Below are 55,314 nucleotides of genomic sequence, written 5' to 3'. Positions count from 1 at the left end.
ACATGGAGCAGAACACGATCGGATAGGCGGCCCACACACCCTCAAGGCCGATCGTGCGGCTCAGGATCACCGCGGACGGCAGTTCGATTGCTCCAATGGCGAAGATCGCGAGCAGCATTGGCGTCAGCGCCACGCCGGCGGCGCGCATCGCACCCGAAAACACCGTCGCCAGGCCGAAGGGCACCGAGCTCCACAGCGCGATGTTGAGCAAGCCCTTCGCCAGATCGAGCACGATATCATCGGTGATGAACATGCCGAGCACGGCGCGCGGCGCGAGATAGATCAGTGCCACCAGCCCGCCGGTCAGGACGATGTTGAACGCAAGTCCGGTGCGCACGATGCCGTCGAGCCCCGCTCTGTCGCCGCGGCCGACCGCTTGGGCGCCGAGGATCGAGACCGCTATTGAAATCGACATCGCCGTGAACTGCGTGTAGCCCATCACCTGGTTGACCGCGCCATAGGCTGCGGTTGCGTTCGAGCCGAACCCGTTGACGAGGCCGAGCAGCACCAGCTCGGCGATCGCCATCACCACCATGCCGATCGCGCTCGGCAGTCCAATGCCGAGGATTTGTCCCAGCACCACACGATTGAGCCGCAGATGGCGCAGCAGTGCAGCGTCCGGTGCCAACGCATGTTTCCTCCGCAGCAGATAGGCGGCCAGCGCGACCAGCGTCAGCGTGTTGGCGATCGCCGCGGCCCAGGCCGGGCTGGTGATGCCGGCCGCCGGCAATCCGAACGATCCTCGGATCAGAATCGGCGTCAGGATCAAGCCGATCGCGGTCGACAAGGCCAGCGCCAGCAGCGGCGTCAGCGCATCGCCGACGCCGCGGATCATCGCCGTCATCAGCAGGAAGACGAAGCCGAGCGGCATGGTGAGCAGCATGATGCCGGCATAGGCGCTGGCCTGGTCGAGAATATCCGTGGGCGTTGCGAGCATCGTCATCAATTGGCGGCTGAAGATCCCGCCGATCAGTGCAATTGCAATCGAGAGCAGCAGGCCGATCGCGAGCGTCGTGCCCACGATGAGCTTGATCCGGCCCTGCTCGCCCGCACCATAGGCCTGGCCGATCAGCACCGTGGCGCCGGTGCTCAGCCCCATGACGAAGGCGAACAGGAAGAACATCACAGGAAAGAACACCGAGACCGACGCGAGCGCGTCGACCCCGATCATCTGGCCGAGATAGACGTTGCTGACGGTGCCGAACAACGATTGCAGGGCGTTGCTCAGCATCAACGGTGCGAGGAAGCGCAGAAAACTCTTCCAGAGCGGCTTGGCGGCGGACATGGATCGGCCTTTCATCAGGGCGTGCGAAGCCGTTGCCACGCGAAGTGCGCGTGGCCCGGCCTCGATGGGGTTGTGAGGAGGCGCGCCCCTAGGCGCGGTCGCTGTAGGCGAGCTTGACGATGTGGTCGCGGATGTCGGCGGGCCAATCTGCGATCAGTCCGGTGAAACGCCGCCGGTCATCCGCAAACAACGCGCGCGATGCTTCCTCGAACTGCGGCAGATTGCCGGCCATGGTCGACATGAAGTGATAGGCCGCATCGCGCGCCTGCCGCTCGCGGTCCTTGTCGCCGCTTGCGCGCCGCGCTTCTTCGACAAGTTTCCGCAGCGCGACCGAGGCGCCGCCTGCCTGCGCGCTCAGCCACTCCCAGTGCCGCGGCAGCAGCGTCACCTCGCGCGCGACCACGCCGAGCTTCGGCCGGCCGCGTCCGCGTGGTTCGCTCGGCGATGGGGTGTCCTCAACCGGGGGCGGGACAAGCTTCGCCAGCCGCGCCAGCACCTCGCGGTCTCCGCCGCGCAGATCGAAGTCGATCGATCGGCCCGTGGCATCCTCGAAGATGATGATGGGCTCGTCGGGCCGCTCCGCCATCCGCTTGATGACCAGCGCGACCTCTCCTGCCGGCCCGGAGACCAGACGGCGGTGACCCTGAAAGGCGGTGAAAGTCTTCTGCATTGGAATCATTGCCATATTGATCGTGCTGAGACTTTTAATACCCGGGTAAATAGCTAAGGTCAATATACCCGGGTTAAAATAACCGACCGGATGGCTCGACATTGCGTTCCCGGGCTGGCACGAACGCGCGGCTGATCGAACCATGCCTAGCCCCGGGGACCACGCGATGCTGACCGTTCATCACCTCAACAATTCGCGCTCGCAGCGCGTGCTGTGGCTGCTCGAGGAGTTGGGCGTGCCCTACGAGATCGTGCGCTATCAGCGCCAGCCGGACATGCGCGCGCCGAAGGAGTTGCGTGCGATCCATCCGCTCGGCAAGTCGCCCGTGATCACCGACAACGGCAACACCATCGCCGAATCCGGCGCGATCATCGAATATCTCATCGCCACCTACGGCAACGGCCGACTAGTCCCGCCGCCGAACACGCCCGAGCGGCTGCGCTTCACCTATTGGCTGCACTATGCGGAAGGCTCGGCGATGCAGCCGCTGCTGCTCAAGCTGCTGTTCACGCTGATGCCGAAGCGTGCGCCGGCGTTGCTCCGCCCGCTGGTGCGCAAGGTCTCGAACCAGGCGCTCACCGCGCTGGTCAATCCGCAGCTCAAGCAGCACATGGACTACTGGGAAGGTGAGCTCGGCAAGAGCGAGTGGTTCGCCGGCAACGAATTCACCGCTGCCGACATCCAGATGAGCTTTCCGCTCGAAGCGGCCCAGGCGCGCGGCGGGCTCGAGCTTGGCCATCCCAAGGCGATGGCGTTTCTCGAGCGCATTCACGCGCGGCCGGCCTACGCGAGAGCGCTCGAGAAGGGCGGTCCGTATCAGGTGGGGCGCTAACTTCCTCACTGCGCCCTGCGCGACAGTGCCCGCCAGTTCGCATGCAATACGCGTCCGCGCGTCTCTGACAGTTTCTCTGGCCTCGCGGTGGTAGCACGCGCGGCTCGCGCGCAAGCCGGCCGACGGCCTTCGCGCCATGCAAGGACAGAGTTACTGCCCCGCTGCTTCCGCACCTCGGGTACGCGGATCGGGCGCGCCGAGTGGACCGTTGGCGGTCACCGTGATCGAATTGGCGGATGTCTGCCCCATCGGCGTGACGATGAGATGATCCATCGCCTTCAGCTCGACCAGCACATTGTCAGGGAAGCCGCTCTCGACCCGGACCTCGTCGGGCAGCCATTGGTGATGCAGCCGCGGTGCGGCCACGGCTGCCGCGACGTCCATTTTGTAATCGAGGACGTTGACGATCACCTGGAGCACGGTCGAGATGATGCGGCTGCCGCCCGGCGAGCCCGTCACCAGCACCGGCTTGCCGTCCTTCAGGACGATGGTCGGCGACATCGAGGACAGCGGCCGCTTGCCCGGGCCGGGCAAATTGGCCTCGAAGCCGACGAGGCCGTAGGCATTGGAAGCGCCGACCGCTGCGGTGAAATCGTCGAGCTCGTTGTTGAGCAGCACGCCGATTCCGTCGGCGACGAGGCCGACGCCGTAGCTGAAGTTCAGCGTATAGGTGTTGCTGACCGCGTTGCCGCTAGCGTCGACGACGGAAAAATGCGTGGTGTTGCTGCCCTCATGCGGTGAGATCGCGGTGGAAACGAGCTGTTTCGACGGCGTGGCGCGATCGGCGGAGATGGTTGCCCGCAGCTTGGCGGCGTAGTCTTTGGCGGTGAGCGTCCCGATCGGTGCGTTGACGAAGGCGGGATCGCCGAGATAGCGCGCACGGTCCGCATAGGCGCGCTTCATGGCCTCGATCAGCAGATGCAGCGAGGCCGGCGATCCTTGCTTCAGATCAGCGAGCTGAAAACCTTCGAGGATATTGAGCGTCTCCACTAGCACCACGCCGCCCGACGACGGCAACGGCATCGACACGATGTCATAGCCGCGATAGGTGCCGCGCACCGGTGCACGGATGACCGCCTGATAGGATTTCAAATCGGCCGGCGTCATGATGCCGCCCGCGTCAGTCACGGCCTTGGCGAGTTTTTCCGCGACCGGCCCCTCATAGAAACCGCGCGGGCCCTGTGCGGCGACAGCCGACAGCGTTTCGGCGAGATCGCTCTGCACCAGTCGGTCGCCTTCGCCGAGCGGTGTACCATCAGGCCGCGAGAAGATCCTGGCCGAGGAGGGCCAGCGCACCAGCCGCTTGTGCCACCCCGGCAGAGTGTCGGCAATGTCGTCGCCGACGAGGAAGCCGTCGCGGGCGAGCGCGATCGCGGGCTCGAGCAGTTGCGCCAGCGTGAACCGGCCCGAGCCATATTTTTCCAGGGCCAGCGCAAGACCCGCGACGGTGCCGGGCACGCCGACGCCGAGCGCGGAATCCCGCGACTTCGCCGCATCGGGCTTGCCGTCGGCGCCGAGGAAAATCTGTGGCGTGGTCGCAGCCGGCGCGGTCTCGCGATAATCGATTGTGATGTCTTCGTTGCGCTCAGTGGAATGAATCACCATGAAGCCGCCGCCGCCGATATTGCCGGCGCGCGGATAGGTCACGGCCATCGCAAAGCCGGTCGCGACCGCGGCGTCGACGGCATTGCCGCCGCGCTGCAGGATGTCGGCGCCGACCTGCGCAGAGATTTTCTCCTGCGCGACCACCATGCCGTGCTCGGCGGGAACGGCACGCACCGTGTCGAGCGCCGGCGGCACATAGGCCCGCCGCGCATCCTGCGCGGTCGCGGTCGGAAGTCCAAACGCCAGAGTGGCAAGGAAGGCGAAAAATATCCGCCGTGTCGAAAAAGACGACATCATCAAACTTCCGCAATGGCCATGGGCAGTTCACATGCAGCGTTGCAATGCTATACGGTTTGTTTCGACAGAGGCAAAACTGTTCGTGATGAGGATTGTGGAGTGACGACGATCGCCCCGGATGCGCGCATCGCCGGCGCGCAGCGGACCTATCCGCAGCGCAGGGCCGTCGTCAGCTGGATCTTCTTCGACTGGGCGGCGCAGCCTTACTTCACGCTGATCACGAGCTTCGTGTTCGCGCCGTATTTTGCCACCGGCATTGCGCCGAATCCCGCCACCGGGCAATCGCTGTGGGGCTTTGCGATGGCTGCCGCGGGCCTCGCAATCGCGCTGATGTCGCCGGTGCTGGGGGCTATTGCCGATGCTTCGGGTCGCAGGAAGCCGTGGATCGCCGGATTCGGTGCCGTGTTGGTGCTGGCATCCTGCACGCTGTGGATCGGCAAGCCGGGCGATCCCTCGATCATTCCGCCGCTGCTCACCGCGGTCGCGCTCGCCAGCGTCGGCGCAGAATTCGCCACTCTCTTCAACAATGCGATGATGCCGACGCTGGTCCCGCCGGAGCGTATCGGACGGCTCTCCGGCACCGGCTGGGCGACGGGATATGTCGGCGGCATCGTCAGCCTGATCATCGTGCTCGGCCTGCTCGCCGCGAATCCCGAGACCGGCCGCACGCTGCTCGGCTTCACGCCGCTGTTCGGGCCCGATCCCGTCAGCCGTCAGGGCGACCGCGCCGCCGGACCGTTGACCGGGCTTTGGTTCATCATTTTCGTGACGCCGATGTTCCTGTTCACGCCGGACTATCCGGCGAAGCGTCCGGTGCGCGAGGCACTGCACGAAGGCCTGTCGGAGCTGAAACAATCGATCAAGGGTCTGCCGCAGCAGAAATCGCTTGCCGCGTTTCTACTCGCCAACATGATCTACACCGACGGTCTGGTGTCGCTGTTTGCCTTCGGCGGCATCTATGCGGCTGGCACGTTCGGCTGGCACACGATCCAGATCGGCACCTTTGGCATCATGCTCGCGATCGCCGGCGCGTTTGGCGCGTGGTTTGGCGGCAAGCTGGACGATCGCTTCGGGCCGAAGCGCGTGATCGCCGGCAGCATGCTGGTCCTGCTGCTGGCGCTGGCGGCGATCCTGCTGGTCGACAAGGATTCGATCTTCTTCATCAAGGTCGCGCCGCCCGCGCCCGGCGGTGCATTGTTCGCCGCTGCGTCAGAGCGCGCTTATCTGGTGCTGGGCTGCCTAATCGGTGCGGCCGGTGGTCCGCTGCAAGCGGCCTCACGCACGCTCCTGATCCGTCTCGCACCGAAGGACCGCATCGCGCAGTATTTCGGTCTGTTCGCGCTGACGGGAAAAGTCACGTCCTTCATCGGCCCGCTCCTGATCGGTGTGATCACCGCGGTGACGGCGAGCCAGAAGGCCGGCATGGCCGTGCTGGTGGTGTTCTTCGTCGCGGGGCTGGCGCTGTTGATGCGGGTGCGGGAGTAGCCGCACTACCGCGATTCATTCCCGTCATTGCGAGAAGCGAAGCGACGAAGCAATCCAGGTTTTCTCCGCGGAAAGATTCTGGATTGCTTCGCTGCGCTCGCAATGACGGATTCGATGGAATCGCCCGCACGCCAATCGATCAGTGCCTGAAGTGCCGCGTGCCCGTGAACACCATGGCGATGCCGTGCTCGTCGGCGGCCTTGATGACCTCGTCATCGCGCATGGAGCCGCCGGGTTGCACCACGGCGGTGGCGCCGGCCTCGATGCAGGCGAGCATGCCGTCGGCGAACGGGAAGAACGCATCCGACGCCACCACCGAGCCCTTGGTGAGCGGTTCGGCGAGCTTCAGCTCGGCGGCCGCATCCTGAGCCTTGCGTGCCGCGATCCGCGCTGAATCGACCCGGCTCATCTGGCCGGCGCCGATGCCGACGGTGGCGAGATCCTTGGCGTAGATGATGGTGTTGGACTTGACGTGCTTGGCCACCCGAAACGCGAACTTCAGATCGCGCATCTCGGCGTCCGTCGGCGCCCGCCTAGTCACGACCTTGAAGGTCATGTCGGCGACCACCGCATTGTCGCGGCTCTGCACGAGGAGGCCGCCTGCCACCGTCTTGGCGGTGAGGCCGGGCGCGCGCGGATCGGGCAGGCTGCCGGCGAGCAGAAGTCGAAGGTTCTTGCGCGCGCCGATGATGGCGATGGCTTCCTCGCTTGCGTCGGGTGCGATGATGACCTCGGTGAAGATTTTCGTGATCTCGCGCGCGGTGTCGGCATCGAGCGCGCGGTTCATCGCGATGATGCCGCCGAAGGCCGAGGTGGAGTCGCAGGCCAGCGCCTTGCGATAGGCGCTGACGAGGTCGGATCCCTCCGCGACGCCGCAGGGATTGGCATGCTTGACGATGACGCAGGCCGCGGTGCGCTTGGCGTCGAACTCGCCGATGCATTCATAGGCCGCATCGGTGTCGTTGATATTGTTGTAGGAGAGCTCCTTGCCCTGGAGCTGCCGTGCGGTCGAGACGCCCGGCCGCTTGTCGGGCGTTGCATAGAACGCCGCGGTCTGGTGCGGATTCTCGCCATAGCGCAGCGACTGGATCAGCCTGCCGCCGAAGGCGCGGAAATCGGGCGCGTCGATTTCGAGCTGGCGATTGAACCAGTTCGAGATCGCGGCGTCATAGGCGCCAGTGCGCGCGTAAGCCTTTGCAGCAAGGCGCCGGCGCAGCTTCAGCGTGGTCGCACCGCTGTTGGCGGCGAGCTCGTCGAGCACGGCCTGATAGTCCTCCGCTTCGACCACGACAGCGACATCGTCATGGTTCTTCGCGGCGGCGCGGATCATCGCGGGGCCGCCGATATCGATGTTCTCGATGCAATCCTCGAAGCCCGCGCCTTTGTCGACGGTTGCTTCGAACGGATAGAGATTGACGACGAGGAGATCGATCGGCGCGATGCCATGCGCGGTCATCGCTTCCGCATGGTCCTTGTTGTCGCGGATCGCGAGCAGGCCGCCATGCACCTTCGGATGCAGCGTCTTGACGCGGCCATCCATCATCTCGGGGAAGCCGGTCAGCTCGGAGACGTCCTTCACCTTGAGACCGGCCGCGGCGATCGCCTTTGCGGTGCCGCCGGTCGAGATCAGCTCGACATCGTGCGCGGCAAGCGCCTTCGCGAATTCGATCAGACCGGTCTTGTCGGAAACGGAGAGAAGGGCGCGGGTGACGCGGCGGGGATGGTCAGTCATGAGCAAGATCCTCTGTCTGAAGGAGTAATGCCCAGGCGCGCGGCAGCTATGTCCCGCGCTTCCCGATGGTGCTCCATCCAAGGTCGCCAGTCGCGCGAGCGAAGGCTCGATAGCAGTTTTCGGTCGCTTTCACAACGATCAGATGGGGCCGAATTGCAGGCGTCTACAGCGGAAGTTCCGGCTCCCGCCGCGCATTTCTGCGGGCATTCGTGATCGCCGGCGAGGCGGTGGAGCGGACAAAACTCCAGCGGATCGAGGGCGCCTGCCGCGCGTCCTGGCGGATCACGATCTGCGCGGTGCGGCGCGGCCCGTCGTTGCCGGCCAGGGACACGCTGTCCTCCAGCTCCACCTTGTCGTCGAGTGCCTCGAAGGTCCAGACGTCGCGGTTCGGGAGCACCAGCATGACGCCGCGGGCATCGGATAGTCGGCTCGCCTTCACCGCCGGGTGCAGATGGAATCGCAGCGCGAAATCGGCATCCGCACCCTTGAAGCGTCCGCCTTGCGGCGGCGACAGCGTGTCCTCGCCGTCGATGCGCGCGCCGTCATTGGCGATCATCAGCACGCGACGGTGGATCGCGCCGAATTTTGTCAGGTAACCGTCATGCGATGTCGTGAGCAGCGTGCCGTTCTGCACGATTTCGCGATAGCTCTCGACCTCGACCGGGCCGCTGGTGACCGGAGCGCCGTGCAAGAGCCGCTTCATCGCCGACATCTCCACGAACTGGCATGACGAGGTGTCGTGATAGGTCAGCGTCGAATGCGCCGCCGTGCCGCGTGCGAACGGCCGCCAATTGTCGCGGCCCGTAGTCGGCATGCCGCAATTGGTGACGATGCGGCTGATGCCGGAGGACAGTTCGAACGACAGGCAGCCGGCATGGGCGTCGTGGCTGACGCTGGCCGCCGGCGGCGGGCCGGTGTCGATAATCAAAGTGGTCTGGCCGGCATCGAGGCGCTGGAAACCGGTATGCGGCATGTTCGACATCGGCGCGCCGTGGGTGTCGTCATAGGCAAGCAGCGTGGCAAGCAGGTCTGAGGGCGTCGCGCTCATGCCGTTGAACAGCGCGAAATTGCCGTCGCCGTGGCGGAAGAAGCGCAGCATCGGCATCATGCGGTCGATCGCGTTGAGCAGCGCGGGCGGCGGCGCGATGTTGCGTGCGGCAAAGGTCTGCCGCAACGGCAACAGGTCGATCAACAGCTCGATCAGCGCGCCCGGGTTGCGCGAGACATGCCCGCCGTCGGGCAGGATCTGCCGCTGCAATTCATCGGAGAGCTTTTTTGAGGCGCTGCGGATGTGACTTGCCTGGTTGGCGAGGCACAGCGCCGCATAGCATAGCGCGATCAGCACCTGGAGCTTCGGCACTCCGTCGGGAATGTTGACCATGGTGTAGCGCAGCAAGCGGATTTCGCGCGCCAGCGCGCGCAGATAGCGACGGTAGAATTTGTTGTCGGTATCGTTGAGCACCAGCGGTGCCTGCGACAGCAGGGAGATCACGCGTCGCGCCAGCACGTCGGCGCGTCGCGCGACGGGACGGCGCTTGCTGGCAGGGTTGCCGATCCAGTCCTCGATCAGCGAGCGCGCATTCGCGCGCGTCAGCGCGGTGTCCGCGGCGCGCAAATGGCGCAGCCAGCCGAAGCCGAGCAGCGCAACCTCCCAATCCTCCGACGGCGGCTCGAGATCGAAGATCGAACGGCCGTGGCAATTGACGATCTTGCCGGCGAAGACGAAGCGGCCGGCATAGATCTCGGCGGCGCGGGTCGCATCCGCGGTGCGCAGATCATGCGGCGCGATGATCAGCCGGTCGGCGCGGCCGGGCCAGACCCGCGACAGGGCGACGGAACCGCCGCTCGCGCGCGCGAGCATGTTCCGCGCGAAGCGGTTCATCACCAGCGTCGAGATACGTCTGCGTTGAGCGACCGACACGCCTTGCCTTGATGGGGGGAGAGGATTCCGCCGAATCCTTATTAATCCCAAAATCGGACGGCCGACACCACCTTGAACGACGCGAATCAGCGCCGTGGTTGCAAAATCCAGTGCAAAATCAGGATTTAACGAGCCGGGCCGCGAAAAAGCCGTCGAGCCCGCCGAGCTTGGGATCGGCGTTCGGCAGATGGCTGGGCAGAGTGCGCAAATCGCCCTCGGCGGTGACGATCTCGCTGAGTCCCGACACCTCGGACGCATCGATAGGAACCCGGCGAAGCCCAGGCTCTGTGGCCAGCAGCGCGGCGACCGCATGCTCGCCCTCTTCGGGTTCCAGCGAGCAGGTACAGTAGACCAGCGTCCCGCCGGGCTTGAGCAGCGAGATCGATTTTTGCAGCAGCCGCCGCTGGAGCACGGTCATTGCCGCGATGTCGGATTCCTGCCGGAGCCAGGAGACATCGGGGTGGCGGCGGATCGTCCCGGTCGAGGTGCAGGGCGCATCGATCAGGATGCCGTCGAAGCCATCGGCCGGACCCGCCCATTCCACGGCGTCGGCGACGACGGTCTCGGCCTGGAGCGACAACCGCATCAGATTCTCGCGCAGCCGCGCCACCCGGGCGGGCGAGCGGTCGATGGCCGTGACGTGCGCGCCGGCCTGCGCCAGTTGCGCGGTCTTGCCGCCGGGAGCGGCGCAGAGATCGGCGATGGATTTGCCCTTGATGTCGCCGAACAGCCGAGCTGGCAGCGCAGCGGCGGCGTCCTGCACCCACCATTGTCCTTCGGCGAAGCCGGGAAGCATGGTCACCGCGCCATGCAGCACCGTACGCACCGATCCGGTCGGCAGCACCTCGCCATGTAAGCGGCTCGCCCATTGCGCGGCGTCCGACTTCACGGTCAGATCCAGCGAAGGGTCGTGGCTGAGCGCGAGCGCCATGTCTCTTGCGACCGTCTCTCCGTAATGCGCGCGCCAGCGCGCGACCATCCAGGGCGGCAGATCCAGCGACTGTGCCGCAACCTCGTCCACCAGCGCCTTGCCCTCGCGGGCGCAGCGGCGCAGCACGGCGTTGACGAGGCCGGCATAGCGCGCGGCGCGCCGGTCGGATTGCACGAGGCGAACGGAAAGATCGACGGCCGCGTGATCGGGCACGTCCATCCAGAGGATCTGGGCGGCGCCGATCAACAGCGCGCTCTGCGCGCGCGGCGCGTCGGAGGGAATGCCCTTGTCGAGCAACCGAGACAGCACATGGCCGAGCGTGCCGAGCCGGCGCAGCACGGTGGCGACCAGGCGGCGCATCAGCGCGCGGTCGCGGTCGGGGAGCGTCTTCAGTCCGGGATGGGCGCCGCTGCCATCGAGCTGCTCGTCAAGCGTGCGGTGCTTTTGCAGCACGCCGTCGACGATGTCGGCGGCAATCCGCCGCGCCGCGAGACCGGGCACTTCGGATGGAGGAGCGAAACGTTGAGAAGGCATGCGGAAACAAGGTTCTGAGCGAGCGGCAGTTCGCCGTAATGGGCGCATGCCTTGAGAAGGCGATCTCTGGCACGCGAATATGCCAAATGTAAGAATCGCTTCCGGGTTTTTTCAGCCCTTTCGGCGCCATTTCAGGAATGCGTTATTGGGCGTCGCGCCGTGCGCCGTCCCGCGCTAGAAAGCCTACGATGAGTGACCAGCCTCCTGTTCCCGACCGCAAGCAGCTTACGCCGGCCGCCCAGCGTGCGCTGGCCGAGGCCGACGCGCGCCGGCAGGCTGCGGCAGTCCGAGCCAAAAACAACGGCCAGGCGGCGCCAAAGGAGTTGCAGGGCCCAAAAGGACCCGAACCGACCCGCTATGGCGATTGGGAGCGCAAGGGCATCGCTTCCGACTTCTGAAGCTTGCCTTTTGAGGCTCGCTTGCCGTACTGCCCGACTCAGCCCTAGCGTGCGCGGATGTCGCGTTTCGATCCAAGCCATCCGTATCGGCCTTCATACAGCGGCTCGCCGTTTGGCCGCCGCTTCTCAGGCCTGTTGCCGTGGATGTTCGTGGTCGGAATCGTGGTGGCCGTGGTGTTCACGTTCCGGCACGGGATGAACTGGCCCTTCCCTCATGCGACTGACGGTCAGTCGCGGGACGCCGAAATCATCTTACAGCAGGCCAATCCTGACGTCCGTGAGCCGGTCGACGTCGTTCGCACCATTGACGGCGACACCTTTCTCGCACGCGTTCGTCAGCGCAACGGCCGCGATCTCGTGGTGCGCGTTCGCCTGCGCGGCATCGATGCACCCGAGATGAAAGCCTCCTGCCAGGAGGAACTGGACAAGGCCGAAGCCGCGGCCCGCGCATTGCGCGATCTGCTCGGCCAGGGTGGCGTGGTGATCACCAATCTCGGCTCCGATAAATACGGACGCGTTCTCGCTGACGTCGCGACCAAACGCACGGCCAATGTCTCGGCGGCGTTGCTCGCCGGCGGCTACGCGCGGAACTACAATGGCGGCCATCGCGACGGCTGGTGCGCGCGGAGCTGGCGCTTCTGGTAACAAAAAAGCCGCGTCGAAAGACGCGGCTCTTGCCGTCTTGCCCTGATGCCGGCGATCAGCGCGTCACGACCACCGTCGTGCCGACCGAGACGCGGCTGTAGAGATCCGTGATGTCGTCGTTGAGCATGCGGATGCAGCCATACGAGACGAAGCCGCCGATCGAGCCCGGCACGTTGGTGCCGTGGATGGCATACTCACCGCCGGACAGCGTCATCGCCGCGACGCCCATCGGGTTGCGCGGGGAGCCGCCCGGGATGACGTCCGGGATGCTCGGCTTGTCGCGCTTCACCTCGGCAGGCGGCGACCAGGCCGGATTGCGGTACTTGCCGTCGATGCGGGTGGTGCCGGCCCACTGCTTGCCGGACTTGCCGACGCCGACCGGGTAGCGCACGGCGTGGCCATTATCGAGGACGAGATAGAGCCGACGCTCGTTGGTTTTGACCACGATGGTGCCCGGCGAATAGTCGGCCAGGTGCGTCCCCACCATTTCCGGCCGCGCCTGCGCCGCCGTCGACATCATCACCCCAGCCCCAATGGTGGCGGCCAGCGCCACAGCAATCCTCATCGACATCGATTTTCCCCTTGCCCCGAACGGACCGTCCAAAATTACGCAAAACCGGCAATCTCCGGCTCACCAAGTCCTCGTTAGGGGACATTCTTAACCGCGCCTGTTAACCGGATGGTTTCCACGCACGGCCGCCAAGGGCCAGCCAGCAGGGGGAACAAAGGAAATGTTCGAAACAAAGTAAATGACCTGAAAACAACACTTGCCCGGAAAGATGCCCGGGCGCCGGCGCGCGGCCTGACAAGTGCGTGAAGATGTGAACGGCCGTTGTCCGGGAGGCGCTAACGCGGAGATGCGGTCTCGTGTCCCGGACGCGGCGCAGCGCGAAGCGGTGCGACGCAGAGCCGGGGCATAGAAAGCCACAGAGTCTGCCGTTGCATGGGCCCCGGCTCAGCAGCGCACCGCGAAGGAGCGCTGCGCTGCGTCCGGGACACGGGACTGCCTTACGCGGACTTCTTGTTCTGCCGATTCTTGACGAGGTCGTCGACCACGCCGGGATCGGCCAAGGTCGAGGTGTCGCCCAGGCTGCCCGGCTCGTCCTCGGCGATCTTGCGCAGGATGCGGCGCATGATCTTGCCGGAGCGGGTCTTGGGCAGGCCTGGCGAGAACTGGATCTGGTCGGGCGCAGCGATCGGGCCGATCTCCTTGCGCACCCAGGTGACGAGCTCCTTGCGCAGTTCGTCGCTCGGCTCGACGCCGGCCATCAGGGTCACATAGGCGTAGATGCCCTGGCCCTTGATGTCGTGCGGGTAACCGACCACGGCGGCTTCCGAGACCTTCTCGTGTGCGACCAGCGCACTCTCGACTTCCGCCGTGCCCATGCGGTGACCGGAGACGTTGATGACGTCGTCGACACGGCCGGTGATCCAGTAATAACCGTCGGCATCGCGCCGGCAGCCGTCGCCCGTGAAATACTTGCCCTTGTAGGTCGAGAAATAGGTCTGCTCGAAGCGGGCGTGGTCGCCATAGACCGTGCGCATCTGGCCCGGCCATGACCGCGTCAGGCACAGATTGCCTGATGTCTCGCCGTCCAGCACCTTGCCGTCGGCGTCGACGATCTCAGGCACCACGCCGAAGAACGGTTGGGTCGCCGAGCCCGGCTTGAGCTTCGTGGCGCCGGGCAGCGGCGTGATCAAAATGCCGCCGGTCTCGGTCTGCCACCAGGTGTCGACGATCGGGCAGCGTTCGTCGCCGACGACGCGGTGATACCACTCCCAGGCTTCCGGATTGATCGGCTCGCCGACCGAGCCGAGCAGGCGCAGGCTGGCGCGCGAGGTCTTCTTCACGGGCGCGTCGCCGCTCTGCATCAGCGCGCGGATCGCGGTCGGCGCGGTGTAGAAGATGTTGACCTTGTGCTTGTCGATGACGTTCCAGAATCGCGAATTATCCGGATAATTCGGCACGCCTTCGAACATCAGCGTGGTCGCGCCGTTGGCGAGCGGTCCGTACAGAATGTAGCTGTGGCCAGTGACCCAGCCGACGTCGGCGGTGCACCAGTAGATGTCGCCGTCGTGATAGTCGAAGACGTATTGATGCGTCATCGCGGCGAACACGAGATAGCCGGCGGAGGTGTGAAGCACGCCCTTGGGCTGGCCTGTCGAGCCCGAGGTGTAGAGGATGAACAGCGGATCCTCGGCGTGCATGTGCTCGACCGGGCATTCCGTCGTCACCATCGCGGCAGCCTCGTGATACCAGAGGTCGCGCGTCGGGTTCATATCGATCTTGCCGCCGGTGCGCTTGACCACGACGACCCAGTCGACGCCGTCTGCCTTGGCGAGCGCCGCGTCGACATTGGCCTTCAGCGGCACCTTCTTGCCGCCGCGCAGGCCCTCATCCGCGGTGATGATCACCTGGGACTGGCAGTCGCTGATGCGCTGGGCGAGGCTGTCGGGCGAGAAGCCGGCGAACACCACGGAGTGAATCGCGCCGATCCGCGCGCAGGCCAGCATCGCGTAGGCCGCCTCCGGGATCATCGGCAGGTAGATGGTGACGCGGTCGCCCTTTTTGACGTTCCGGGTGCGCAGGATGTTGGCCATCCGGCAGACCTCGTCGTGCAGCTCCTTGTAGGTGATGTGCCGGGATTGCGAGGGATCGTCGCCTTCCCAGATGATCGCTGTCTGGTTGGCGCGGCTGTGGAGATGCCGGTCGATGCAATTATGGGCGACGTTGAGGATGCCGTCCTCGAACCATTTGATGGAGATGTTGCCGGGCGCGAAGGAGACGTTCTCGATCTTCGTCGGAGCGTGCATCCAGTCGATGCGCTTGGCCTGCTCCGCCCAGAAGGCGTTCGGGTCCGAGATCGAGCGGGCGTACATGTCCTTGTATTTGGCCTGGTCGACCCAGGCGCGCTTCGCCCATTCCGCGGGGACGTCGTAGATCTTCTCGGACATGCTTCCCTCCACATACGGCAAGCCGAGCACAGACCGCTGGCGAGCCGACTTGATCGTTGAACCGATTATGCGTCGGGCTAACCGGACCCGACAAGGTGCACAAGCTGGACCTTCGGCGAGCAGCCTGCCATGCGGAGGATCAAGCCGCTCCGTGCGACTGTCGCAGTTTTGAAACAGGGCGACGGGCGGCTTTCGGGTCTTTACCCAGATCTTCGGAATGGGCCCGCGCAGAGCGCCATGCGCCCAACAGAGGTATTTAGAAACCGCCTCTCACTGATTCGGGACTCGCAATGCGGTTCGGAACACCCTAAATGGCCAACCCGGGTCCAACGAGGCCCCTTGGAACAAAAATCAGAACAGCGGCATTGACCGATAACAAACAGGGCTAAGGCATAAGACTATGATGGATCAGCAGAATCTCGGGACTTTGCGGCCCGCTTCAGCCGATCCTGCAGCCATTGCGCTGGCCAAAGCCCTCGGACAATGGCCGAAGCCAGCCGGTTCCGGTCGTCCCAGCCCGAAAAAAGTGTTCGACGCAGCGCCTGCGGCGACGGTCGAGGCCCTCGCCAAGGAGCTGGGCCTGCGGCTCGGCGACCAGAACGAGCTGACCATCCGCCGCATCAGGCGTGGCAAGGGCTATTCGTTCGTGCGGCCCAACGGCGCCCACATCCGCGATGCCCGCACCATTCGGCGGCTGCATTCCATGGCGGTGCCGCCGGCCTATCGCGAGGTGCGCTACTCGGCCGATCCGAGCACGCATCTCCAGGCGGTGGGACGCGATGCCGCGGGCCGGCTGCAATATCGCTATCACGCTGATTGGGAGAAGGTTCGCGAGCAACGCAAGGCGCATCGCCTGGAAAAGCTCGTCGGCGCGCTGCCCAAGATCCGGCGCAAGGTCTCGGCGTTCCTGTCGGGCGACGAGCCGACCCGCGAGTTCGCGCTCTCGGCCGTCATCGAACTGATAGCGCGCACCGCGATCCGCCCCGGCAATGAATCCTATGCCCGTCTCAACGGCACCCGCGGGGCCACCACGCTGCTGAAGTCCAACGTCTCGCTGGAAGACGACAGCTTCGTACTGACGTTCAAGGCGAAGGGCGGCAAGGCCGTGCGCAAGGAGTGCGACGCGGCCAAGCTCGTGCGCGCCATCGGCATTTTGCAGGGCGTTCCCGGCAAGCGCATGTTCCAGTATCGCGATGCCTACGGCATCGTGCGCGCGGTCAGCACCACGCAGGTGAACGCGTTTCTGCGCGAGATCGCCGGCATCAAGATCTCGCTGAAGGATTTCCGCACGCTGATGGCCTCTGCCGTCGTCGTGGAATCGCTGTCGCGGATCACGCCGGCGACCAGCCAGCGTGGCCGCAAGAAGCAGGTGCTGGAGGCGATCCGCGGCGCTGCCGATCAGCTCTCCAATACGCCGGCGATCTGCCGCAAGAGCTATGTTCACGACACCATCGTCACCGCGTTCGAGGACGGCATCCTCGAACGCTTCGCCGCGACCATGAAGGGCCAGCGCTCGCAGGCCAGGCGCGAGCAGCTTTTGCAGCAGGTGGTGGCGACCGCGGCGGTCTGATCCTCTCCCGTCGCTACGCCTTGTTGGAAACGCCGTTGTCGGGACCGGGATCGCCGCCCGCGGCTGCCGCCGTGAGCCGTCCCAGATAGTGCGCCCATCCCGTCGCGTGCGCGGCAGCCTGTTCCTCGGTCGGCAGCCCGCTATGGGTCATGCGCAGCAATGTGCTGCCGTCGCGTTCGATCAGGTCGATCTCGATCAGGCTCGAGCCGGGCGGCACTTCCTGGCCGCCCTCCCATCCAAACGTGTAGGCGAGCCGATGCACCGGCACGACCTCGCGGAACGCGCCGCGGGCAACGCCGCCGCGGGGGCCGATGCCTTTGAGCAGATATAGCCCGCCGGGATGCGGCTCCGTGGACGCGTCGGAACCCATCCAGCTCAAAATCTTCTCGGGGTCGGTCAGGTAAGCGAAAACGGTGGCACGCGGGGCGGCGATCTGGGTCTCGCGTCGCACTATGAACGGTTCGGTCATCGGCGATCATCCCTGGGCTGACTGTGGGACATGGCGGTGCGCGAGCGGCCCGTCAAGGATTGCCCGTGACAAAGAGGTCCTGGCATCGTCATGATCGGGCCATGTACCTCTCGCCGACGCTCGCCTGGCTTGTCGATGCCGCCGCCGATAGCGCCGGGGCCGACCGTCTGCTCGCGGACCTCGGCGCGCATCTGGTCGCTGACGGCGTGCCGCTTGCGGCAGGCAGCCTGACGTTGGAGGTGCCACATCCGCTGATCGCGAAACGGACCTGGTTGTGGCGCGCGAACAACGGCCGGGTGATCGAAGCGCTCGGCTTCGCACCAGGCGGCCTCGCGCCCGACCTACCCAACGATGCCGGCCGCCGCTGGCTGCGCGACATCGCGGACGGCGAGGTGCACGAAGACGCGGTCGGACAGCCCGACGGGCCGTTGCTCGGCTGGATCGGGCCGCGTCCGTTCACCGCGGACGAGACCGAGCAATTGCGCCAGGCCGCGCGCTTTGCCGCGACACCCCTTGCGGTGCTTGCCGCGCGTGCAACGTTGCGCGCGACGTTGGATGCTTATCTCGGCAAGCGCAGCGCGGAGCGGGTGCTGGCGGCACCGCTGCGGCGCGATCTCGGCGAGACCATACAGGCCGCGCTGCTCTATGCCGATCTGCGCAACTTCACGCTCCTGTCGGAAGCCAATCCGCCTGCCGACGTCATCGCGGCTCTCGATGCCTGGTTCGATCGCATCGCCGGCGCGGTTCACGCCTTCGGCGGCGAGGTGCTGAAATTCATCGGCGACGGCGTGCTCGCCATCTTTCCGGTGGTCGGGACGTCACCGCGCCAAGCGTGCGATGCAGCTCTGCGTGCCGCGAGCGCAGCCGAAGCCGGGATGGCGTATCTCAATGCGGAGCGCCGTGCACAAGCTCTGCCGCCGCTCGCGTTCGGCGCGGCGCTGCATCTCGGCGAGATGCTGTGGGGTAATATCGGTGCCGCCAACCGGCTCGATTTCACGGCGATCGGTCCCGCCGTCAATCTCGCCAGCCGGCTCGAAGGATTGTGCAAGCCGCTCGGCAGAACCGTGCTGGTGTCGGGCGCGCTCGCCGCCGAGACGGACATGCCTCTGATCGCGCTTGGATCGCATTCGCTGCGCGGCATCGCCGTGCCATGCGAGGTGTTTGCGCTGCCGGAGACGCAAGCTCGGATATCGTAGCCCGGATGGAGCGGAGCGTAATCCGGGATCGTGCCACATGGGATTTTCCCGGATTGCGCTGCGCTCCATCCGGGCTACGGCAGCAAGCCTACATCCCACCCATCTTGCAGACGAGCTTCCATTCCTCGGCCGTCACCGGCTGCACCGACAGGCGGGAATATTTCACCAGCGCCATGTCGGCGAGCTTCTTCTCGGCCTTGATCGCCGCCATCGTCACCGGTGTCTTCAAGGGCTTGTCGGCCTTGATGTCGACGCAGACGAATTTTTCGGTCTTGTCGGTCGGATCGGGGTAGGCTTCCTTGATAACTTCCGCGATGCCGACGATCTCCTTGCCCTCGTTGGAATGATAGAAGAACGCCTTGTCGCCCTTCTTCATGGCGACGAGATTCTGGCGCGCGGTGTAATTGCGCACGCCAGTCCAGGCTTCGCCCTTGGCGCCTTTCGCCACCTGCTGGTCCCAGGACCACACCGATGGTTCGGATTTCACCAGCCAGTACGCCATGTTCATTCCTCTGCCTTGAAAGGTCGCGTCATAAGCCCCGAGATCGCGGCGTCGATCGTGCTTCTGCCGGTCAGGATCGATGCGACGGCTTCCGATACTGGCATTTCGATGTTTTGCGAAGCCGCGAGCTCGATCAGGACCGGCGCGGTGAATTCGCCTTCGGCAAGCTTTCCGGCGGGCGGCTGCTCGCTGCGGCCAAGCGCCAAGCCGAGCGCGAAATTGCGCGATTGTGGGCTCGAGCAGGTCAGGATTAGATCGCCGAGGCCAGACAAGCCCGTGAGTGTTTCGCTGCGTGCGCCGAGCGCGCGGCCGAGGCGTGTCAGCTCGGCAAAGGCGCGGGTGGTGAGTGCGGCCTGGGCGGAAGCGCCGAGCTTGCGGCCGACCGCGATGCCGACCGCGATCGCCAGCACGTTCTTGGCGGCGCCGCCGATCTCGACGCCGCGGACATCGGTGGAATGATAGGGCCGGAAGGTCGTCGAGCCCAGCGCCTGCACCAGGTGGCTCGCCAAGGCGTCGTCCTTTGCGGCCAGCGTCACTGCCGTCGGCAGGCCGCGCGCGACGTCGTCGGCAAAGCTCGGGCCCGACAGGATCGCCGGCACCGCGTGCGACGCAGCCTCCGCAATCACGTCGGTCATGAACTTGTGGGTGCCGTGCTCGATGCCTTTGGCGCAGGCGATGACAGGCACCGGTTTCGTCAGATGCGAGGCCAGCATGTTGACGGCGCCGCGCAGATGCTGCGCCGGCGTTGCGATCAGCAGCATATCGGCGCGTGCCGCCATGGAGAGATCGCTCGTGACGATGATGTCCGGCGCAAGCCGCACGCCGGGCAGTCGCGGATTGTCGCGGCTCGATGCGATCCGCGTCGCGTGCTCGGGATTGCGCGCCCACAGCGTCACGTTTCGTCCGGCCCGCGCCGCCACCATCGCCAGCGCCGTACCCCAGGCGCCCGCACCGATCACCGCGACCGATGGGAATGCTGTCATTGCTAGAACCCCGCGCGCGTCTTGCCGTATCCGGCCGGTGCCGTCGCGTTCGCATCGAGCAGCCAGCGCGCACGGGGCTGTGCTTCCATCGTGTCGGTCATGCCGAGTGCGAGACGTTCGGCGCCGGCCCAGGCGATCATCGCGCCGTTGTCGGTGCAGAGCGCCGGCGGCGGCATGATCAATTGTGTTCCGGCTTTCCTCGCAACGTCGTGCAGCGCGCCGCGGATCGCCTGATTGGCGGCAACGCCGCCGGCCGCCACCAGCGCACGCGGCGCACCGAACTGCTCGCGGAAAAGTTTCAGACCGACGCTCAACCGGTCGGCGGTGGAGTCGAGCACGGCCGCCTGAAAGCTCGCGCAGAGATCGCTGACGTCCTGCGGCGTGATCTCGGCCAACCGGCTCGCTTCGTTACGCACCGCCGTCTTCAATCCCGACAGCGAGAAGTTGGCGTCGGGGCGTCCCTGCAGCGGCCGCGGAAACGCAAATCGCGCGGGATCGCCGCTGGCTGCTGCGCGCTCGACCTGCGGCCCGCCCGGATAGGGCAGTCCCAGCATTTTCGCGACCTTGTCGAAGGCCTCGCCGATCGCATCGTCGACGGTGGTGCCGAGGCGGACATACTGACCAACGCCGGTGACGGCGACGATCTGGGTATGGCCGCCCGAGGCGAGAAACAGGCAATAGGGAAATTCGAGTGCGTCGGTCAGGCGCGGCGTCAGCGCATGCGCTTCCAGATGGTTCACCGCGACCAGCGGCGTGTCGTGCACCATCGCGATCGCCTTCGCGGTGGTAAGCCCGACGATGACGCCGCCGATCAGTCCCGGGCCCGCGGCGGCCGCGACACCGTCGAGCTGGGCAAAGTCGATGCCGGCCTCGTGCATGGCGCGGTCGATGATGCCGTCGAGCAGGCCGACATGAGCGCGGGCGGCGATCTCAGGTACCACGCCGCCGAAACGGGCATGCTCCTCGACCTGCGACCACACGATATTGGACAGGATCTTGCCGCTGCCGTCAGGAGCACGCTCGATCACCGCCGCGGCGGTCTCGTCGCAGGTGGTTTCGATGCCCAGTACCAGCATTGGCGAATTGTTATCCAATTTGCGCCCTTCTCGCCCCCCTTGCGCTCATCCGCAAAGCAGAGTTCTGGTACGTCCGGTAGCATTCCGGGGTCGGCCAACGCAATCGTCACGCGCGGCCGTCCCTCGTCAAACCGCCACTGCCACGTGGTTCGGGAACACAAGCGATGTCCATTCTTGTCACACGGCCGCATCCCGACAATGAAGCGACGTCGGAAAATCTGCGTGCACGGGGTCATGTGGTGCTGCTCGCGCCGGTGCTCAAGTGCGAGCCGGTCGCCTTCCATGACGAGAGTGAAACGAGCTACAGCGCCGTCATTGTCACGTCGGCCAATGCGATTCGTGGTGTCGCGCCGCAATTGCAGGAGCTTGGTCTCCTGGAACTGCCGCTGTTCGCGGTCGGCGAGCACACGGCCGCCGCCGCGCGCGATGCCGGCTTTGCCGAGGTGGTCGTCGCCGGCGGCGATGCCGCGGCCTTGCGCGACAAGGTGATGCAGAGCGCGCGCGACAAGCGGCTCAACAAAAAGAGCACGTTGCTCTATCTCGCGGGCGCTGATCTGTCGCGCGACCTCGGCGGTGAGCTGGGCGCCGAAGGCTTCAACGTCGTCACGCAGACGACCTATCGCATGGCGCCGGTCAAGCTGTTGCCGCGTGATGTCTGTGAGGGCTTTGCCGCCCATGGGATCGAGGCGGTGCTGCATTACTCCCGGCGCAGCGCGCGGGCTTTCCTGGAAGCCGCGCGGGACGAAGGTGTCGAAATCTCGGCCCTGGCGATCCCGCAATGCTGCCTGTCCGAGACCGTCGCCGGCGTTCTGCGCGAGGCCGGTGCCGCGCAGGTTCTGGTGGCCGCGACGCCGGACGAAAATGCCTTATTCGACACCTTGGAGCGTGCTTTGCGCACCCGTTTGGCGTAAGAGGTCGGGCCGAATCCGACGCAATCGGATCCGTTCGTTCAGGGCAGGTAAGTGTGAGGAACCGTCACGATGGCCGACGACAAGCCTGAAGACGCAGGATTGGCTCCCGAGTCCGGCCGTGCCAAGCGCAATCCGCCCACCATCGACCTCGAGGCGACCGAAGTCTCGACCCTGCCGCAGGAGGTGACGGGCGGGCCGGAGGCTGAGGCAGCGACCGAACAGGCCGCGCATGAGCAGGCCAAATCTGAAGAGGGCAAGTCTCAGGAGGCAAAGTCCGAAGAAGCTAATGCCGAGCCACGGCCCGAGCCTGCCGAGGAAGAGTCTTCCGTTGCGTCCGCGCTGGTGCCGCCGTCAATTTCACCTTGGGTTATCGCTCCGTTCTCCGGCGCCGTCGCGGCCGCCATTGTGATCGCCGTCGGGTGGATGCTGGGCTGGCCTGCGGTGCAGGCGCCGCCGGCTGCTCCGCAAATGACGGGCGCAACCGTCGAGGCGCTGAGCGGGCGCGTGGCCGCAGTCGAAGCCAAGGCGGGCAAGCCTGCCGCCGATCCGGCCATGGTGGCGCGGATCGATGCGCTGGAGAAATCCGCAACGAGCCTGCGCGGCGACATCGCCAATTTGCGCGCACAGTCCGACAAGACCGCGAGTGCCATGAACGACGCGAAATCCGCGCCGAGTGCCGCCGCGCCCGATCTTGCCGCTCTCAACGACCGCCTCGCGCAGCTCGAGCGCGCCAGCAAGACCGAACGTGCCGAACTTGCGCAGCAGAGCGAGAAGATCGCCGACGCCAAGGCGATGGACGACAAGCCGCTGCGCCACGTGGTGGCGGCGGCCCTGCTCGACGTCGCTGTTCGCCACGGCGACGCTTACGAATCCCAGCTCGCCGCAGCGCGGTCGCTGGCAACAAAGCCGGATATGCTGAAGCCGCTCGACACCTTTGCACCGTCGGGCATTCCGACGCCGGTCGCGTTGAGTCGTGAGCTCCTCAACATCGTGCCAAAACTGTCGCCGCCGGCGGAAGCCCCGGCCAGCGGCACCGGCATCGTCGAGCGCCTTCAGGCGGGGGCGTCAAAACTCGTCCGCATCGAGCGTACCGACGGGGTCGGCAACGATCGCGGCGCCATCGTCGCGCGGGTGACGGCGGCTGCGTTGCGCAACGATTTCGTCGAGGCACGGCGCGAGTTGAAGACGCTGCCCGAGGCCGATCGTGCACCGGCACAAGCCTGGCTCGACAAGGCCGATGCCCGTGACGCGGCGCTCGCCGCCTCACGCAAATTCGCCGACGGCGCCATGGCGGATCTCGTCAAGCCTGGTCAATAAAGGTTCGCGCAACAATCAGCGCGTATAGGGATCGTCATGCTTCGCATCGTCCTCTTCCTCGTCTTGATCGCGCTGGCGGCGGCCGGCGCGGCCTGGGTTGCCGACCAGCCCGGCGATCTCGTCCTGACCGCAGGCAGTTTCCGCGCCACAACGACGCTTCCCCGATTCGTGTTCTTGCTTGGCCTCTTTGCCGCGGCAGTCGTGCTGGTCTGGAGCCTGCTGACGATGGCCTGGCGCGCTCCGGGGCGTCTGCGCCGCCGCCGTCACGACAAGCGTCACGCGCGCGGCCGCCACGCCATCACCCACGGCCTGCTTGCGATCGGCCATGGCGACACCGCGCTTGCCCGTCGTCACGCTGATACAGCGCGGCGGCTGGCCGCAAACGATCCGCTCGCGCTTCTCTTGCATGCGCAATCGGCGCAGCTCGAGGGCAATCGCGACGAGGCCCAGCGCGTCTTCCGTGCCATGGCCGAGCGCGAGGACACGCGCCTGCTCGGCCTGCGCGGCCTGTTCATCGAGGCGCAGCGCGCCGACGATGCGGTCGGCGCGGTGATGATCGCCGAGGAAGCGATCAAGCTGTCGCCGTCCTCGACCTGGGCGTCGCATGCGGTGCTCGGCTTCCGTTGCGCGCGCGGCGACTGGAGTGGCGCGCTCGCGATCCTCGATTCGAATCTGTCCGCGGGCCTGATCGACAAGCAGGCCTATCGCCGCCAGCGCGGCGTGCTGCTCGCCGCCCGCGCGCTGGAATTGGAAACGATGGACCGCGACGTCGCGCGCGAGAGCGTGATGCAGGCGGTCAAGCTCGCGCCGACCCTGGTTCCCGCCGCGGTGCTCGCTGCAAAATTCGAGAGCGAGGCGCATCAGGTGCGCCGCGCCATGAAGCTGGTGGAAACCGCTTGGCTCGCCAATCCGCATCCTGATCTCGCCGATGCCTATGCGCATGTGAAGCTCGGCGATTCCGCGCGGCAGCGCTTGCAGCGGGTCGAGACGCTTGCGGCCAAGATTCCTGCCGACAAGGCTGGTTATGTCGAGGGCCAGCTGGCGATCGCGCGCGCCGCGATCGATGCGTCCGAGTTCGCCCGTGCGCGCGCGGTGCTGTCGCCTTATGTCAACGATCCGACCCAGCGCGTGGCGCTGCTGATGGCCGAGATCGAACGTACCGAGCATGGTGACGGCGGCCGGGCCCGTGCCTGGACCTTGCGCGCGGTGCGCGCCCGCCATGATCCGGCCTGGACCGCGGACGGTTATGTCAGCGACCGCTGGCGTCCGGTCTCCCCGGTCACCGGCCGCCTCGACGCGTTCCAGTGGCAAACACCGGTCGCGAGTCTTCCTTCCGACAAGGGCGCCATGATCGAATCCTCAGCCTTCGAGGAAGCCATGCTGGCGGCCCCGCCGCCGAAGCGGGTGACGGCGGCCCCGAGCGAAAGCTTGGCGGAACCGGCTGTCATCGCGCCGGATCCGGTGCCTGCCCCGCAGGACAATTCGCCGCCCCTCGAGGCCAAGGAAATCTCAAAGGAGGCCGTCGAGGAAATCGCCAAAGAAACCGTCAAGGAAGAGCCGGTGGTCCCGCCAGCCGAGCCGGTCAAACCGGTCCCTGAGATCGCCGAATCATCGCCGGCGGCGGCAACGCCGGTCTTCAGGACCCGCGCCGACCTCGGCAAGCCTGCACCAGCGCCTATCCCCGCTGTCATCCCGATCGTCCGTGCCCCGGATGATCCCGGGATCGACGACGAGGGGCCGAGCGATGAATTTACGGAACAAATCGGCACGCCCAGGGACCATGCAAAGGCCCAGGCCGGCGGCTGGCGCGGATTCTGGTCTCGCTGGGGCGGGTGAGCGGCATTTCGAAGCCGGCTCCACCTTGCCAATTCGGGCCCCGCCCGATATCAGGAGCGCGCGTAACGGGACCGGCCTCGCGCGGGCCCCGGCAGGGTTCGCCGCAATAGCTCAGTTGGTAGAGCACGTCATTCGTAATGACGGGGTCGGGGGTTCGAATCCCTCTTGCGGCACCAGCGCTCACAGCTCATTTGATCCTCGCAAGCCAGGCGTTCTGACCGGCGCATTTGGTCACCATGAGCGCACTGCGCAGACGGGTCCCGTCGAGCGCAGCCAATGCATCACCGTGCTGGAGAAGGATTCAGTATCGCACGGCAGTCTGAGTGATCGTAATCACATAACCGCGCGATCGGCTCTCCTAGTGTCCAGCTCACGCCAAACACGGGGAGATTTCATATGCGCAAGATCATTCTGGTGGCCGCCATGGTGCTGGTCTCTGCATCTGCCCAGGCCGGAGGCCCGCGCAGCCTGTCGCTGTCCGCGGCGAGCGAGCCGGCTTCGGTTCAGCAAACGGCGCCGGTGCTTGCTGCCGTGCCGACGCAGGTGAGCGAAGCAGCGCCAGCCGCCGAAGCTCCGAAATATCTCGATCGCCCGCCGGCGGTTTCGCTCACGGCGCCTGCGGCGGCCGTTGCACCCACGACCACACCCACAACCACGATGGCCTCAGCGCCCGCCACAACGGCCCAACCCGCTGCGAAGACGACGGCCAAGGCAGACAAGCCGAAGCACAAGCGCAGCTGGACCGAAGGCCGCATCATCAGCGAGCTGCATCGTCACGGCATCTACTGGTAAGTGCCTGCTCTCAAAAAGCATATGGCCGGGACAAGCCCGGCCATGACGCAAGAGTTTTGGATCGGACTGGACGCGTTATTGCGAAACCGTCTGCACCACGCTTCCGATCGGACGCGCGCTCGAGGTCGGCACCTTCAGGTCCTTCAGCAGCGCCTCGTCATATTCCGGCAGCGTCTGGAAGGTCGTCTTGGCCTTCATCTGCACGACCTTGTAGCCACCGGCCTTGAGGCGCGCGAGCAGTGCCGGCATGGCTTCGCCGGTGTGCTTCTGGAAGTCGTGCATCAGGATGATGCCCTTGCCGAGCTTGTCGAGCCTGGTCATCACGGTCTCGATGATCTTCTCCGGCGTCGCGCCCTTCCTGAAGTCGAAGGAGTCGATGTCGGTCGAGAACATTGCGACGTTGCGAGTGCCGAAATAGCTCACGATCGCCGGATTGTGCTGAAGCTGCGGGAAGCGGAAGAACGGTGCGGGGTTGGTGCCGAGCGCGAATCTCACTGCGCTAAAGCCCTTCTCGACCTCGTCCTTGGCCATTTGCTCCGTCATCTTCTTGCCGTTCAAATTGACGTGCGACCAGGTGTGAGCGCCGACCGTATGGCCCTGGGCCAGCACCTGGCGCAGGATTTCGGGATGATAGGTCGCATGCTTGCCGACCGAGAAAAACAAGCCCTTGGTGCATTCATCCGCGAGCGCCTTCAGCACGGCGGGCGTGTTGACCGGCCAGGGACCGTCGTCGAAGGTCAGTACGACCTCTTTGTCGGTGAGGAAGTCGAACTGCTTGAAATGATCGAAGCCGAAGCCCGGACCGCCGGTGGTGTCGATCTCGACCACCCGGGAGACGCCGAGCGCGTTTGGATTGGCGCAGGTCGATTTCTGCTGCACCGGCATCGGTGCGGGTGCGGGCGCCGGAGCAGGTGCCGCCGGCTTCGCCGCAATCGCCGCCGTGGTCGCGACGTCGTCCTTGGCGGCGAGCTTCGCCTGTGCCGGCAATGGATCGGCGGCACGGGCGGCAATCGTCTTGGGAGCGGCCTGGTCGGCGCGCGAGGAATAATAAAACCAACCGCCGGCGGCAATCACGACCGCCGCAACTACACTGGCCAGCATCAGGCCCAACGCATTACGCATCGCCATTCTTTCCAATTACGCAACCAAACCGGCGGAATTTCCCGCTCGACGAGCCATTAATGCGAAGGATCGGTTAACGTGACACCAACACGACCGCCGATCGGGAGGAATTTCAGCGAGGTGCGCCAAAGTGACCGAAGTCACAGAGAGTGGACCTCCCGTGACCGTCATCACAGTGGAAACTGTTTTGCTGGAGCATTGTCGATCCCATCAACAACGGGCCCGCTTCCAGCGGTGCCAATGGGAGCTTCAAATGACCAAGTCTCTGAACACCAAGTCCTTGAGTAGCAAGATCCGCGACACCAGCCTGGCTCTGGGCTTTGCCGCCCTCCTCTCGATCGCCTCGACCGGCTCGAGCTTCGCCTTCTCGTCCGAAGCGCAGCAGCAGTGCACCGGCGACGCCTTCCGTCTGTGCTCGTCGGAAATCCCGAACATTCCGAAGATCACGGCGTGCATGATGAAGCATCGTTCGGATCTGAGCGCCGGTTGCCGCACCGTGATGGACAAGGAACTCGCCAAAGGCGGCGCGTCACGCAAGGTCGCTGACGCCCAGGACAGCCAGTAAAGAGACAGTCAGTAAGAGACAGCCACTAACAGCAACGATGGCGTCGTTGCGTCAGTTAGCTCCCCTCGCGATGTGCCCCGGCGTGAATGCCGGAGCCACGCGGCGGCGCAAGCCCGCCTTTCAATAAAGCCGTTGCGGCTTCGGGATCGTCGCTCTAGCTTCGCCCGCACATCTTCCGGGTAAGAGGCATTACGCGATGACCAGATTTCTTTTCATCATTCCATTGATCCTGCTTGCATCGGCTGCGTCAGCGCAGCAGCCCGGTCACGACGCCTGTGCGCGCGATGTGACGCGCTTCTGCCGCCCGGTGATGAACAATGGCGATCAGGCTGTGCTCGCCTGCCTCAAGCAGAACCGTACGCGGCTCACCAAAGGCTGCGACAAAGTGCTGACGGATCACGGGCAGTAAGACGTCGCGTCGTAGCCCGGATGGAGCGCCGCGAAATCCGGGTTTTGTCCACGCGGTGAAATCGTCCGGATTGCGCTTCGCTCCATCCGGGCTATGTTCTCGCAGAACCCTACGTGCTGCTTCCCGCCGCGGTGGCGACCACGGGCAGCACCTCACTTGCTGCCTGGTCCGGCGTCTCCTCTTTCCAGCGCACCGAGCCGAACGGACGCTCGAGCATGCGGCGGATCCGCACCGGATCGGGGCCGATGTGGAAATCGATCGCCTCCTGATGCAGCGCGCGTTCGGACTGTGTCGAGCGGTTGCGCTGGCGCAAATAGTCGAGCCAGGTCGGACAGTGGTAGCGCTCGGTCCACAATTCGGGATCGGCGATGTCGCGCGCGATCGACCAGCCATAGGCACCGTTGCGCTGCCGAGAGAGCTGCACGTCCTGCATCACGTTGTGAAAGGCGCGCGCGTTCTCTTGGGCGACGCGGTATTCGATCTCGACCACCAGCGGCCCGCTGCGCGCCGTGAGCGACAGCTTGACTTCAGGATCGGCCAGCAAGTCGGCGTCTTCGTTACGGGCGCCGACGCGCGGCATCGTGAGCCAGATCCCCAGCACCGGCGAGATCAGCATCAGGCCGGCGGCCGTCAGCAGCGCGACCTCGACGCCGGCATAGTCGGTGAGATGGCCCCAGCCCCAGGCGCCGATCGCGATGCCGCCGGAAATCGAGGCCTGGAACGCCGCGAGCGAGCGGCCGGCGACCCAGCGCGGTGCCGAGAGCTGCACGCCGATATTGAACAGCGCGATGGCGGCCATCCAGACCGCGCCTGCGAGCACCAGGGCAGCCGCGGTCAGCACTGGTTCGGTGCTCACGGCGAGCGCGGCCATCGCAAACGCCATCGAGATGGTGCAGGCGCGGATTGCGGCTTCGCCGCTCATGCGCTTGCGCAATTCGTGGATGTTGAGCGCACCGACCACGGCGCCCATGCCGAAAGCGCCGAGCATGATGCCGTAGGTCTGCGCGCCGCCATGCAGCAGGTCGCGTGCGACCAGCGGCATCAGCGCCATGATGGCACCGCCAATCAGGCCCATCACCAGCGTGCGCAACAGCACGATCTTGATCGGTGGCGAATTGGTGATGTAGCGGAAGCCCGACACCATGGCGCGGTTGAGCTTCTCCCGCGGCAGGCGCGAGGGCTCGGTGTTGCGCCGCCAGAGCAGCAGCACCACCAGCAGCGGCAAATAGAGGATCGCGTTGCAGGCAAACGCCGCCACCGCGCCAAGCGCGGCGACGATGACACCGCCGACCGCCGGGCCGAAGCTGCGCGCGATATTGTAGCTGATGCCGTTCAGCGCGACGGCCGACGGCAGGGCATCGGGCGGCACCTGCTCGCTGACCGAGGACTGCCAGGCCGGACCGAACAGTGCGTTGCCGCTGCCGACCACGAAGCAGAAGATGAGCAGCGTCTCTGGGGAAATGTAGTTGAGCCAGGCCAGGACCGTGAGTGCGGTCGCGCCAATCAGCGCGATCATGAGCGCGATCAGGGTCACGATACGGCGGTCATACATGTCGGCGATGGCGCCCGCCGGCATCGAGATCAGCATGATCGGCAGCATCAGGGCGGTCTGCACCAGCGCCACCTTGTCCGCCGAGGCCGCCATCTGCGTCATTGCCCAGGCGGCGCCCACGCCCTGGATCAGCAGGCCGAGATTGGAGAGCAGGCTGGCGAGCCAGATGCGCCTGAACACGGTGTACCGCAGCGGCGCCATGATGCCGTCGGCGTCAACTTTCTGACGGTTCGTCTGCTCGGTCATATCCCCTTCCAATTGGGCTGGCAGAAGTTGTCTTGACGTTGTCTTGGAGTGGTTTTTGGGCGATTCCGGCAAGTTCAGTGATGCCCGCGAAAGTCCTTCGCTGTCCAGTGGTTAGGCCGGTATAAGCGGTGCAAAGAGATGGTTTGGCGGGGGAGGAACATATGAAGCTGTCGCGACGGATGATCTTGCAAGGGGCCGGCAGCTTGCCCTTCGCAATTGCGAGCTTGCGGACGCGTGCATCGGCTCAACCCGCACGCGCTGCGCCGAGCGAGGTGCCTCCGATCCTGTTCGTCCACGGCAATGGCGATTACGACGCGCTCTGGATGACGACCTTGTGGCGGATGGAATCCAACGGTATCGCGCGAGACCGCTTGGCCGCGATCAATTTCACCGATCCCAATGCACGAAGCGACGACAAGGTCGAGCAGGCGGGCCGCTCCTCGACCGAGGACCAGCGCCGCGAGCTTGCCGCCGCCATCGTTCAATTGAAGCGCCGGACCGGTGCATCCCGCGTGGCGCTGGTCGGCAGTTCGCGCGGCGGCTACGCGATCCGAAACGTCATCAAGAGCGGCGGCGCCGCCGATGTCAGCCACGCCGTGCTCTGCGGCACGCCCAATCACGGCGTGTTCGCGACCGACGAACAGCCGAACAGCGAGTTCAACGGCCGCGGCGCGTTCCTGCGCGGCCTGAACGATGGCGAGAGCGAGGTGACGCCTGATGTCGCCTTTCTCACCTTGCGCAGCGACGGCATGGACAAATACGCGCAGGCCGATGGCCGCTTCATCGGCAAGCCCGGTACGCCGACCGGCGTCAACGTCGAAGGTCCGGAGTTGAAGGGGGCCACCAACCTCGTGCTCGGCGCACTCGATCATCGCGAAGTGGCATTTCACCCCCGAGCTTTCCGCGAGATCTATAAGTTCATCGCCGCCCGCGAGCCCGCGCGCATCGCGATCGTGCCGGAGCAGAGCGTCAGGCTGAGCGGCCTCGTGACGGGCACACCGGGCGGCACGCCGACCAACCGGCCGGTGGCCGGTGCAACCGTCGATGTCTTTCGCGTCGATCCTGAAACCGGTGAGCGCAAGGGCAGCGCCGTGTACAGTGGGAAGACCGGCGCGGACGGCCGCTGGGGACCGGCGCAGGTCGAGCCTTCCTGGTCGCTCGAATTCGCCCTCGCAGCGCCGGATGCGCCGACGACCCACATCTATCGCTCGCCCTTCCCGCGCTCGTCCGAAATGGTGCATCTGCGCGCCGCGCGTCCGCTCGGGCCCGCGGACAAGGACGCCGAGGCTGTCGTGATCATGTCGCGTCCGCGCGGTTATTTCGGCCTGCCGCGGGACGTGGTGCTGCTCGACGGCAAGGAGCCGGCGGACGTCAAATCGGGTGTGCCCACTGATTCGACAGCAACACTGCGCCTTCCGGCCGGCGAGATCGGGCGTAACATCGTGGCCCAATTTGGCGAAGAACGAATTGTGGCACGCGCCTGGCCTGCCCAAGAGAACAGGATTGCGATTGCCGAGCTGACTTACTAGCTAATTGTCTGCGTCACCTCTGCGGGAGCGAGCCATGAACATCGCCAGCGTGCGTCGGCCCATCGTCCCTCCGACCCCGCCGCGTGCGCCCGACGACATGTCGTTCCTCGGCCGGCTTGCCGTGCTCAAGCGGAACATGATCGCGACCTGGGGGCAGCGCGCCTATGAGGAAGACGTCATCGAGGGCCGCTTCTTCTTCCGCAACAGTTTTATCCTGAACCGGCCGGATGCGATCCGGCATGTGCTGCTCAGCAATTACGAGAATTATTCGCGCACCCCGGCGGGCATCCGCATGCTTCGTCCCGTGCTTGGCGACGGTCTTCTGATTGCGGAGGGCCATTCGTGGACGTTTCAGCGCCGCACCCTCGCGCCGGCGTTCACGCCGCGGGCGACGGCAAATCTCGTTCCGCACATGACGGCGGTGCTCGACGAGACCATCGCGAAGCTCGACGCGCGAACAAGCGAGCCGGTCGATCTTCGCGAAATCATGCAGCGCATGACGCTGGAGATCGCCGGACGCACCATGTTCTCGTTCGGCATGGACCGGCATGGTCCGACCTTGCGCAACTTCGTCATGGAGTATGGAGCCCGGCTTGGGCGACCGTACTTGCTCGACATGGTGCTGCCCCTGTCCTGGCCGAGTCCGATGGATTTTGCCCGTGCCCGTTTCCGCAAGCGCTGGACCGAATTCGTCGCGATGCTGATCGCCGAGCGGCGTGAGATGGGCAAGAAGGATGGCGCGCCGCCGCGCGATCTGTTCGATCTCATGGACGAGGCGCGCGACCCCGAAACCGGAAAGGGCTTTTCGGACGAGCAACTCGTCGACGAGGTCGCGACCATGATCCTCGCGGGTCACGAGACCACGGCGACCGCGCTGTTCTGGGCGCTCTATCTGCTCGCCCTCGACCCGGACACGCAGGAAGAGATCGCCTCCGAGACCCGTGGCGAACACCTCGACAGCATGGCCGACATCGATCGCCAGAAATTCACCCGGGCCGCGATCGAAGAGACCATGCGGCTTTATCCGCCGGCCTTCCTGATCGCCCGGGCCGCGCGCGAGAAGGACAACGCGGCCGGCGTCGCCATCGGCAAGGGCGACATCATCATGATCGCCCCATGGCTGCTGCACCGGCACGAGAAGCTGTGGGATCAGCCGAATGCGTTCATTCCGAAACGCTTCATGTCGACGGAAGCGCCCGATCGGTTTGCCTATCTGCCCTTTGGCGCGGGTCCGCGCGTCTGCATCGGCGCACCGTTCGCGCAAGCCGAATCCGTGCTGGCGTTGGCCCGGCTGATCGGCGCGTTCCGTGTCGAGCTTGCCGATACCAGCCCTGTCATTCCGGTCGGCGTCGTCACGACCCAGCCGGATCATTCGCCACTGTTCCGCATCGCGCGTCGATGACAGGCGTTCGCCTGGCTGACGGCGTGATCCACACCAGATAGAGTTACGCCATGAGCGATATCCAGGCCCAGTTGTCCGTTCTGAAGCAGACCGCCGATGCGAAAGTGGTCGACGCGATCTCGCGGCTGATCGAGGATGGCGAAGACCACGAGCTCAACCGCGTCAATGTCCTCGATTTCGCGAAGCAGCACGGTCTCGACGAAGAGCACGCGATCTCGGCATTCCTGCATTCGGCGCGGCTCGGTCTGTTCGATCTGGGCTGGAATGTGCTGTGCCCGGGCTGCGGCGGCGTGTTAGGGGCGCACTCGACCCTGAAGGCGCTCAAGCCCGACGATTATCATTGTGCGCTTTGCGCATGCGGCTACAAGGCCTCCGTCGATGATCAGGTCGAAGTCTCCTTCACCGTCAATTCACGCGTCCGGCGCATTGCGGCGCATGATCCTGATACGCTTCCGGTGTGGGAGTACTTCAAGCAGGTGTTCTGGAGTTCCGGCGTCGACTTCAACAAGGAATCGTTTGCGACGCTCGCCAACGAGGTGACGCTGGATACGATGGAGCTGCCGGCCGGCGAGAAGGCGACCATGTCGCTGCAACTGCCGAACGATTTCATCATCATCTTCGAACCGGTGACGCACGCGGCCCATTTCATCGACGTGCAGGGCGAGCCGACCAAGGACCGTCAGCAGCTCGCCATCATGTACAACAGGGTGCAGGCGCCGACGGGAACCACGACCATGCGGCCGGGCCCGCTGCGGCTGTCGCTGGAGAACCAGGCCGGCGTACGCGTGCTGCCGTCGGTCTTCATCGCGGCCGAGGCGCTCCATCACCTCATAGGCAAGCGCAAGCCGTTCCTGACCGCCAAGCGGATGCTGTCGAACCAGACGTTTCGCGATGTGTTCAAGGCCGACAATCTCAGTCTCGACCAGCGGCTCCAAATCACCTCGCTGACCTTCCTGTTCACCGATCTGAAGGGATCGACCGCGCTCTATGAGCGCGTCGGCGATCTCGCCGCCTTCGACCTCGTGCGCGCGCATTTCCACGCGCTGCTCGAGATCATCTCATCGGAGAAAGGCGCGGTGGTGAAGACCATCGGCGACGCCGTGATGGCGACCTTCGTCCGTCCCGAACATGCGATCGCGGCGGGTTTGCGGATGCGCGCGGCGATGGACGAGCTCAACAAAAAGCGCGGCACTGCCGATCTCATCGTCAAGATCGGCATCCACGAAGGTCCGTGCCTCGCGGTGATGCTCAACGAGCGGCAGGATTATTTCGGCCAGACCGTCAACATCGCCGCCCGCGTGCAGAGCCTCTCGACCGCGCAGGAGATCCACATCACCGGCCCGGTGCTGGATGCGCCGGCGGTCGCCGAAGTCCTCAAGCAGCGCGAGATCATGCCGATCCAGAAGCAGGCCGCACTGCGTGGCATCGCCGACAAGATGGTGGTGTACGAGATACCGTAATTGGTGTCGTCCCGGCCTTCGCCGGGACGACATGTGCGCACTTGGCTTGTCCTACTCCAAAATCACAGACTTTGAATTGCCGAAACGTAATGCAGCGCGCGGAACTGACGCACGTTGCGCCGGTTGAGTTTCCTGCTCATATAATGCTGGTAGCGGCCGCGCTTCCGCGGCTTCATCGATTTCGGTAGGACCTTATGCTCGACGGCCTGCGCCAATTCATCGCCGACATTGTTGCTCCCCATTCCCAGGACCGCGCATTTGATGACAGCGACTACCGGCTGGCGGCGACCGCGCTGCTGGTTCACGTGATCTCGCTGGACGGCCAGCCGACGGCTGCCGAGCAGCGCAAATTGCACAGCCTGATCGAAAGCCACTTCGGGCTCGATCGCGGCACTGCCGATCGTCTGATCGCGGATGCGACAGAAGTCGAGGGCGAAGCGGTCGACCTTTATCACTTCACCAGCGTCATGATGCGCTCGCTCGACGAAGAGGGCCGCAAGCGGGTCGTTCAGATGATGTGGGAGCTGGTCTACGCCGATGGCCAGGTCACGGAGTTCGAGGACAATGTCGTCTGGCGCGCCTCCGACCTGCTCGGGATCGCCCAGCGCGACCGGATCGACCTGAAGCACGCGGTCGCAGACCGCGCCGGCGGCCAGGTCAAGGACGACGCGGTCGGTGGGTGATCCCTGCCGACTCCGCCAATTGACGGTTGTGCAGATCACATGACGAAACTTTAATGTAGCCTCTGGGCTGCTCGGGTTCCGGATTTCCGCTGTAAATCCGTGGGTTTCCTGCTTCCCCGTTTCCCGCTCAAGTGGCTATGCGGCGGACGCCGCTTGCCTGTCGCGCTTGGCCTATGCTCTCGTTCCAGCATTGCGGGCCAAAAAACTTACATCAAGAGATCTCGATCGTGACTGAGCGGGTAACGTTGATCACCGGTGCCTCGGCGGGCATCGGCACGGAGCTGGCGCGTGTGTTCGCCGCGAACGGACACCGTCTTGCGCTGACGGCGCGACGCGCGGACCGGCTCGAGGCGCTCGCGAACGAGATCGCCGTCAAGGGCGGCAAGAAGCCGATCGTGATCGCCTGCGATCTTGAGGACGCGGATGCCGGCGAGAAGATCGCCGCCGCACTTGCTGCCGAAGGCGTCGAGCTCGATCATCTCGTCAACAATGCCGGCTTCGGCGTATTCGGTGACGCACTCGAGCGCGACCGGGTCGAGCAGCTCGGCATCGTGGATGTCAATGTCCGGGCTCTGACGGATCTGTCGCTGCGCTTCGCCGATCAGCTGATCAGGAACAAGGGTGGCCTTCTCAACGTCGGGTCGGTCGCCGGCTTTCTGCCCGGCCCCGGCATGGCCGTCTACTACGCGTCCAAGGCCTATGTGATTTCCTTCACCGAGGCCTTGCGGGCGGAGCTTGCACCGCACGGCGTTCGCGTCACCGTACTTTGCCCGGGCCCGGTGCCCACCGAATTCCAAGCGCGCGCCGGCGTGGGGTCTGGGCATGATACGGCCCTTCTCAATGTTCCTGCCGCCGAGGTCGCACGGCAGGCCTATCGCGGCCTGATGGCCAACAAGCGGGCAGTGCTCCCCGGTCTGGGCATCAAGATTGTGCCATTCGCCCTGCGCTTCTTCCCCCGTGGCTTCATCCTGTCCGCCACCAGCCGGTTTCAGAGGCACAGACACTGAAGAGAGCTCTCGGTCCGTAGTGGCCCGGAGCTTGCTTTCTATCGGCCGTGTGTGTGCGCAAACTCACACGAAATTAACGATCGCTTAGTTATGCTGGCGGTCTGAACCGATAGCACTCGCAGAGACCATGTCGTTCCGGACGAACAGGTTTGGTGGCGCAGAAGTGGTGCCCTTCCACAGAAGGACGCCGGGCGTCGCCGCCTCCGAAACCCGGTTGCCGGTTCTGATCATCCTGCATCAGGAATCATCGACGCCCGGCCGCGTCGGCAATGCGCTGCGCGCGCTCGGCCATCGCCTCGACATCCGCCGTCCCCGCTTCGGCGATCCGCTGCCCGAGACCCTCGACCGGCATGCCGGCGCTGTGGTCTTCGGCGGTCCCATGAGCGCCAACGATCCCGACGACTACATCCGCCGCGAGATCGACTGGATCGAAATTCCGCTCCGCGAACAGCGGCCGTTCCTCGGCATCTGCCTCGGCGCGCAGATGCTGGCGAAGCAGTTAGGGGCTCGCGTCGCGCCGCATGCGGATGCACTGACCCAGATCGGCTACTACCCGATCCGCCCGACACCCGCGGGCCACGGGCTGTGCCCGCACTGGCCGGCGCGGGTCTATCACTGGCATCGCGAAGGCTTCGAGTTGCCGGTTGGCGCTGAACTGCTTGCGGAAGGTGATGATTTTCCGGTGCAGGCGTTCCGCACCGGCAACGCTTTCGGCGTGCAGTTTCATCCTGACGTGACCTACGCGATGATGCATCGCTGGACCACGCGCGGCTATGACGGCCTCAGCGCGCCCGGCGCGCGGCAGCGGCATCACCATTTCGCGGACCGTGCCGTCTACGATGCCGCGGAACGCGCCTGGCTCGATCATTTCATCGACGGCTGGCTGGTGCGCCGGCCGGTGCTGGCGCAAGCCGCCGAGTAATCGCGCCTTCTCAGGTCCTTAACGCAGGTCCTTGGCGCAAGCCCTTGTCTCATCCCTTGATATGCTAAGCTCGCTGCCAACGAGCGCGCGCGAACGCGTGCCGGCAAACAAAGGGAGAGCGCCATGGCCTATGAACACATTCTCTATGACGTCAGCGACAACGTCGCGACCATCACGCTCAACCGTCCCGACCGCATGAATGCGTGGACGCCCATCATGGAGCGCGACGTGCGCCATGCGATGGAAGCATCGAGCGCCGATGACAATGTCCGCGTCATCGTCATCACCGGTGCGGGCCGCGCCTTCTGTGCCGGTGCCGACATGGATGCGCTGAAAGGGCTCGACCCCGATGATGTCAGGCGCGCGTCGAACCTGCCGCCCTTCGACATGAACCGGCGGCCCGACTGGCAGACGCGCTATGGCTTCTATCCGTCGATCGGAAAGCCTGTCATCGCCATGCTCAACGGCGCAACCGCCGGCATCGGCCTCGTCCACGCGCTCTATTGCGACCTGCGCTTTGCCGCCGACAACACCGTGTTCACCACCGCCTTCGCGCGGCGCGGATTGATCGCCGAGCACGGCATCAGCTGGATGCTGCCGCGAATCGTCGGCCACGCCAACGCGATGGATCTGTTGCTCTCGGCGCGCCGCGTTTCGAGCGAAGAGGCATTGCGGATCGGGCTGGTCAACCGGCTCTGCTCGCCAGAGAAGCTGCGCGAGGAGACCTATGCCTATGCGCGCGACCTCGCCGATTTCGTCTCGCCGAGCGCGATGGCCGTGATCAAGCGGCAGCTCTACGAGGTGCCGTTCCAGACGTTGGCGGAGGCGACGATCGCGGCCAATCGGGACATGATGGTGGCGCTGAACGGCAGCGATTTCAGGGAGGGGGTCGCGAGCTTCATGGAGAAGCGGCCGCCGAGGTTTACGGGGAAGTAGGGGGGATTTCGGATGGAGCCCGGCTTCGCCCTTCGGGCTACGCCGCGGCAGCCTTCGCTCACTTCGCGGCGAGAGACCTTCCGGGCTTGCCGAGCCGAAGCTCGCGAAGCGAGCGAAGGCTGGTGGAGCCAGGCGGGATCGAACCGCCGACCTCGTCATTGCGAACGACGCGCTCTCCCAGCTGAGCTATGGCCCCTTTTGTAGGCCGCTCTGGTCAATGCGGCCGACAACCGGGCGCCATTTAAGTCCCCGCCAAGGTCAAGTCAAGGACGGGTGTAACCCGGTTTTAGCCATCCCGGCACCGACTTCCCTTGTTTGGACCGGGGGGAACCGATATCTAGCAAAAGACGTCAATCCCGACCGAAGCCAGAGTTTTTAAAAGCCATGCGTGCCGTTCTCGACATCGTCATCATCGTGCTCGACCTCTACGTCTGGCTGCTGATCGCGTCCGCGATCCTGTCCTGGCTGATCGCCTTCAACGTCGTGAACACCCGCAACCAGTTCGTCTCGGCGGTGGCGGAGTTCCTGTACCGAATCACGGAGCCGGTCCTGGCGCCGATTCGCAATTTCCTGCCCAGCCTCGGCGGCCTCGACATCTCGCCGATCATCCTGATCCTGCTCATCATGTTCATCGAGCGGGTGATCCTGTATTATATCTATCCGAACGTGATCTAGGCAGGCTGGAGCGCCCTGGGTTGCCAAAGAACCTTGTCATCAAGGAACCTTGGCGTTACGGGGCCGCAGGAATCAGCATCGCGCTGCGGGTAACGCCCCGCGGCGGCCGCGACGACATCGACGGGATCGAGCAGCTCTCCGATGGCCGCAGCGTGCTCAAGGTGCGTGTGCGCGCTATCGCCGATGGCGGCGAGGCCAACAAGGCCGTTCTGGTGCTGCTGGCGAAATCGCTGGGCGTGCCCAAGGCCAGCGTAAAACTCCTGTCGGGAGCGACCTCGCGGCTGAAGCAGATCGCGGTCGACGGCGATCCGGCGCGGCTCGGCGAAGCCCTGCGTCAGCTCGCATCAGCCAAATCGACAGACTGAGGGAATTGACATGACCGCCAGGATCATCGACGGAAAAGTCATCGCCGCGGAACTTCGCGCCCGCGTCGCCGACGAGGTCGCACGCGTCAAGCGCGAGCACAACCTGGTCCCGGGCCTCGCCGTGGTGCTGGTCGGAAGCGACCCGGCGAGCGAGGTCTATGTCCGCTCGAAACACACCCAGACCCAGGCCGCCGGCATGGCCTCGTTCGAGCACAAGCTGGCGGCCGACGTCTCGCAAGCAGATCTCCTGGCGCTGGTCGCAAAACTCAACCGCGATCCCGCCGTGCACGGTATTCTGGTGCAATTGCCGCTGCCCAAGGGCCTCAATACCGAAGCCGTCGTCAATGCCATCGATCCCGCCAAGGATGTCGACGGGCTGCATCCGAACAATGCCGGCCGCCTCGCCGGTGGTTTCGAGGCGCTGTCGCCCTGCACGCCACTCGGCTGCATCATTTTGACCAAGAGCGTGCATGCCTCGCTCGAAGGCATGAACGCCATCGTCATCGGCCGCTCCAATCTCGTCGGCCGCCCGCTGGTGCAGCTGTTGCTGAACGAGAACGCCACGGTCACCATCGCGCATTCGCGATCGCGCGACCTGCCCGGGCTCGTCAAGCGCGCAGACCTCGTCTACGCCGCAGTCGGAAAGTCCGAGATGGTGCGCGGCGACTGGCTGAAGCCGGGGGCGACCGTGATCGACGTCGGCATCAACCGGATCCCGAAGGACGATGGCAAGACGCGTCTCGTCGGCGATGTTGCCTATCAGGAAGCGCTTGCAGTGGCCGGCGCGATCACGCCGGTGCCGGGCGGCGTCGGTCAGATGACAGTCGCGTGCCTGCTGGTGAACACGTTGCGCGCGGCCTGCGCGATTGCAGGGCTGCCGAAGCCGGCGGTGTAGTTCACCTCGCCCCGCTTGCGGGGCGAGGGAGTAGAGCTCAGGCCTTTTTCTTCTCGCGATCGATGCCTTCGAGGATCAGCTTGTGCGCGTCCTCCGGTCCGCCCCAGCGCAGGATCTTCACCCACTTGCCGGGTTCGAGATCCTTGTAGTGCTCGAAGAAGTGCTGGATCTGCTGGAGCGTGATGTCCGGCAGGTCGGAATACGACTTCACCTTGTCGTAACGCTGGGTGAGCTTGGACGAAGGCACCGCCAGAATCTTCTCGTCGCCGCCGGCTTCGTCTTCCATGAACAGAACGCCGACCGGGCGCACGCTCATGACCGCGCCTGGGATGATGGCGCGGGTGTTGATGATGAGGACGTCGCAGGGGTCGCCGTCGTCGGACAGCGTGTGCGGGATGAAGCCGTAGTTACCGGGGTAACGCATCGGCGTGTAGAGGAAGCGGTCGACCACCAGCGTGCCGGCTTCCTTGTCCATCTCGTATTTGATCGGTTCGCCGCCCACGGGGACTTCGATGATGACGTTGACGTCATTGGGTACGTTTTTCCCGATCGAGACCGCATCGATACGCATTCAAGGCTCCGTTGTTGCCGAGGTTAAATCGCACCCGGCAGCGATTTTGGCGCTGTCATACGCGGGCTTGGCCCGCTGATCCATCGCGTTTTTGTGAAATAATGAATCCGGCGATCACCGGCTCAAAAGGCAACGGTATCGACGGAAGGGAAACGCTGCCGGCTGGACTTCAGCAGCTCAATTGGTCCAAGCGAAGGCAACCTTGTCGAGCGATTTGGGCCCGAAACGCTCCGAGGAACGTGCCACCATGCGGCCGCCCAAGGCACGGTAGAACTCCGTGGCCGGATCATTGTCCGAGAGCGCCCACACCACCATGCTCTTCAGGCCGCTCTGCATCAGGTCGCGGCGGGCCGCGGTGAACAGGCGGCGGCCAAAGCCCAGGCCCTGGAATTCGGGACGCAGATAGAGCTCGTAGACCTCGCCGTCGAAATGCAGGCTGCGGGCGCGGTTGCGGCCGTAATTGGCGTAGCCTGCGATCTTGTCGCCGAACACCAGCACACTGACGCGGCTGCCCTTGCGGATCGCGCTGTCCCACCATTGCGGACCGCGGCGGTTGATCAGCTTTTCCAGTTCGGCGCCGGGAATGATGCCCTGATAGGCGGAGCGCCAGGCTTCGTCATGGGTGGACGCCACCGCAGTTGCATCTGCGGCTTTGGCCGGCCGGACCTCGATCAGGGTTGTGCTCATGGACGTGATCAAACCAAGTCGCCGCGCCGGCGGCAAGACCTATCGTTAATTATCGGTTAACGTGTGGACTTTCTGCATCAGTATTTGAACCATGTTGTACCGAAAAAAGACAAGACGCCGATTCGAGTGGCACCGGAGTGCCATGCGTCGGTGCAAAACTGCTTTGCGGCAACGAATGAACGGCAATCGCAACGCAGAAAGTCTGCCGATATTGATTCGTTCCTACTAGTCTGGCCGTTGCTGTTCTCGCCTCCGGCAATTCATGCGGCTCCTCAAACTCCTCGTGCTTCTGCCTCTGTTGGCCTTGCTGACTGCGCCGCCCGTGTGCGCTCAGGTCACGTTTGGTTCGTCCGGAGCGGAAGGCGATCCGTTTCGCCGGCAGCAATGGCGCGTGCCATCGCCAGATACCGACATCGCCGCCCATGCCCTGCTGTTTCGCCCGCCGGGTGCCGGCCCGTTCCGGCTTGCGGTGATCGCGCATGCTTCGACGCAAAATGGCTTGCGGCGCGCGCAAACGCCCCAACCGGAATACCGCGCACTCACTGCGTTCCTCATTGCGCGCGGCTTCGCCGTGCTGGTGCCGGAACGGCTCGGCCATGGCGCAACAGGCGGCCGCTATGTCGAGGACCAGGGTGGCTGCGACGAGGCGGATTATCTGCGCTCGGGCCGCGCAACGGCCGACGAAATCTCGCTCGCGCTGGAGGATTTGCGAAAGCAGGATTTTATCCGCAAGGACGCCGCGATCGTGATCGGCCATTCCGCCGGCGGTTGGGGCGCGCTGGCGCTCGCCAATGCCGATCCGAAGGCGATCTCCGCCATCATCGCCTTTGCGCCGGGCCGCGGCGGCCATGCCAATGACGAGCCGAACCGGATCTGCGCGCCCCACACGCTTCTCGCGGCGGCGGCTGAATTTGGCAAGGCCGCGCGCATCCCCGTCACGTGGCTCGTTGCCGCCAATGACAGCTACTTTGCACCGGCATTTTCGCTTGCGTTGGTCGACGCGTTTCGGCGCAGCGGCGGCAAGGTCGACTTCCGTGCGCTGCCGGCCGTGGGTAGCGAGGGGCATTGGATGATCGAAAGCGAGGCCGGCGTCAAAGCCGCGAGTGCAGAACTCGATCGCGCGCTGAAGCCGGCTGGCAAAAAGCCATGACGCTGTATTTCCTGATGTTGGACAATCGCTGATGGGCAAATGGCCTGACGATGACGTCATCCTGTTCGACGGCGTCTGCATCTTCTGCTCGCGCTGGGTCCGATTCGTCGCCGCGCGCGACACGGCGAAGCGATTTCGCTTCACGCCGATCCAGTCGGATTATGGCGCCCGGCTGGCGCGCACCTTCGGCATCGATCCCGCTGATCCTGACACCAATGCCGTGGTTCATGGTGGCGAGGTGTTCATGAAGTCGGACGCTGCGCTGACTGTGCTGTCGAATCTCCAAGGCTGGGGTTGGGTCCACGCGCTATTCGCCGTGCCGAAAGCGTTGCGCGACCCGGTCTACAGCCTCATTGCGCGCAACCGCTACCGCATTTTTGGCAAGTACGATGCGTGCTTCGTGCCTGACGCCGATTTGCGAGCGCGGGTGATCGAGTAATTCGTCATTGCGAGCGTAGCGAAGCAATCCAGACTGCGGCTGCGGAAAGATTCTGGGTTGCTTCGCTGCGCTCGCAATGACGGCGTGTGTGGTTATGGTCTGCCCAGAACTCCCAACACCTCCCTCGCCGCCCGCTCCCCTGAATCCCTCGCCCCATGCGCCGTCGAGAAAAAGTTCGGCGAGGTCGCTTCTCCCGCAAAAAATAGCCGCCCGTCCACAGGTGCCGCCAGCACGGCGCGGTCACCGGCGTGCCCAGGCAGCGCGTGCGAGTAGGAGCCTCTCGCGAACGGGTCGTGCGCCCAGCGCGACTCGTAGAGCGGCTTCAGCTTTCGCCTGATGTCGTTGCCGAGAAAGCCTGCGATCTCGTCGATGCCCTGCGCGGCAATAGCGCCTTCGCCGGCATCTTCCAGTTCGCGCGCAAAGCTGCCGCCAAAAAAGCCTTCGATGCAGGGCTGGCCGAACGGGCGGATATGATACGTGCCCATGTCGGTGCGCATGGTGGCGCCGCGCAGGTTTCCTTCCTTCGGGAAGGCCTCGGCATCGTCGAGCGCCAGCGTGATCTTGTCGTCGACCCCGAGAGGCAGGCCGGCTGCGGCGTCGACCTTGGCGCGCAAGCCAGGCGAGAACCGGATGGCTTCGCCGGCGATGAGATTGGTCGGCACGGTGACGATCACCTTGTCCGCGGTCAGCGTGCCCTGCGATGTCTCGATGCGGATGCGCTGGCCGGAATGATCGATCAGCGCGACGTTGCAGTTCAGCGCCACGGGGCAGGGCGCGCCATAGGCCGCGATCAGAGCGCCATAGCCGCGGCGGACGCGCCAGTTGAGGTCACTGTCCTCATAGGCATCCCAGTCCAGCGTCGACATGTCCTTCAGTTCGCAACCGTTGATGTAGGTCGAGATCGCGTCGATCATGGGATTCCAGCGATTGCCCGGCTCCAGGCTCAAGCTCGCGGGGACATCCTGGCCCTTCTGGGCGGTCTTCCACAGCCGCTGATAGAAGGCGTCCATCGCGTGCATGAAATCATCGCGCTCGGCTTTCGGAAACGCGTTGCCATAGGCGCGCTCGCGCCAGGGCGGCAGGTCCTTGTTGACCTCGAAACCGAGCTGTTTCGCAATCGCGACAAAGGAGTTGTTGTCCGCCGAGTGCAGCCAACCGCAGCCGACGTCGAAGGTGACTTCGGGCGAGGCCTGCACCGTCCAGGCCCGGCCACCGAGCCGGTCGCGCGCCTCGAGCACGACCACGGAGAGGCCGGATCCTGCCAGCGCATGCGCCGCGCCGAGGCCGGCGGCGCCCGCACCGATGATCGCGACGTCGACGGAGGAGGGAAGGGAGCTCATGGGCGGGCTCTAGCACGTTCGCAAAGAGTGCTGAAGCGGCCGCAAGCACAGCTGTCATCACCCGCGCAGGCGGGTGATCCAGTATTCCAGAGACATTTGTTATTGAACCGATAAGCCGCGGCGCACTGGATGCCCCGGTCGAGCCGGGGCATGACAGCGTTGAGAGCGGCGGCCTTAAGCCACCGCTTCCTTGGACTTTTCCGCGCGCTTGCGCTCGTTCGGGTCGAGGTGCCGCTTGCGCAGGCGGATCGACTTCGGCGTGATCTCCACCAACTCGTCGTCCTCGATATAGGCCAGCGCCTTTTCCAGCGTCATGCGGATCGGCGGGGTCAGGCGCACCGCTTCATCCTTCGACGTGGTTCGGATGTTGGTGAGCTGCTTGCCCTTGAGCACGTTGATTTCGAGGTCGTTGTCGCGGGTATGCTCGCCGACGATCATGCCCTTGTAGACCTTCCAGCCCGGCTCGATCATCATCGGGCCGCGATCTTCCAGCTTGAACATCGCGTAAGCCACCGCTTCGCCCTGGTCGTTGGAGATCAGCACGCCGTTGCGGCGGCCCTGGATCTCGCCCTTGTACGGCGCGTAGCTGTGGAACAGACGGTTCATGATCGCGGTACCGCGCGTGTCGGTGAGCAGTTCGCCCTGGTAGCCGATCAGGCCGCGGGTCGGCGCGTAGAACACCAGCCGCAGGCGGTTGCCGCCGGACGGCTTCATCTCGATCAGCTCGGACTTGCGCTCGCTCATCTTCTGCACGACGACGCCGGAATGCTCCTCGTCGACGTCGATGACGACTTCCTCGATCGGCTCCAGAGTGGCGCCGGTGGCCTCGTCCTTCTGAAATACGACGCGCGGACGCGACACCGAGAGCTCGAAGCCCTCGCGGCGCATGGTCTCGATCAGGATCGCGAGCTGCAATTCGCCGCGGCCCGAAACTTCCATCGCGTCCTTGTCGGAGGCTTCGACGACCCGCAGCGCGACGTTTCCTTCGGACTCGCGCAACAGGCGGTCGCGGATCATGCGGCTGGTCACCTTGTCGCCTTCGGTGCCGGCGAGCGGCGAGTTGTTGACGATGAAGGACATCGACACGGTCGGCGGGTCGATCGGCTGCGCCACCAGCGGGGTGTCGACCGACGGATCGCAGAAGGTGTCGGCGACGGTGCCCTTGGTCAGGCCGGCGATCGCGACGATATCGCCTGCCTCGGCTTCGTCGAGAGGAGTGCGCTCGATGCCGCGGAAGGCGAGGATCTTTGTGATGCGGCCGGTCTCGATGGTCTTGCCGTCGGCGCCCAGCACCTTCACGGCCTGGTTCGGCTTGATCGAGCCTGAGGAAATACGGCCGGTGATGATACGGCCGAGATAGGGGTTGGCTTCCAGAATGGTGCCGATCATGCGGAACGGGCCTTCCTCGACGGTCGGCGGCGCGACATGGCGCACGATCAGGTCGAACAGCGGCTGCATGCCGGCTTCCTGCGACCCGTCCGGGCTCTCGGCCATCCAGCCTTGCTTGGCCGACCCGTAGAGGATCGGGAAGTCGAGCTGCTCCTCGCTGGCGTCGAGCGCCGCGAACAGGTCGAACACCTCGTTGATGACTTCGGTCGCCCGCGCGTCGGGACGGTCAACCTTGTTGATCACGACGATCGGCTTCAAACCGACCTTGAGCGCTTTGGAGACCACGAATTTGGTCTGCGGCAACGGGCCTTCGGCGGCGTCGACCAGCACCAGCGCACCGTCCACCATGTTGAGGATACGCTCGACCTCACCGCCGAAATCGGCGTGGCCGGGGGTATCGACGATGTTGATGCGGGTGTCCTTCCACTGCACCGAGGCCGCTTTGGCCAGGATGGTGATGCCGCGCTCGCGCTCCAGATCGTTGGAGTCCATGGCGCGCTCGGTCACCTTCTGGTTCTCGCGATAGGTGCCGGATTGCTGGAGGAGGCGGTCGACGAGCGTGGTCTTGCCGTGGTCGACGTGGGCGATGATGGCGATGTTGCGAAGGTTCATGAGTGGGCTTCTTTGCGGTCGGACAATGGGTTAAGCGCGATCTCGCCGGTCAGACCGGGACCTCTTCTCGAAACAACGCTTGAAGACTGGAAACGGGGCGCTTTCCGCCCAAAAGGGAAAGCCCGGCATATCGACCGGGCACCCTACGCGTTGCGGCGCAATATAGGCAAAAACGGCCAAAAAACAATGTGTTCTTTGGCCATTGGTTGATTGAATTTTGTCCGGGGATTCCCGGGGGTTAGGCGAAAAGCCGGGCTCAGCCGCGCCGGCCCTTGATGGCGGCCCAGATCAGGGCGACCCCGCCCAGCCCCACGACTAGGCCCAGGAACACCAGCGGGGCGACGTCGGAGCCGATCCGGCCGCTGTCGGATATCGAAATGCCGCCGAACAGGATTGCGCAGGCACCGGGCAGCAGCAGGAGGATCCCGAAGATCGCCATGACCGCGGTCAGGCAGCCGCTGCGCTTGTTCGTCGGGGCAGGAGGCGGTCCCGGAGGGGCTGGCGGCGGCGTGTCGCTGATGCTCATGCCTGCAGGACTCCTTCGGTTGACTGCGCCGCCAGCTCGGCGCGGATGCCGTCGATCTTTCCGTTCCGGTAGAACAGATTGTAGGTGTCGAACGGGATGATCGCGCCGTTCTCGGTGACGAAATGGATGCAGCTGCGCTTGACGTTGCCGACACAGAAATTGAAGCGGTCGAGAAACTGCACGATGGTGACGCGGAATACGTTCTCATAAGTGATACCTTGCGGTACCTCGAAGCTCGGCAGGCAGCACAGCAATTCGCAGACGCGCTCGCTGGTGTTCAGCGGTCCCGAGGACAGCGAAAACAAATCGATGAATTTCTCCCTCAGCGCCGGGTGCTTCTCCGGGCTTATCGTATTGGGCAACAAGGCGACGAGTTGTTCCTGCGGGATCAGCGAGGTCAGCGGCAGCACTTTCTCGCCGTTGCGCAGGCCGTAACCGATCGAGATGCTTTCGGGGTTGCAGGGCAGCGGGATCATGTCCTTGTCGCCGAATACGCCGGTTTCGACCACGCGCTTGCGAATCTCCGACAGCATGATGCGATCGGTGTTCTTGTCGAAATTCTCGTTGCGGCCGGCGTCCTGCACCGGCTGCAGCGTGACGCCGCGAACGCACTTCCACGTGAGCGCGTGGCGGACGATGTCGCCGATCTCGGCATCGTTGACGCCGCGCTTGATGGTTGCCACCAGCGTGGTCGAGACGCCGTAATGCTCGAGATTTTCCAGCGCCTGCTGGCGGATCTTGCGCAAATCCGCGCCGCGCAGATTGATCAACGCGTCGCGTTCGAGCGAGTCGAACTGGAGATAGACCTCGAGCCCGCGCTTGTTCTCGGCGAGCCGCGCCACAAAATCCTTTTCGCGGGCGATGCGCAGGCCGTTGGTATTGATCATGACATGGCGGATCGGGCGCCCGCGCACCGCATCGAGGATCGCGAAGAAATCCGGATGCAGCGTCGGCTCGCCGCCGGAGATCTGCACCAGGTCAGGCTCGCCTTCGCTCGCGACCAGCGCGTCCAGCATTCGCTCGATCTTGGCCAGCGGGGTGAAACTGGTCCGCGCCGGCGAGGAATCGGCAAAGCACACCGGGCAGGTCAGATTGCAATGTTCGGTGATCTCGATCAGGGCCAGGCAGGAATGCTGCTCGTGGTCGGGGCACAGGCCGCAATCATAGGGGCAGCCAAATTCGGTATGCCGTTGAAAGGCGAGCGGCCGGTCCCCGGGCTTGATGAAATCCTTGCACAGGCGCCAATAGGCTGCGTCCGTCGACACAAGCGTGGACTGGACGCCATGCTCCTTGCAGCGCTTTTCGTACCAGACCTCGTTGTCGAGGATCTGGATCTTGGCCGGCACCAGCTTCAGGCAGGTCTCGCAGAGAGATTGGGTCTGGCCCCAGAAGATATAGGGGCGCGACTTACGCAACGGCGCGTTCATGCATGGGTCTCGCTTTGGGCGCCGTCGCCAGCATGACGACGGCGTAGAGCAGGATGGACAGCGACAGCAGGTGAAACAGCGTGAAGGGGCCGATCAGCGTGCCGTAGGGCTTGAGGAATTCCCACAGGAAGCGCTGTGCGCCATAGTAGACGAGGACGAGGTAGAAACCATTGGTGATCACAAACGCGCTCCGGTTCAAGACCGCCACCACGTAGAGCAGCGCGAATACCCCCATCGCGACGCTTTCGTAGAGCTGCACGGGATGGCGAAGGACGCCGTCGCCGAAATCATGACCCCAGGGCCATGCCGTCGGCGTGCCGTAGGTGAAATCGTCGAGGCCCGCGAAATAGCAGCCGAGCCGGCCGATCGCGATGCCGATCGCCAGCGGCAGCGCAAACCGGGCGCCGGTTCGTACCGTGATCCCTGCGGACCATTTGTAGAGCTCGATCGCCACGATGCCCCCGGCGAGCGCCCCCTCGACCGAGCGCGCAATGCCGCTCTGGCCCGACAGCCACAGATTGGCGGAGCCGAACAGATAGGCGCCGAGGCCCGCACCGAACACCAAAGCGGCAAGGTAGGACCGCTCGAATGATTGCGCCGGAAACCGCAGGCCCTGTCGCGACAGCCAGTAGAGAGCGATTGCCGTCGCCAGCCACGCTGCGATGTCGAAGAGAGTGTGAAGGAAAGCCCCGCTCATGCAGGGGACATTAGCCCAGGTTCCCGCCCGGCGGGATAGTGCGGCCGCTTCTTATCCCCGAAGAGGAGCGAGGTAGGGGGCTAGCCGGCCTGCCGCTCTTCGGTTGGATAGACGCCGCGCAGCACCTCTTCGAAGTGCATCTTCACAGCCTCGTTGCACATGCAGGCGCGCAGGCGCAGGCCCTCGCGGTTGCGGACCAGGATCGATCCGCGCCGCGTGTCGAGCACACCTTCCGCCTTGAACGATTGGAGCACGCGGCTGGCATAGCTGCGGCCGACGCCGAGCAGCGTCGCGAGCTGTTCGTGAGTCAGCGGCACGCTGCTCTCGTCGCCGGTCCGCTCCATCGCCGCCAGCATCCATTTGGCGGTGCGCTGCTCGATCGAGTGAATGGCGTTGCAAGCGGTGGACTGGAAGATCTGCGCCAGCATGCAGTCGGCGTAGCGAGCGAAGACATGGCGCAACGAGGGTGAGCGCTGCTTGGCGGCTTCCAGCTTGCCGACGTGAATGCGCGCGAACGGCCCGCCGAATTTCACGCAGATCCGGGTGTAGGCCGGCAGATAGCCCTCGCTGACGATGCCGCCCACCGCGCCTTCGCGGCCGACCAGGATGGTCTCGACGTCGCGGCCGTCCTCATTGGGAACGAGGAAGGTCGCTAGCGACGGTCCGCAGGGGAAATGGACGACCTGAACGTCGTCGCCGGGGTTGTAGAGCAGCTCATTCGCTGCAGCGCTTTCGAGCATGACATGTGGCGCAAGCAGGGCGAAGTCGGCCGCGCTCAAGCGCCGCAGCAGGTTGTTGGTTGGCCGGCTGTCGATCTCGGTGGCGTTACTGGTCCGCGCGTCCATCTTAAACTCCCCATCCGCCTCCACATTAGCGAGTTCCGTCGAGGTCCTGTGTGCACAAGTGGACAGACCTGACAACTGTGATGTGGTGGTTTCGTTCCGGGAACCCTCCGCGCTGGGTGCAGGCGTCGTGACCCGGTACCCAGTCAGAGAGACCTCATGCTCCAAGTTACGATGATGGCACCCGCCGCTTCCGATGGTTCAAACTGTCCCGCCGATGTTCTCATCGTCGAAGACGATCCGATCATCGCGATCGACTTCGAAGATCGCCTGCTCGGATTTGGCGTGAAGAGCGTGCGCACGGTGGGTTCAGTGGCGCAGGCGCTGGCCGCAATCGCGGCTCGCACCCCTGAATTCGCCTTGCTCGACGTCGGATTGAGCCGCGAGACCAGCTTTGCGGTCGCCGGACGGCTCGCGGCCCTGAAAATTCCGTTCGTCTTCGTCACCGGCTACGGCGCTGACGCGCGCATCCCGCCGGAATTCGCCAAACAGCCGCGTCTGCAGAAGCCGTGTTCGAGCGACGCGCTTGAGGCGGCGCTCCACGTACGCGCGGCAGACTAGCGATACAGCGTCAGGCCGGCTTCGGATCGAGCGTGGTCGACCACAGAGCCACGTCGGCGCGGTCGCGCAAGGTCACCGTCATCTGGCCGGAAGCGCCGTCGATCTTCACGTGACCGAAGAACTGCATGCCGGCGGACGGCGGCAGGTTCTGGTTGTCTTTCCCCGGCGCCTTGACGAAACGCACCTCGGGCCCAAACGTATTGTCGAGCGCGTTCGGACCGAATGTGCCCGCGTGAAGCGGGCCCGACACGAACTCCCAGAACGGCTCGAAATCCTGGAATTGCGCCTTGTTCGGGTCGTAATAGTGCGCGGCGGCGTAATGCACGTCCGCCGTCAGCCATACGGTGTTGCTGACCGGCGCCATCTTGATGAAACGCAGAATGTCGGCGATCTCGAGCTCGCGGCCGCGCACCGGGCCGTCGCCCTGCGCAATGGCTTCCGATCCACCCTTTGCAGTGTCTGACACGACGAGGCTGAGCGGCATGTCGGAGGCGATCACCTTCCAGGTCGCGCGCGAATTTAACAGGCCGCGCTTGAGCCAGGCGATCTGGTTCGGGCCGAGGAAATAGCTGGCCGGGCCGTAAGCGGTTTCGAGGTTGGGGCCGTTCGGGCCGCGATAGCTGCGCTCGTCGAGCACGAACACGTCCAGATGGGGGCCGTAGGAGATTTGGCGATAGACGCGGCCGGGCTCGACGATGCTCTCGCGCATCGGATACATCTCGTGGAAGGCACGGCCTGCGCGGGCCGCAAGCAGTGCGATGTCGCGCTCCTTGTAGGTCGCCGGAAGCTCCTTCGACAGCGACCAGTTGTTGGTCACCTCATGGTCGTCCCACTGCACGAAAATCGGCACTTCGGCATTGAAGGCGCGAAGATTGTCGTCGGTGAAATTGTATTTGTGCGCGGCGCGGTACTCGTCCAGCGTCTCGGCGACCTTGGCCTTCTCGGGAATCGTGACGTTCTTCCAGGTCTTGCCGTCCGCGAGCTTCACCTCCGACTGGATAGGGCCGTCGGCATAGATGGTGTCGCCGGAGTGCAGGAAGAAATCCGGACGGTGCTTGCGCATCGCCGAGAAGGTGAACATGCCGCCGTCATCGGGGTTGATGCCCCAGCCTTGTCCTGCGACGTCGCCGCCCCAGACGAAGCTGACGTCGCGTCGGTCGGCGGGCGCGGTTCGGAAACGGCCGGTCACCGGCTCGCCCTCCACCGCGGTGTGCGAGAGATCGCGGAAGCGGACGCGATAAAAGATGTCCTGTCCGCTAGGCAGGTTTTCGATCAGCATCTTCGCGGTGCAGTCGCTCTCGGGCAGCGCCGCGATCGGCGGCAGTGCGCGGGCCTCCTTGAACGACTCCGTCGTCGCCACTTCGACCAGCATCTGCGCAGGCCGATCGGTGCGCGCCCAGACCACGCCGCCGTCGAGGGTGACGTCGCCCGACTGCACTCCATGGGTCACCGCCGGCCGGTCGGCCGCGCGGGAGAGATGGGGAATTGCGACCGCGCCGAGCGCGCCGGCACTGGTCGTCAGGAAACGGCGGCGGGAGAATTTGATGTTCATGGGCTGGTCTCGGTATCGCGTGAGGCGACCGTCCAGCGGCCGCCACGGTGAAGCCCGACGCTATATGGAGACAATGTGACGCAGTGATTACGCGCTGCCGGCGGCCCGGAATTGCGCACCGGTGCGCTGCAGGTTCTGCGGCAGGCTGAACAGCACGGCCTTGCGGTCGGCAACCGCCGCATGGAACTGGTCGAGTGCGATGTTGAAGGCTGTGAGAGCACCTTCCTCGATTGCGCCGTGGTCGTAGCAGCGTAGCGTATCGCGCAGGATCTCGTCGGCCTCGGTCTGCATCTGATCGAGATCTTCGGTCGTCTCGCTCTTTCGTGCGGCGGTGATCATGTCGAGCAGCCGCTCGCGCAGATGGCTGTTGTTGTCGCGCTCGTCCTTCTTCAGATAGCCCGCAAACCAGGCGCCGATCGAGCCCATGGCCGAGAGCGCCATCAGGGTCCACCAGATGTAATCACTGTATTTGTCGAGGAAGGTCTTCTCTTCGCCATCGACGAAAGCGGCGGCGCCCGGATGCACGGGAATCACCGCATCCTTGTCGGTGTCGGGCGTTTCGATCTTCGCCGCCAGCGGGAATTCCGTCACCAATTGCTGGCGCACGGCGAAAAGCTGACGCGTGAACGCCGCGATGGTGGTCTCGGAGACGGCTTTGCGCGCCACGATGTGGTGCGAGAAGCTGATGGTCTTGACCTCGTCATCGGGACGATCGGGCGAGCCGCCGTAAGTGCCCGCGGGAATCTCGGCCGCTTCATAGACCGGATGATTTTGCGCAATCGCGTCGGCAGAATCGATCGCGAGGAAAGTCGGCGCGCCGAACTCCTTGGCGGAAGTGGCGATCGCGTCCGAAGTGATCTTGCTGTTGACGGGACCGGCCGCGAGATAGGCATCGACCTTCTGGGACTTGATCGCCTCGGCAACTTCATTGGCCGGGAATTGCACGATCTCGACCTTGGCGGGATCGACGCCGTATTGCTGCAGGATCACCTTGAGCAAATTGACGTTGGCCTGGGTACGGCCAACCACGCCGACCCGATGTCCGGCGAGCTGCGCGATCTTGGTGATCTTCGCGCCCTTCTTCTTGCCCTTGCCAGGTACGGACCACAGCACCACGACGTTCTTGCGCAGGGTCGCAACGGCTTGCGCGTTTTTCGGCACGTCGAGATCGCCGCGCACGATGGCGAGGTCGGCTTTGCCCTCCGCCAGCAGATTGGCGCTGGCGGTAGCGCCGTCGGTCTGGATCGGACGCAACCGCACGGAACTCTTGTGCTGCGCGAAGGCCTGGGTCAGTGCCTGCACGACCTTGACATCATCGCTGTTGGCGGGGCCGACCGCGATCTTCAGCGTCTCCGACCGCATGGCAAAGTAGTAGCCGCCGGCGAGCGCGCCAACGATCGCGAGCACCAGCGCGAGAGTCACGAGCGCCGTCTTCCGCGCCGATGATCGCGGCGAGGGCGGGGTGGGCGCTTCGGCCAGGTCCAATCCCCCGGTCATCGATCTCCCGAACAGTCGCTTGAGGCTCAGTTTCATCTTGGCCGGCGATTTACGCCGGCAAGTGTAGCAAATTTCTTGTCCGGCAGGGTTACATCTCCGTCATGGTTAGCGGATGGGGTCTAATCCCGTATGAACCCGGGGCGTCGGCGGGGTGTTAGGGTAAAGTTCCCCTGAAAGGACGGAGGCGACAATGGCAGAACGGCTCTCGGCGGAGGCGCGCGGACAGGCGCTGGGCGGACTACCTGGTTGGACCGAGGTTCAGGGACGCGAGGCGATCGGGAAGACCTTTGTCTTCAAGGATTTCAACGAGGCGTTCGGCTTCATGACCCGCGCGGCACTGGTCGCCGAGAAGATGGACCACCACCCCGAATGGCGCAATGTCTACAAGACGGTGGAGGTGGTGCTGTCGACCCATGACGCCGGCGGCATCACCGCGCTCGACATCGAGCTCGCCAGGGCGATGAACGCCATCGCCAAGCTGACACCAGGCTGACGTCTTGCGGGGACCGGCCGCGTCCCCATCTTGTGATCAGCACGGGATGCGGCGATCTGCCACCCGTGGCTGGAACGGGGAGTTTGTCGAACATGGCTGCCGAACACAGCGTCGGTTTCGAGCCGGCCGATCGGCTCGCGGAAGATCGTGAGAACGTGCGCCGCCGCTTCTGGCGCAAGCTGAAGCGTGTCGCCGCGCATCTGCCGTTCGCGGAGGATCTGCTCGCCGCCTATTACTGCGCCTTCGACCGCCAGACGCCGCGCCATGTCCAGGCCTCGCTGCTCGGGGCGATCGCCTATTTCATCCTGCCGTTTGATTTCGTTCCCGACGTGATGCCGATCCTCGGCTTCACCGATGACGCCGCCGTGCTCGCCACCGCCATTCGCATGGTCGCCAGCCACATCACGAATGAACATCGCGAAGCCGCCCGCGCCGCGCTGAAGCGCGGGGTGGATGAGGGCGACGCGCACTAAAAGGGCGCCGCTCCAACTCCAATGTCGTCCTGGCGAAAGCCAGGACCCATTACCCCAGGGAGGAGTTTGGCGAAGACTCGCCGCTCGGTACGACGACCGGCCGCGACCGATAGATTCCGCGGTATGGGTCCTGGCTTTCGCCAGGACGACTCGGGGAGAGAGTCTTCGCTATCCCACCCTCACGGATGCAAAATCACCTTGCCCATGGCCTGACGTCCCGCGAGCACCTTGAGCGCATCCGCCGTCTGCGCCAGCGGGAAGACGCGATCGACATGCGAGGAGATCTTTCCTTCCGCTGTCCACTTCACCAGCTTCTCGAGATTGGCCCGATTTTTTTCCGGGTTGAGCCGCGTCCATGCGCCCCAGAACACGCCGCGGATGTCGCAGCCTTTCAGCAGTGCGAGGTTCAGCGGCATCTTTGGAATGTCGCCGGCGGCAAAGCCGATGACGAGGAAGCGGCCTTCCCATGCAATCGAGCGCAGTGCCTGCTCGGCATAGGCGCCGCCCACGGGATCGAAGATGATGTCGACGCCCTTGCCGCCGGTGAGCTTGCGCAAGCCTTCCTTCAAATCTTCCTTGCCGTAATTGAGCGTGAGTTCTGCGCCGTGCGCCTTCGCGAATTCGAGCTTCTCGTCCGACGAGGCGCAGGCGATCACCTTCAGGCCCATCAGCTTGCCGAGCTCGCACGCGGCAAGTCCGGTGCCGCCGGCGGCGCCGAGCACCGCGAGTGTCTCGCCCGACTTCGGGCTGGCGCGATCTTCCAGCGCATGCAGCGCGGTGCCGTAGATGATGATGATGCCGGCCGCGCGGTCATAATCGAGATTGTCGGGGATCTTCACGATCGATGCGGCCGGCAACGCGATCTTTTCGCGCGCGCCGTTGTGGCCGCAGGAGGCGACGACGCGATCGCCGACCTTCAGATCGGTCACGCCGGGACCGATGCTCTCGATTATGCCCGCGACTTCGGCGGCCGGCGAGAACGGGAACGGCGGCTTGATCTGGTACTTGCCCTGGATCATCAGGATGTCGAAGAAGTTCAGCGCCGCAGCCTTGATCGCGATCACGGCTTCGCCGGGACCGGCCACTGGGCCCGGCACGTCGGCCAGAACGAGATCGTCGGGCTGGCAATATTGCGAGCAGAGGATGGCTTTCATGGCGGCACCTTCTTGAGAGCACTTGGCGTTTCGAGGCAGATTTATAGTTGGGCTGTTTTTGCCGGATTTAGCGCGGTCCCACAATCCGGTTTCTTTGTCTGAAATTACATTCGGCCCTATCCTCTCGTCATTGCGAGCGCAGCCCAACCAAACCAAAAACCGGGCCCCGCAAAAACCCAGAATTCATGCCCGCC

At 64.8% G+C, this 55,314-nt stretch carries 52 protein-coding genes, 2 tRNA genes and 1 riboswitch (1 of these 55 only partly in view); of the genes, 28 read left to right on the top strand and 26 right to left on the bottom strand.

Features of this window, described 5'->3' with window-relative positions; all coding sequences use genetic code 11:
• Together AC0L3P_RS24800 and AC0L3P_RS24795 are read right to left on the bottom strand one after the other, a co-directional pair.
• Positions 1–1,285, bottom strand: partial view of an MATE family efflux transporter gene (locus AC0L3P_RS24800; RefSeq protein ID WP_473305870.1) — the 5' portion only. The gene continues 65 nt to the left of window position 1, outside the view; 1,285 of the gene's 1,350 nt are visible here — the first part of the coding sequence; its start codon is at positions 1,283–1,285; its stop codon lies off the left edge, out of view.
• An 88-nt stretch (positions 1,286–1,373) separates the two neighbouring features.
• On the bottom strand, positions 1,374–1,970 hold the full coding sequence (locus tag AC0L3P_RS24795) for a DUF2239 family protein (protein WP_354064903.1): 597 nt from the start codon (positions 1,968–1,970) through the stop codon (positions 1,374–1,376).
• 151 nt (positions 1,971–2,121) lie between these two features.
• Between AC0L3P_RS24795 and AC0L3P_RS24790 the strand changes: the two genes are divergently transcribed.
• On the top strand, positions 2,122–2,787 hold the full coding sequence (locus AC0L3P_RS24790; protein WP_473305868.1) for a glutathione S-transferase family protein: 666 nt from the start codon (positions 2,122–2,124) through the stop codon (positions 2,785–2,787).
• 150 nt (positions 2,788–2,937) lie between these two features.
• Here the strand turns inward: AC0L3P_RS24790 and ggt are convergent, their stop codons facing one another.
• On the bottom strand, positions 2,938–4,689 hold the full coding sequence (gene ggt / locus AC0L3P_RS24785) for a gamma-glutamyltransferase (RefSeq protein WP_473305866.1): 1,752 nt from the start codon (positions 4,687–4,689) through the stop codon (positions 2,938–2,940).
• Positions 4,690–4,788: 99 nt separating this feature from the next.
• On the opposite strand from ggt, the gene AC0L3P_RS24780 reads away from it, so the two are divergent.
• Complete coding sequence (locus AC0L3P_RS24780) at positions 4,789–6,174, top strand: MFS transporter (RefSeq protein WP_473305863.1); 1,386 nt, start codon at positions 4,789–4,791, stop codon at positions 6,172–6,174.
• A gap of 139 nt (positions 6,175–6,313) precedes the next feature.
• Here the strand turns inward: AC0L3P_RS24780 and purH are convergent, their stop codons facing one another.
• The 3 genes from purH to AC0L3P_RS24765 form a co-directional block, all read right to left on the bottom strand.
• Entirely contained in the window at positions 6,314–7,906 is a 1,593-nt protein-coding gene (gene purH / locus AC0L3P_RS24775; RefSeq protein ID WP_473305860.1) for a bifunctional phosphoribosylaminoimidazolecarboxamide formyltransferase/IMP cyclohydrolase, read from the bottom strand.
• A 22-nt stretch (positions 7,907–7,928) separates the two neighbouring features.
• A riboswitch (ZMP/ZTP riboswitch) is annotated at positions 7,929–8,010 on the bottom strand.
• A gap of 59 nt (positions 8,011–8,069) precedes the next feature.
• Positions 8,070–9,788: a heparinase II/III family protein gene (locus AC0L3P_RS24770; protein WP_275169155.1), complete on the bottom strand. Its 1,719-nt coding sequence runs from the start codon at positions 9,786–9,788 to the stop codon at positions 8,070–8,072.
• Positions 9,789–9,945: 157 nt separating this feature from the next.
• Positions 9,946–11,292, bottom strand: coding sequence for an RsmB/NOP family class I SAM-dependent RNA methyltransferase (locus AC0L3P_RS24765; protein ID WP_354209739.1), 1,347 nt, complete (start codon positions 11,290–11,292; stop codon positions 9,946–9,948).
• Between the two features lie 188 nt (positions 11,293–11,480).
• Here AC0L3P_RS24765 and AC0L3P_RS24760 point away from each other — a divergent pair, with 188 nt between their 5' ends.
• A complete protein-coding gene (locus tag AC0L3P_RS24760) occupies positions 11,481–11,690 on the top strand; it encodes a DUF1674 domain-containing protein (protein ID WP_275169058.1) in 210 nt (69 codons plus the stop codon).
• Positions 11,691–11,747: 57 nt separating this feature from the next.
• Positions 11,748–12,335: a thermonuclease family protein gene (locus tag AC0L3P_RS24755; RefSeq protein ID WP_275169060.1), complete on the top strand. Its 588-nt coding sequence runs from the start codon at positions 11,748–11,750 to the stop codon at positions 12,333–12,335.
• 55 nt (positions 12,336–12,390) lie between these two features.
• Here AC0L3P_RS24755 and AC0L3P_RS24750 read toward each other — a convergent pair whose 3' ends face one another.
• A complete protein-coding gene (locus AC0L3P_RS24750; RefSeq protein ID WP_275169062.1) occupies positions 12,391–12,906 on the bottom strand; it encodes a L,D-transpeptidase in 516 nt (171 codons plus the stop codon).
• A 437-nt stretch (positions 12,907–13,343) separates the two neighbouring features.
• A complete protein-coding gene (acs, locus tag AC0L3P_RS24745; RefSeq protein WP_473305855.1) occupies positions 13,344–15,290 on the bottom strand; it encodes an acetate--CoA ligase in 1,947 nt (648 codons plus the stop codon).
• 400 nt (positions 15,291–15,690) lie between these two features.
• Here acs and AC0L3P_RS24740 point away from each other — a divergent pair, with 400 nt between their 5' ends.
• Positions 15,691–16,860 (top strand): DNA topoisomerase IB, encoded by a 1,170-nt coding sequence (locus AC0L3P_RS24740; protein WP_473305853.1) that lies wholly within the window; start codon positions 15,691–15,693, stop codon positions 16,858–16,860.
• 13 nt (positions 16,861–16,873) lie between these two features.
• Here AC0L3P_RS24740 and AC0L3P_RS24735 read toward each other — a convergent pair whose 3' ends face one another.
• Positions 16,874–17,329 (bottom strand): SRPBCC family protein, encoded by a 456-nt coding sequence (locus AC0L3P_RS24735; RefSeq protein WP_473305850.1) that lies wholly within the window; start codon positions 17,327–17,329, stop codon positions 16,874–16,876.
• A gap of 101 nt (positions 17,330–17,430) precedes the next feature.
• Here AC0L3P_RS24735 and AC0L3P_RS24730 point away from each other — a divergent pair, with 101 nt between their 5' ends.
• A complete protein-coding gene (locus AC0L3P_RS24730; protein WP_473305943.1) occupies positions 17,431–18,525 on the top strand; it encodes an adenylate/guanylate cyclase domain-containing protein in 1,095 nt (364 codons plus the stop codon).
• Positions 18,526–18,613: 88 nt separating this feature from the next.
• On the opposite strand, the gene AC0L3P_RS24725 is transcribed toward AC0L3P_RS24730, so the two are convergent.
• From AC0L3P_RS24725 to tsaD, 3 genes are read right to left on the bottom strand one after another with little or no spacing between them, the layout of a single operon-like run.
• Positions 18,614–19,027: an EVE domain-containing protein gene (locus tag AC0L3P_RS24725; protein WP_212082558.1), complete on the bottom strand. Its 414-nt coding sequence runs from the start codon at positions 19,025–19,027 to the stop codon at positions 18,614–18,616.
• Positions 19,028–19,029: 2 nt separating this feature from the next.
• Complete coding sequence (locus tag AC0L3P_RS24720) at positions 19,030–20,010, bottom strand: NAD(P)H-dependent glycerol-3-phosphate dehydrogenase (RefSeq protein WP_473305848.1); 981 nt, start codon at positions 20,008–20,010, stop codon at positions 19,030–19,032.
• Between the two features lie 2 nt (positions 20,011–20,012).
• Complete coding sequence (gene tsaD / locus AC0L3P_RS24715) at positions 20,013–21,086, bottom strand: tRNA (adenosine(37)-N6)-threonylcarbamoyltransferase complex transferase subunit TsaD (RefSeq protein ID WP_473305845.1); 1,074 nt, start codon at positions 21,084–21,086, stop codon at positions 20,013–20,015.
• 164 nt (positions 21,087–21,250) lie between these two features.
• On the opposite strand from tsaD, the gene AC0L3P_RS24710 reads away from it, so the two are divergent.
• The 5 genes from AC0L3P_RS24710 (at position 21,251) to AC0L3P_RS24690 (ending at position 25,942) form a co-directional block, all read left to right on the top strand.
• Positions 21,251–21,997: a uroporphyrinogen-III synthase gene (locus tag AC0L3P_RS24710; protein WP_354209733.1), complete on the top strand. Its 747-nt coding sequence runs from the start codon at positions 21,251–21,253 to the stop codon at positions 21,995–21,997.
• 69 nt (positions 21,998–22,066) lie between these two features.
• Positions 22,067–23,314: a COG4223 family protein gene (locus AC0L3P_RS24705; RefSeq protein WP_473305842.1), complete on the top strand. Its 1,248-nt coding sequence runs from the start codon at positions 22,067–22,069 to the stop codon at positions 23,312–23,314.
• A 36-nt stretch (positions 23,315–23,350) separates the two neighbouring features.
• Positions 23,351–25,150, top strand: coding sequence for a heme biosynthesis HemY N-terminal domain-containing protein (locus AC0L3P_RS24700; protein WP_473305840.1), 1,800 nt, complete (start codon positions 23,351–23,353; stop codon positions 25,148–25,150).
• Between the two features lie 100 nt (positions 25,151–25,250).
• Positions 25,251–25,326 (top strand) — tRNA-Thr (locus tag AC0L3P_RS24695).
• Between the two features lie 220 nt (positions 25,327–25,546).
• The gene (locus tag AC0L3P_RS24690) at positions 25,547–25,942 is read left to right on the top strand and encodes a hypothetical protein (RefSeq protein WP_275169078.1); all 396 of its coding nucleotides are present in this window, start codon (positions 25,547–25,549) and stop codon (positions 25,940–25,942) included.
• A gap of 75 nt (positions 25,943–26,017) precedes the next feature.
• On the opposite strand, the gene AC0L3P_RS24685 is transcribed toward AC0L3P_RS24690, so the two are convergent.
• On the bottom strand, positions 26,018–27,064 hold the full coding sequence (locus tag AC0L3P_RS24685) for a polysaccharide deacetylase family protein (protein ID WP_275169080.1): 1,047 nt from the start codon (positions 27,062–27,064) through the stop codon (positions 26,018–26,020).
• Between the two features lie 253 nt (positions 27,065–27,317).
• Between AC0L3P_RS24685 and AC0L3P_RS24680 the strand changes: the two genes are divergently transcribed.
• Both AC0L3P_RS24680 and AC0L3P_RS24675 read left to right on the top strand, forming a co-directional pair.
• On the top strand, positions 27,318–27,629 hold the full coding sequence (locus AC0L3P_RS24680; protein ID WP_275169081.1) for a hypothetical protein: 312 nt from the start codon (positions 27,318–27,320) through the stop codon (positions 27,627–27,629).
• A gap of 196 nt (positions 27,630–27,825) precedes the next feature.
• The gene (locus AC0L3P_RS24675; RefSeq protein ID WP_275169082.1) at positions 27,826–28,038 is read left to right on the top strand and encodes a hypothetical protein; all 213 of its coding nucleotides are present in this window, start codon (positions 27,826–27,828) and stop codon (positions 28,036–28,038) included.
• Positions 28,039–28,147: 109 nt separating this feature from the next.
• On the opposite strand, the gene AC0L3P_RS24670 is transcribed toward AC0L3P_RS24675, so the two are convergent.
• The gene (locus tag AC0L3P_RS24670) at positions 28,148–29,836 is read right to left on the bottom strand and encodes an MFS transporter (protein ID WP_473305834.1); all 1,689 of its coding nucleotides are present in this window, start codon (positions 29,834–29,836) and stop codon (positions 28,148–28,150) included.
• Between the two features lie 161 nt (positions 29,837–29,997).
• On the opposite strand from AC0L3P_RS24670, the gene AC0L3P_RS24665 reads away from it, so the two are divergent.
• The 7 genes from AC0L3P_RS24665 (at position 29,998) to AC0L3P_RS24635 (ending at position 37,775) form a co-directional block, all read left to right on the top strand.
• On the top strand, positions 29,998–31,365 hold the full coding sequence (locus AC0L3P_RS24665) for a hydrolase (RefSeq protein ID WP_473305832.1): 1,368 nt from the start codon (positions 29,998–30,000) through the stop codon (positions 31,363–31,365).
• Between the two features lie 34 nt (positions 31,366–31,399).
• The gene (locus AC0L3P_RS24660; RefSeq protein WP_473305830.1) at positions 31,400–32,767 is read left to right on the top strand and encodes a cytochrome P450; all 1,368 of its coding nucleotides are present in this window, start codon (positions 31,400–31,402) and stop codon (positions 32,765–32,767) included.
• 50 nt (positions 32,768–32,817) lie between these two features.
• Positions 32,818–34,227, top strand: a complete 1,410-nt coding sequence (locus tag AC0L3P_RS24655) for an adenylate/guanylate cyclase domain-containing protein (protein ID WP_275169088.1) — start codon at positions 32,818–32,820, stop codon at positions 34,225–34,227.
• 194 nt (positions 34,228–34,421) lie between these two features.
• A complete protein-coding gene (locus tag AC0L3P_RS24650; RefSeq protein ID WP_473305827.1) occupies positions 34,422–34,910 on the top strand; it encodes a tellurite resistance TerB family protein in 489 nt (162 codons plus the stop codon).
• A gap of 227 nt (positions 34,911–35,137) precedes the next feature.
• Complete coding sequence (locus AC0L3P_RS24645) at positions 35,138–35,917, top strand: SDR family NAD(P)-dependent oxidoreductase (RefSeq protein ID WP_473305824.1); 780 nt, start codon at positions 35,138–35,140, stop codon at positions 35,915–35,917.
• Positions 35,918–36,044: 127 nt separating this feature from the next.
• Positions 36,045–36,839 carry a glutamine amidotransferase gene (locus AC0L3P_RS24640; RefSeq protein WP_473305821.1) on the top strand — a complete coding sequence of 265 codons (795 nt, stop codon included), beginning with the start codon at positions 36,045–36,047 and terminating at the stop codon, positions 36,837–36,839.
• 123 nt (positions 36,840–36,962) lie between these two features.
• Positions 36,963–37,775 (top strand): enoyl-CoA hydratase, encoded by an 813-nt coding sequence (locus AC0L3P_RS24635; RefSeq protein WP_473305819.1) that lies wholly within the window; start codon positions 36,963–36,965, stop codon positions 37,773–37,775.
• Between the two features lie 120 nt (positions 37,776–37,895).
• Here the strand turns inward: AC0L3P_RS24635 and AC0L3P_RS24630 are convergent.
• A tRNA-Ala gene (locus tag AC0L3P_RS24630) sits at positions 37,896–37,971 on the bottom strand.
• A gap of 188 nt (positions 37,972–38,159) precedes the next feature.
• Here AC0L3P_RS24630 and AC0L3P_RS24625 point away from each other — a divergent pair.
• From AC0L3P_RS24625 to AC0L3P_RS24615, 3 genes are read left to right on the top strand one after another with little or no spacing between them, the layout of a single operon-like run.
• A complete protein-coding gene (locus AC0L3P_RS24625) occupies positions 38,160–38,450 on the top strand; it encodes a YggT family protein (RefSeq protein ID WP_007598721.1) in 291 nt (96 codons plus the stop codon).
• 20 nt (positions 38,451–38,470) lie between these two features.
• On the top strand, positions 38,471–38,815 hold the full coding sequence (locus AC0L3P_RS24620) for a DUF167 domain-containing protein (protein WP_027566322.1): 345 nt from the start codon (positions 38,471–38,473) through the stop codon (positions 38,813–38,815).
• A 10-nt stretch (positions 38,816–38,825) separates the two neighbouring features.
• The gene (locus AC0L3P_RS24615) at positions 38,826–39,710 is read left to right on the top strand and encodes a bifunctional methylenetetrahydrofolate dehydrogenase/methenyltetrahydrofolate cyclohydrolase (protein ID WP_473305817.1); all 885 of its coding nucleotides are present in this window, start codon (positions 38,826–38,828) and stop codon (positions 39,708–39,710) included.
• 37 nt (positions 39,711–39,747) lie between these two features.
• On the opposite strand, the gene ppa is transcribed toward AC0L3P_RS24615, so the two are convergent.
• Both ppa and AC0L3P_RS24605 read right to left on the bottom strand, forming a co-directional pair.
• The gene (gene ppa, locus AC0L3P_RS24610; RefSeq protein WP_473305815.1) at positions 39,748–40,281 is read right to left on the bottom strand and encodes an inorganic diphosphatase; all 534 of its coding nucleotides are present in this window, start codon (positions 40,279–40,281) and stop codon (positions 39,748–39,750) included.
• 177 nt (positions 40,282–40,458) lie between these two features.
• Positions 40,459–40,968, bottom strand: a complete 510-nt coding sequence (locus tag AC0L3P_RS24605) for a GNAT family N-acetyltransferase (protein WP_007598725.1) — start codon at positions 40,966–40,968, stop codon at positions 40,459–40,461.
• Positions 40,969–41,230: 262 nt separating this feature from the next.
• Here AC0L3P_RS24605 and AC0L3P_RS24600 point away from each other — a divergent pair, with 262 nt between their 5' ends.
• Together AC0L3P_RS24600 and AC0L3P_RS24595 are read left to right on the top strand one after the other, a co-directional pair.
• The gene (locus AC0L3P_RS24600; protein WP_473305813.1) at positions 41,231–42,118 is read left to right on the top strand and encodes an alpha/beta hydrolase family protein; all 888 of its coding nucleotides are present in this window, start codon (positions 41,231–41,233) and stop codon (positions 42,116–42,118) included.
• A gap of 31 nt (positions 42,119–42,149) precedes the next feature.
• Positions 42,150–42,557: a thiol-disulfide oxidoreductase DCC family protein gene (locus AC0L3P_RS24595; protein ID WP_473305811.1), complete on the top strand. Its 408-nt coding sequence runs from the start codon at positions 42,150–42,152 to the stop codon at positions 42,555–42,557.
• 92 nt (positions 42,558–42,649) lie between these two features.
• On the opposite strand, the gene AC0L3P_RS24590 is transcribed toward AC0L3P_RS24595, so the two are convergent.
• From AC0L3P_RS24590 to AC0L3P_RS24565, 6 genes are all read right to left on the bottom strand, one after another.
• Entirely contained in the window at positions 42,650–43,897 is a 1,248-nt protein-coding gene (locus AC0L3P_RS24590) for a flavin monoamine oxidase family protein (protein WP_473305809.1), read from the bottom strand.
• Positions 43,898–44,071: 174 nt separating this feature from the next.
• The gene (gene typA, locus AC0L3P_RS24585) at positions 44,072–45,898 is read right to left on the bottom strand and encodes a translational GTPase TypA (protein WP_354209713.1); all 1,827 of its coding nucleotides are present in this window, start codon (positions 45,896–45,898) and stop codon (positions 44,072–44,074) included.
• Positions 45,899–46,154: 256 nt separating this feature from the next.
• Complete coding sequence (locus AC0L3P_RS24580) at positions 46,155–46,424, bottom strand: hypothetical protein (protein ID WP_473305804.1); 270 nt, start codon at positions 46,422–46,424, stop codon at positions 46,155–46,157.
• Complete coding sequence (locus tag AC0L3P_RS24575) at positions 46,421–47,851, bottom strand: radical SAM protein (RefSeq protein ID WP_473305800.1); 1,431 nt, start codon at positions 47,849–47,851, stop codon at positions 46,421–46,423. The genes AC0L3P_RS24580 and AC0L3P_RS24575 overlap by 4 nt, the downstream gene beginning before the upstream one ends.
• Positions 47,832–48,548 (bottom strand): prolipoprotein diacylglyceryl transferase, encoded by a 717-nt coding sequence (locus AC0L3P_RS24570; protein ID WP_473305797.1) that lies wholly within the window; start codon positions 48,546–48,548, stop codon positions 47,832–47,834. Before AC0L3P_RS24570 ends, AC0L3P_RS24575 begins: the two co-directional genes overlap by 20 nt.
• A gap of 80 nt (positions 48,549–48,628) precedes the next feature.
• A complete protein-coding gene (locus AC0L3P_RS24565) occupies positions 48,629–49,393 on the bottom strand; it encodes a Crp/Fnr family transcriptional regulator (protein WP_275169114.1) in 765 nt (254 codons plus the stop codon).
• A 156-nt stretch (positions 49,394–49,549) separates the two neighbouring features.
• Between AC0L3P_RS24565 and AC0L3P_RS24560 the strand changes: the two genes are divergently transcribed.
• On the top strand, positions 49,550–49,951 hold the full coding sequence (locus tag AC0L3P_RS24560) for a response regulator (RefSeq protein ID WP_473305792.1): 402 nt from the start codon (positions 49,550–49,552) through the stop codon (positions 49,949–49,951).
• Between the two features lie 10 nt (positions 49,952–49,961).
• Here AC0L3P_RS24560 and AC0L3P_RS24555 read toward each other — a convergent pair whose 3' ends face one another.
• Together AC0L3P_RS24555 and AC0L3P_RS24550 are read right to left on the bottom strand one after the other, a co-directional pair.
• The gene (locus tag AC0L3P_RS24555) at positions 49,962–51,503 is read right to left on the bottom strand and encodes an alkaline phosphatase D family protein (protein ID WP_473305790.1); all 1,542 of its coding nucleotides are present in this window, start codon (positions 51,501–51,503) and stop codon (positions 49,962–49,964) included.
• An 87-nt stretch (positions 51,504–51,590) separates the two neighbouring features.
• Complete coding sequence (locus AC0L3P_RS24550) at positions 51,591–53,036, bottom strand: TAXI family TRAP transporter solute-binding subunit (RefSeq protein ID WP_473305788.1); 1,446 nt, start codon at positions 53,034–53,036, stop codon at positions 51,591–51,593.
• Between the two features lie 154 nt (positions 53,037–53,190).
• On the opposite strand from AC0L3P_RS24550, the gene AC0L3P_RS24545 reads away from it, so the two are divergent.
• Together AC0L3P_RS24545 and AC0L3P_RS24540 are read left to right on the top strand one after the other, a co-directional pair.
• Positions 53,191–53,493: a 4a-hydroxytetrahydrobiopterin dehydratase gene (locus tag AC0L3P_RS24545; protein WP_354064784.1), complete on the top strand. Its 303-nt coding sequence runs from the start codon at positions 53,191–53,193 to the stop codon at positions 53,491–53,493.
• 92 nt (positions 53,494–53,585) lie between these two features.
• On the top strand, positions 53,586–53,966 hold the full coding sequence (locus AC0L3P_RS24540) for a YkvA family protein (RefSeq protein ID WP_473305783.1): 381 nt from the start codon (positions 53,586–53,588) through the stop codon (positions 53,964–53,966).
• Positions 53,967–54,145: 179 nt separating this feature from the next.
• Here AC0L3P_RS24540 and AC0L3P_RS24535 read toward each other — a convergent pair whose 3' ends face one another.
• A complete protein-coding gene (locus tag AC0L3P_RS24535; protein ID WP_473305780.1) occupies positions 54,146–55,120 on the bottom strand; it encodes an NADPH:quinone oxidoreductase family protein in 975 nt (324 codons plus the stop codon).
• Positions 55,121–55,314 lie beyond the last annotated feature (194 nt).

Source organism: Bradyrhizobium sp. WSM4874, from assembly GCF_055811835.1.
The sequence above is the reverse complement of the archived record's forward strand: the minus strand, read 5'-3'. Positions and strand labels throughout refer to the sequence as shown.

Excerpts from the sequence above, each read along its gene's own strand:
- AC0L3P_RS24795 (WP_354064903.1), bottom strand. The coding sequence starts at position 1,970 with ATGGCAATGATTCCAATGCAGAAGACTTTCACCGCCTTTCAGGGTCAC.
- AC0L3P_RS24790 (WP_473305868.1), top strand. The coding sequence starts at position 2,122 with ATGCTGACCGTTCATCACCTCAACAATTCGCGCTCGCAGCGCGTGCTG.
- ggt (WP_473305866.1), bottom strand. The coding sequence starts at position 4,689 with ATGATGTCGTCTTTTTCGACACGGCGGATATTTTTCGCCTTCCTTGCC.
- purH (WP_473305860.1), bottom strand. The coding sequence starts at position 7,906 with ATGACTGACCATCCCCGCCGCGTCACCCGCGCCCTTCTCTCCGTTTCC.
- AC0L3P_RS24770 (WP_275169155.1), bottom strand. The coding sequence starts at position 9,788 with ATGAACCGCTTCGCGCGGAACATGCTCGCGCGCGCGAGCGGCGGTTCC.
- AC0L3P_RS24765 (WP_354209739.1), bottom strand. The coding sequence starts at position 11,292 with ATGCCTTCTCAACGTTTCGCTCCTCCATCCGAAGTGCCCGGTCTCGCG.
- AC0L3P_RS24760 (WP_275169058.1), top strand. The coding sequence starts at position 11,481 with ATGAGTGACCAGCCTCCTGTTCCCGACCGCAAGCAGCTTACGCCGGCC.
- AC0L3P_RS24755 (WP_275169060.1), top strand. The coding sequence starts at position 11,748 with ATGTCGCGTTTCGATCCAAGCCATCCGTATCGGCCTTCATACAGCGGC.
- AC0L3P_RS24750 (WP_275169062.1), bottom strand. The coding sequence starts at position 12,906 with ATGTCGATGAGGATTGCTGTGGCGCTGGCCGCCACCATTGGGGCTGGG.
- acs (WP_473305855.1), bottom strand. The coding sequence starts at position 15,290 with ATGTCCGAGAAGATCTACGACGTCCCCGCGGAATGGGCGAAGCGCGCC.
- AC0L3P_RS24740 (WP_473305853.1), top strand. The coding sequence starts at position 15,691 with ATGATGGATCAGCAGAATCTCGGGACTTTGCGGCCCGCTTCAGCCGAT.
- AC0L3P_RS24735 (WP_473305850.1), bottom strand. The coding sequence starts at position 17,329 with ATGACCGAACCGTTCATAGTGCGACGCGAGACCCAGATCGCCGCCCCG.
- AC0L3P_RS24730 (WP_473305943.1), top strand. The coding sequence starts at position 17,431 with ATGTACCTCTCGCCGACGCTCGCCTGGCTTGTCGATGCCGCCGCCGAT.
- AC0L3P_RS24725 (WP_212082558.1), bottom strand. The coding sequence starts at position 19,027 with ATGGCGTACTGGCTGGTGAAATCCGAACCATCGGTGTGGTCCTGGGAC.
- AC0L3P_RS24720 (WP_473305848.1), bottom strand. The coding sequence starts at position 20,010 with ATGACAGCATTCCCATCGGTCGCGGTGATCGGTGCGGGCGCCTGGGGT.
- tsaD (WP_473305845.1), bottom strand. The coding sequence starts at position 21,086 with ATGCTGGTACTGGGCATCGAAACCACCTGCGACGAGACCGCCGCGGCG.
- AC0L3P_RS24710 (WP_354209733.1), top strand. The coding sequence starts at position 21,251 with ATGTCCATTCTTGTCACACGGCCGCATCCCGACAATGAAGCGACGTCG.
- AC0L3P_RS24705 (WP_473305842.1), top strand. The coding sequence starts at position 22,067 with ATGGCCGACGACAAGCCTGAAGACGCAGGATTGGCTCCCGAGTCCGGC.
- AC0L3P_RS24700 (WP_473305840.1), top strand. The coding sequence starts at position 23,351 with ATGCTTCGCATCGTCCTCTTCCTCGTCTTGATCGCGCTGGCGGCGGCC.
- AC0L3P_RS24690 (WP_275169078.1), top strand. The coding sequence starts at position 25,547 with ATGCGCAAGATCATTCTGGTGGCCGCCATGGTGCTGGTCTCTGCATCT.
- AC0L3P_RS24685 (WP_275169080.1), bottom strand. The coding sequence starts at position 27,064 with ATGCGTAATGCGTTGGGCCTGATGCTGGCCAGTGTAGTTGCGGCGGTC.
- AC0L3P_RS24680 (WP_275169081.1), top strand. The coding sequence starts at position 27,318 with ATGACCAAGTCTCTGAACACCAAGTCCTTGAGTAGCAAGATCCGCGAC.
- AC0L3P_RS24675 (WP_275169082.1), top strand. The coding sequence starts at position 27,826 with ATGACCAGATTTCTTTTCATCATTCCATTGATCCTGCTTGCATCGGCT.
- AC0L3P_RS24670 (WP_473305834.1), bottom strand. The coding sequence starts at position 29,836 with ATGACCGAGCAGACGAACCGTCAGAAAGTTGACGCCGACGGCATCATG.
- AC0L3P_RS24665 (WP_473305832.1), top strand. The coding sequence starts at position 29,998 with ATGAAGCTGTCGCGACGGATGATCTTGCAAGGGGCCGGCAGCTTGCCC.
- AC0L3P_RS24660 (WP_473305830.1), top strand. The coding sequence starts at position 31,400 with ATGAACATCGCCAGCGTGCGTCGGCCCATCGTCCCTCCGACCCCGCCG.
- AC0L3P_RS24655 (WP_275169088.1), top strand. The coding sequence starts at position 32,818 with ATGAGCGATATCCAGGCCCAGTTGTCCGTTCTGAAGCAGACCGCCGAT.
- AC0L3P_RS24650 (WP_473305827.1), top strand. The coding sequence starts at position 34,422 with ATGCTCGACGGCCTGCGCCAATTCATCGCCGACATTGTTGCTCCCCAT.
- AC0L3P_RS24640 (WP_473305821.1), top strand. The coding sequence starts at position 36,045 with ATGTCGTTCCGGACGAACAGGTTTGGTGGCGCAGAAGTGGTGCCCTTC.
- AC0L3P_RS24635 (WP_473305819.1), top strand. The coding sequence starts at position 36,963 with ATGGCCTATGAACACATTCTCTATGACGTCAGCGACAACGTCGCGACC.
- AC0L3P_RS24625 (WP_007598721.1), top strand. The coding sequence starts at position 38,160 with ATGCGTGCCGTTCTCGACATCGTCATCATCGTGCTCGACCTCTACGTC.
- AC0L3P_RS24615 (WP_473305817.1), top strand. The coding sequence starts at position 38,826 with ATGACCGCCAGGATCATCGACGGAAAAGTCATCGCCGCGGAACTTCGC.
- ppa (WP_473305815.1), bottom strand. The coding sequence starts at position 40,281 with ATGCGTATCGATGCGGTCTCGATCGGGAAAAACGTACCCAATGACGTC.
- AC0L3P_RS24605 (WP_007598725.1), bottom strand. The coding sequence starts at position 40,968 with ATGAGCACAACCCTGATCGAGGTCCGGCCGGCCAAAGCCGCAGATGCA.
- AC0L3P_RS24600 (WP_473305813.1), top strand. The coding sequence starts at position 41,231 with ATGCGGCTCCTCAAACTCCTCGTGCTTCTGCCTCTGTTGGCCTTGCTG.
- AC0L3P_RS24595 (WP_473305811.1), top strand. The coding sequence starts at position 42,150 with ATGGGCAAATGGCCTGACGATGACGTCATCCTGTTCGACGGCGTCTGC.
- AC0L3P_RS24590 (WP_473305809.1), bottom strand. The coding sequence starts at position 43,897 with ATGAGCTCCCTTCCCTCCTCCGTCGACGTCGCGATCATCGGTGCGGGC.
- typA (WP_354209713.1), bottom strand. The coding sequence starts at position 45,898 with ATGAACCTTCGCAACATCGCCATCATCGCCCACGTCGACCACGGCAAG.
- AC0L3P_RS24580 (WP_473305804.1), bottom strand. The coding sequence starts at position 46,424 with ATGAGCATCAGCGACACGCCGCCGCCAGCCCCTCCGGGACCGCCTCCT.
- AC0L3P_RS24575 (WP_473305800.1), bottom strand. The coding sequence starts at position 47,851 with ATGAACGCGCCGTTGCGTAAGTCGCGCCCCTATATCTTCTGGGGCCAG.
- AC0L3P_RS24570 (WP_473305797.1), bottom strand. The coding sequence starts at position 48,548 with ATGAGCGGGGCTTTCCTTCACACTCTCTTCGACATCGCAGCGTGGCTG.
- AC0L3P_RS24565 (WP_275169114.1), bottom strand. The coding sequence starts at position 49,393 with ATGGACGCGCGGACCAGTAACGCCACCGAGATCGACAGCCGGCCAACC.
- AC0L3P_RS24560 (WP_473305792.1), top strand. The coding sequence starts at position 49,550 with ATGCTCCAAGTTACGATGATGGCACCCGCCGCTTCCGATGGTTCAAAC.
- AC0L3P_RS24555 (WP_473305790.1), bottom strand. The coding sequence starts at position 51,503 with ATGAACATCAAATTCTCCCGCCGCCGTTTCCTGACGACCAGTGCCGGC.
- AC0L3P_RS24550 (WP_473305788.1), bottom strand. The coding sequence starts at position 53,036 with ATGAAACTGAGCCTCAAGCGACTGTTCGGGAGATCGATGACCGGGGGA.
- AC0L3P_RS24545 (WP_354064784.1), top strand. The coding sequence starts at position 53,191 with ATGGCAGAACGGCTCTCGGCGGAGGCGCGCGGACAGGCGCTGGGCGGA.
- AC0L3P_RS24540 (WP_473305783.1), top strand. The coding sequence starts at position 53,586 with ATGGCTGCCGAACACAGCGTCGGTTTCGAGCCGGCCGATCGGCTCGCG.
- AC0L3P_RS24535 (WP_473305780.1), bottom strand. The coding sequence starts at position 55,120 with ATGAAAGCCATCCTCTGCTCGCAATATTGCCAGCCCGACGATCTCGTT.